We start from the raw sequence: 56375 nt of genomic DNA on the forward strand, positions 1-56375 counted from the left end.
CCGCCAGCAAAAGACGGATGGTCAGACGAAACAGGTGGGGGGTCAAAATTGGACGCCGATCACCCCGTCAGAGGGGTCAATATTCCACGCCGAAACACAAACGGCCTTTCCTTCCTATGAGTATGCGCATTCAAACGCGCGAATGTGCCGTCACACTGTCCCGGCATTAAATTTGTATTTGAGGGACAGGTTTGTTTACGAATCGAGGCAGGACTGACAAAATTGCGAAGCGTTAACGCATATCTCATTGTCAGTTGGCCATGGTAGCTGTAGCGTGAACAAAACAGGAAAGCTTATCCCTGCAATGCCCTCATCGAGCCGCCTTCTAACGGATAAATTACACAAAAGCTCACGGCGGTCGGCTGTTCGAGATGCCGCAACCAGTTTGCAGACTGGGCGGGTGATGGCGCGTGCTTGGAGCCAGCAGATCCTCGAAGATCGTCGGCAACCGGCCATTTGGGCATTTATTAGCGAGTCAATCGACGCCTATATTACGGAAGCTCGTAGCAGCGGCGCGGCCGTTAGGGATATCACCCCCCTCTCCAATCCGCTTACTTATATATTAGACACCTCTGCGGCTGATCTGGCTCGCACTCTCGGACGCTCTGCCGCCGCGTTCACGACGGAAGAAGCATGTTACGAACTGAGCGCATGTTACACCGCCATGCTGCCCCAAGATGTGCGCAGCGCTTGGGGTGCCTATTATACCCCACCTGCATTGACCGAGCGGTTGCTGGATTTGGCAGTAGACGCAGGTACTGATTGGACAACTGCCAAGGTGCTCGACCCAGCATGTGGTGGTGGCGCTTTTTTGCTACCTGTCGCTCTCCGCATGCGGAAGGCGTTACCCGAATTGGACCATGCTTCTCTCCTGGAGCATCTTGGGTCTCATCTAAAGGGCTTTGAGATTGACCCCTTTGCTGCCTGGCTTACGCAAGTCTGGTTAGAAATCAGTTTCTCCGCAGAAAGAGCAAATTCTGGGCTTCCATTCCCCAAAGTTGTGACGGTATGCGACAGTTTACAACAGCAGCCGACTGAGAGCTTTGATCTTGTTATCGGCAACCCCCCTTATGGCCGCCTGAAACTCGACCCCGAATTACGGATTGTCTACCAGCGAAGCCTCTACGGCCACGCAAACCTCTACGGCCTGTTCACGGATTTGGCCCTGAGATGGACTAGACCAAAGGGTGTTATCGCCTATGTGACGCCGACAAGCTTCTTAGCAGGCGAATATTTTAAGTCCTTGCGCCAACTCATCAAAGACGAGGCCCCGCCCGTTGCGATGGATTTTGTAACGGCTCGGAAAGGCGTCTTTGACGATGTCTTGCAGGAGACAATGCTCTCGACCTACCAAAAACATGGTGACATCAAGGAACCTAGCGTTCACTTTCTATCGGTTAATGGCAGCGCGGAAGTTACCCAAGTTGGCAGCTTTACCCTCCCTGAGAAAGCCTCTGCTCCGTGGCTCGCCCCACGGCACCCCGACGATGCGCACCTGATTGATAGTTTGAGCCTTTTGCCGTCACGCCTCTCAGACTGGGGGTACAAAGTCTCAACAGGACAATTGGTCTGGAACCGCTTCAAGCCACAGTTCCGGGCGAAAGCCTCAAAGAACACTTTCCCTGTGATTTGGTCAGAAGCCGTTAGTGCCGATGGTCAGTTCAGGTTCAGCTCAGAGAAGCGAAATCACCTACCTTTCTTTAAGGCCGAAGAAATTGATGGCTGGATGAAAGTTACCCAGAGCTGCGTTCTCCTCCAGCGAACAACCGCCAAAGAACAAGCCCGACGTTTAATCGCAGCGGAATTGCCAGAACGCTTTATCCGAGTGCACGGAGCTGTCTTGGTAGAGAACCATCTGAACATGATCAAACCGATTACCGCCAAACCGAAGGTGTCGCCGGCAGTGGTCGCCGCGATTATGAACTCAAACATCGTGGACCGTGCGTTCCGTTGTATCAGCGGGAGCGTGGCGGTATCGGCTTTTGAACTTGAAGCACTCCCCCTTCCCTCCGCTTCGGACATGCAAGCGTTGGAAAAACTCGTTGCCCGAAACGCATCGGCAGCGCTTATCGAGAAAGAACTCACTAAATTGTACGGACAACAGCAGGCATGATCGGCATTCTACCTTGGCAAGATGTCCAACTGAGACTTCGCGAAATTTTCCCAGAAGGAACGCCCCAGAGAAATTACTCGACGTGGGATATCGCCGCTAAGACAGTTTTTGTCATGATTTACGTCGATGCGGTTGAAGGTCGAGACCGCTGGCTTCGTCCGGACCAAGTGCGACGGATGACCGACGCCCAATCCGTTCTTTCGACTGAACAGGATCGTAATGCGTGGGCGAAACTCTCCATTACTCCTTCCAAAGTGGACATCCCTGGATCTTGGTATGCGGTCAACACTCGCGAATCCATTCGGGATGACACAATTCGTAATGCGCTTGTTGCCAACGGTGCCATCGTTGAAAAGCCAGGTCTCGCCACGACATCGCCCGCAGGGCGCTACGCTCTTCAAACAGAATTTGCACAGTTGTTTGCGCCAGAACTAGTTGGCGATGCATTAATTGAGGCTATCACGGCGTGGCAAGGCAAGCATCTTACCGCTGGAGCGCGGATGCGCATCGCCGTTATGCGTAAGGGAGCATCAGCCGGTGGTGACCGCATACTGGTCACATTCCCGAGCGGTGAAACTCAGCGTATGGCACCAGGACCGAGTTCGGAGCTTTCCAAAGCTGTTATTGAGGTCTTTGCTTCACGCTTTTTGCGTGAACCAGCGGTCATCTTCTTGAGCGAAAGCCGGGATAAGGTCGTGGCGCGTCATGACGAATTGGCGAGGCAAATCGGCCTGAACATTTTGGCCGACAAGAATCTCCCAGACGTCATCTTAGCCGATCTGGCCCCTGAACATCCTCGGTTGGTGTTCGTTGAGGTTGTCTCATCCGATGGCCCGGTCTCTGAACAACGGAAGCGTGCTCTTCTTGAACTTACGAGCGCCGCCGGTTTTCCCAGCAATCACATTGCATTCGTGACTGCCTATATGGATCGCAGCCGCGCCGAGTTCAAAAAGACTGTCGATAGCTTGGCGTGGGGCAGCTTTGCTTGGTTTGCAAGCGAACCGGGCCATCTGATGCATTTGGAAGGTGACGGCGAATTGGTCTGGAAGTCTGAATAGATTGGCAGCTGGCCACGCCCCCAACTCTCTGGCCGTGACCAAAGTAAAAGATTATTCCGCTGCTTCTACGGCTGAACCGGCCTCGATAGTATCATTCGCCTTCTTTCTCTTCTTTTTGCGGCCCTCGGTTCCCACGACTTCATCTTTGATGAACATCACGTGACCCGGAACATCCATAAGCTGCAGGGCTTTCATCCCGCGCATTAAGCTGATTCGGGAGAACAACGGAAGGTTCAGGGATCGTCCTTCTGGGTCTTTCCGAGTCACGATACCGAATACGACGCAGTACTTCCGGTCACGGACCAGCTCAACAAGCTCGTTAGCAGCACCGTCTTCAAGGATGTCCCGTATGAGCGTCTCTAACTTGTCCACGGCGTCCGCCTCCAAGCGCATTAGCTCGATTGCGTTGACTCCCTGATTAAATAAGTGACTTAACTGAACCGAGAGAGTCGAAATTTTTACATGGTAGAAACTGGCAACACCGTCTCGAACTGCCAGAAGGTCGCACGGCTCAACCGCAGTTTGCCCATCCGGGCTTATGTTCTTTTTATCAAGACAAGCAACGGTCAAGTCCTCTTCGGCGACCGCGTCATTATAAGCCCCTTCGCTCGAGTGCGAGTAAGCCGGAAGGTCACTGTCTTTGCAAAGCGGATCGAGATAGGCACTTAGTCGGGTAATATAGGCATCATCAATGCGATACCAATTGCCTTCGCAAAGATGGAACGTTTCGCCAAGAGCGCTTTCTAATGTTGTGTCAAACACGAGGCTTTTGAAAATGCTGTATCGATCTCGACTGTTGCCATCTTCATCAGTCAGGACCAATGCATGTCGGCGTAGATCATCAACCGTTATATTGCTAAAATCGATCTCATGTTCCTCGAGGTATTCATAATATCGTCCGATATACACGTCATCATAGACTAAACTCCGCCCAGCTCCGGCAAAGGTGGCATATAGATTATCGCTGTAATTGATAATTTCCGGTACCGTGATATTCAGATCCGCGTTCTGCGTCTGGACCGCTTCTAGCAACTGCGCGTTTAAGGCCGAAATTTGGGACGGATCACGCACTGGCACAATGTTTTGGATTTCGGGAAAGGATGCCCTGTAATCATCGCTCTGGTACAGGATCAGAAGAGTTTCACACAGAGCGGCCAAATCGCCAGCCCCGATATCTGTGCTAATACGCAGGTTGCTGCCGCCGGTGGCATGCCGGAACAATTCACGCTGCTCATCACGGACTTTGCCGGTCAAGCTGCGCAGGATTGAGCTATCTCGATCGAAATCGAAAAGCATCAGCTCCGACTCAATGGGAAGCTGTGTGCGTTGGCGTTTTGCTGCACCGGGTTCAAGAGTATCCGTACTCTTGAGCTTATGAGGGTCGAGACAGTTTAGCGTAACTCGAAGGCCGAAATCATACTCATAACTAGAATCTATCAAGTTGTGAGAGACGTGCCCGAAAGACAGCGCAAAACAGCGATCATCAACTGGCAGGAATACCAAAGCTCCCTTCGTCACCTGTGTGAGGTTTTTCTGAATACCAAAATAAGACTTCCACCATGTTGGATGAGGTTCGTTATCTAAGACGAATAGAGTTGCACTTGGAGGCAATCCATCCGCACTGATGTCATCATCGAGGGAATGATCTTCTCGTAAAGAGTTACTCGCATCATACCCCTCTTTAAGGAGATAAATTGAAAATGACCTAGTCTTAGCCATGCTGCGCTACTCTATTCCTTTAATCCACCATAACGTGCATTATACGGAACTCATATTCCTTAATTGTCAATACGAAGGGAGTACTTCCTCTACTTTCATGCACTTATTTGTTGAGTGATAAAACCGGTAGCGCTTCATGGGGTCCGAGGTGCTTCGCCCCTTCTCTCCCCCAAACAGGTCTTCCGCCCAGCTTCCTTCATTGCGCTGCGCTGCATTGCGTGCAGCCGGTTCCCCGCGAATCCCTGTTGTCCCCTTCCAACCCCACCGCTCACGCGGCCCCGGGAAGCAGGACGGGGCCTGTTTCCCTGTCCGACTAAGGAAACAAAGACAAGGGACAAAAAAATGACAACCACGCAGACCGACCGCATCCGCGAACTGAATGACATATTTCGTTCAACCTGGCTCACGGGTACGGTGCTGATGACCTCGGGTATCAAAAACCTGCCTAACGCGATCCAATCAGGCATCGCTGAGTCCGTGCAGAGATTTGACGCCTTCACACCTGATAATGATCCCCACGGCGAGCATGACTTCGGCGCGGTGACCATCGAGGGGCATAAGGTCTTCTGGAAAATCGACTATTACGACCGGACTATGCAATACGGTTCAGAAGACCCGGCTAATCCCGCTATCACCAAGCGGGTACTTACGATCATGCTTGCAGAAGAATATTAGCCGACCCGTAGGATTTGCAACGTTTACTAATCGAAAAGGCCCTATCAAAAGGGCCTCATATTTTCAGCCAGCGCTCAGCGCTGCCCCCCTGAGCGTTGCTCACGCTAAGTCTAACTGAATACTTTCGGAATGTACCATTTACGGTAAACTTAGCTCAAATCGAAAGCCAACTTCATGAGCCGAACACAAGACCCCCACAATCTGTCGTTAGCTGACCCCGCGGAAACAGTCGAGCCGAAAACGCCACCAACTGATCCTGCCATTGAAAAATGGCTGTGCGAGCAAGTGGTACCTGCTTACGATGCCCACAAAGCATTCCCCGAGAAAGCTGTTGCACTCGATGAGGCAATGGCAAAGATTCGAGTTTGCATTGAACGCCGCAGCCCACCAGTGACATAAAAGCTCCTCCGGTCATCGCCCTGCACAAAATTAAGGGGAAGAGTGCGTTACACCCCGGAAAGGCACTTCCAGATCAAGGCCTACGATCTGATTAGCGGTGATCGAATTAATGGGAAAATTTCCAATTACACGGCCTGCCACTTGGCCCAAAAGGGTAAGACGGCCATGGTTTATGACGTTTCGAGCAACTTGCCCGTGAATAGTCGCTTCGCCTCCTTCCTCAATAATGAGACCACCTGCAAGCTGGCCATGCACAGTAAGATTACCACCCGACCGCACGTATGTTGTGCCTGTTACCTGGCCCTTGGCTATCCACGTATCCGTGACGACTAAGTCTCCCTCATGCTGCGTCATGTAATAACCTCCTGCTGCAATTATATGACCCACCACCATGTTGAGCCGTAGATGGGTTCATTATTCTGCTGGGTCCAACTGTATTGCTTCCACATATTGTTTCCGTTGGTGACTTTCACCTCTTGATGCATCATGTCATAAACGGCCTTGGTCACCCAGGTACGCTCTGCGAGCTTTAAATCTGTTAGTTTTGCGGCATAGTTGGCGGCACGCCCGACCCAGACAATGTCATTATCACCGCGCACTCCCGTTCTGGCCGCACGAATAATCGTTGTGTCGATACCAACAACCTGTTTAACCGAATAAGCCGTATTGTACTGGTTCGCCAGAGCGGGATTTATGATTTGTTGTACCGCGTAATTTATCTTGAGGCCGCAGCGGACTGCGTTGGTCGACTGTCTGTCACCAATGAACACTCCCATAATCCGGTCGCCGTCATAAGATGTTATCACCCCGCCTGCATCACGTACGAGCTTAGCAGCACAATAAAGATAAGCTTTGTAAATCTCTGCTGCAAACTGCCAACTGCTCTCATTTACAAGATTGGTCGAACCTGACAGGTCCGCATAGAGGATCGTCGCACGTTCAAGTGTTACGGCATCGTTTGATAGTTTGAGATCGGCGGGATCGGGCACAACCATGCCTGCTCGATCTGCCCATGCCTCCCTAAATATTTTGGAAACCTGCGCCTTTAGATCATCCGCGAGAGCCATTGATCACCCGTTATTTGGACCGAGGCTATTAATGTGCTCGCGAAGCCTGTTCGCTGCCGGGGCAAGCATCGCCGCCGCATCGCCGCCTTTTTCGAAGCGGTATGGAATAGTGGTGAGGCCTGCCATGTCACTAGGAAGTTTTACCTTTTCCTCTCGTGGCTCCATTAAAATTGAGCGTGCACGACCAAGGCGCCCCATGAACAGACCGAGCTCAAATATCACATTGTCACGTGGCACTGGCCACTGTTGGCCACGCGCCTCGGTGATGTCATCTGCATGGGCGATAGCAATCGCAAAATCTGAACTATCGACCGCCGCTTCGAGTGCCTCAATAGTGTAGCCGGTAGCGCGAAACACCCCGTCCGTCCACACAGTGCAGACAAAGGGATCATGCTCGAATGCTACTTGGAGCGTTCGAGCTACCGAAAGGGCTTCAACGGATGAGATGATGAAAACTCGGATTTTGTCGCGATATCCGCCTACGAGTTTATTCCGCTCAAGCAGCCGGCGTGAAAGTTCTCGCGCAATAGTGCGGTAAAGCTGAGGGTAGCGCGATGCTATATCGGCAAACTCAGGTTCCGTAATACGAGCCACCAGTGACGGCTCGACAGCTATAACTGTGGCCGACCGCACTTGGGTAGGTTGAATAGCAGCCATTTCACCAACATGATCTCCTGCACCACGATGAGCCACAGAGCGACCGTTCACAACGATGCTTACAACCCCCGTAATGATAAAATAAAGGTCGTTGGTACCGTCACCTTGTTCGAAAAGGGGCTGGCCAGCCTCAAGTTCAATAAGCTCTACACAGCTTGAAAGCTCTTTAGCCAACGAAATATCGCCCTGCACCAGTTTTTGAGTTTGCAGAGCTTCCACACGGAGGCGTTGGCCTGTCGTGCCTTCAAATCGATCTTTCATGGATTCCACCCGAATTATCCGTTGATACTAACGCAACCCGAGCGTGTTCACAAGAAAAACCAAAATAACATCAACACACTATCGCTATCCCACGAAATGAGTCTCGAAACCGTCGAAGAACTAGGACGCTAAATGGATGAAATAAAGCAAATCTTCATCTAAGATTGCAACATGAGCAGTTTTCCATCTACCCTTACCCAAGACCTCCGTCATCAGCTCGCATCGACGATCTCGGATTTCAAATCCTACGAAGTCCCCGCGATTTGCACGCGTCTCGGCTTGGCCGACGGAACTGATGATGAGGCCTTTCAGAGCAAATTCAAATATGCGCAGAAGCGCCTAGTTGGCGTCGGACTGCCCGACTTAAAGCGCATGGCACAAAATTTGTTGGACGAAAAAGGAGATTACTACCTAGCCGAGATTGTAGCAAAAATCGATGAAGACGGAACTCCACCTGTGACCGAATTGACTCGCCGCCGGCTAATAGGAGAGTTTGATGGCGCGCCTTTGGCAACACAAATAGAGGATGTGGAGTTGCTGCAAAGGGTATGGCCCGTGGCGACGATGCAGCCAAGCTATGCAGGCCGTGATAACCTGCTCGACGAGGTTTACCAGCATACCATCCGAAACGATGACTGGAGCCAGACCGATCTCCTGATGAAGATGGGCCTTCTAACCTGTTCCAAGGCGCAACTTTTCAAATTTCTCCACGAGGTCACGCATCCCGTGGTGCAGAAGCCAGGGGCCCAGCTAGCGCTGGTCACCCGCATCAACAATCACCTCCAGCATGACGGGTACCGGCTCGCAGTCGTGGGAAAACTATCCGGCTCACCTGTCTACGAAGTCAAAGCAGCCATTCTTAGCAGTCCAGCAGACAATGCCATTTCAAATGCCCTTAAGGCCTTCGATCCAAATGATGTCCATGACCGATGGGTAGCGGCTGTTGAGCGCCGTGCGGATGACCCGCGTGGCGCGATTACGTTAGCGCGTACATTGCTCGAAGACGTGTGCAAATGGATTTTGCATGAAGCTGGCGAAAGTTATCAAGACAAAGACGACCTTCCTGTTCTCTACCGCAAACTCGCTAAAGTGCTTAAACTCGCCCCTGACGAACACACCGAACAGACCTTCAAACAACTTCTCGGTAGCTGCCAGCAGATCGTTGAACTTCTGGGATCTCTGCGAAGCAAGCTTGGGGACGCCCATAGCCCCGGTCCAAAAAAAGCAAAGCCACAGCCCCGCCATGCGGAGTTAGCGGTAAACCTGTCGGGAACTATGGCAACTTTCCTAGTAGAGACTTGGCGCGCTCGCAAAGCGGAGAGCGCAAAAGCGGCCGCACCCGACACTAATCACGGAAATGTGAGCGATTGACAGGGCGCGCATAAGGTCTTTATAGGACGTTCTCACACGCACATTTTTACGCACACTCAAAACGAAGTTAAAAATAAATAATTAAAAACAATATTTTAAATATAGACTCTTCTGACTTTTAATCAGTAGGTCCAGGGTTCGAATCCCTGCGCTCTCACCATTATTTCAATACCTTAGCATCTGATGGCTTAAGCGGATAACGCGTAGATATCCATGCGCTTGTCGGCGCACGCGCACTTTTACGGCCAGAGGTCGTCACCGCCTGTCATCTTGCGGAACTGACTTATCTGGCCCAAGGGCAAAGTCCCACAATGCGGTTTTCCCATCCTTTCAGGTCACCCCGGCCCTGATCAAAACGCCGGTTGCCGAATCGAAGTGTTCGCTCATGGCGGCTTCCGCCATATCGATGTTCTGGAGGCTGATGGCCTGGGCGATCCTTTGGTGGCAGCGGATGTTTTCCGTGCGGTTCTCCACCGTTGCCCGGCTGCGCCAGCCGATGTCCCATGTCTGCTGCGTTATAACCCGGAACGAGCCGACGATGATCCCGTAAAGCGAGTTTCCTGAGGACTGGGCAATTAGCTCGTGAAAATGGATGTCGAGTTCCATCAGAACATCTGGCGTATCGAGCGATGCGAACATGTCCTCCACGATTTGAAGGAGTTCCTGCGCCTGCGCATCCGTTCTGCGCAGGGAAGCGAGGCTTACCGTGCGCAATTCCAGCGTGCGGCGCACGTCCAGGACCTGCTGAACAGTCAGTTGTTTCATGCTCACCGTGTGGTCGAGGATCATGCTGAGCGGCGCAGCATCTGGCGCGGCCACGCGGGCGCGCCGCCCCGAGCTCACCTCCAAGATACCAAGCGCCGCAAGGGCACGAAACGCCTCCCGGGTGACGGACCGCGACACGTCGAGCTCCGCCGCCATCGACGTTTCACTGGGCATCAGGCTACCCGGCCTCAGCTCGTTTTCACGCATATACTGCCGAATGCCGACAACCGCACGCTCCACGAGACCGTCGGGAACACTCTCAACCTGTCCTACAGCTTTATCCATTTTGGAACAATCCTTTGAATATTTCGGTTGACAGCATAACACCGAACTGTCAGACCTATAACAGAATATCAGGCAGAAAGATTAGCAACTCAGACTAAAAGTAGATAGGGCCGCTCGCTCCAGTGAGCGGTCAACGGATTTCCTTTGTCTTTGCGCTTTCAGGCCTCGTAGGGCAGCCCGGCAATGTCCGGACAATTGACGGAAGCAATGATGAAAATTACGGCGATCAAGACGTTTCGGGCGGAGGAGTTCTCGAATGTTCTCTGGGTCCATGTGGAGACCGATGCAGGCGTGACGGGCCTGGGGGAAACTTTCTACGGCGCTGCTGCCGTCGAAGCCCACATTCACGACACATTGGCGAGCCGGCTGGTGGGCCGCAATCCGCTTCACATCGAGGCGCTTCACCGGGAGATGCTCAACCTGCCAATGGCGCACGCCTCGACGGGCGCAGAACACAGGGCGGCCTCTGCAGTCGACATCGCGTTGTGGGATATCTTCGGCAAGGTGTGCGGGCAGCCAGTGCACCAGATGCTGGGCGGGCTGTGCGTCGACAAGATGCGGATCTACAACACCTGCGCCGGAAGCCGCTATGTGCGCACGAAGAAGATCAAGCCGGTAGACACCTGGAACCTCGGTGAAGAAACCGGACCCTATGAGGATCTTGACGGCTTCATGAACCGGGCCGGCGAGCTTGCCGAAGACCTCCTCTCCAACGGCATCACGGCCATGAAAATCTGGCCGTTCGATCCTGCGGCTATGGAGAACCGAGGACTGTTCATAACCCCGGAACAGATGAAGACGGCGATCCGCCCCTTTGAGCTGATCCGCAAGGCCGTTGGCGACAAGATGGACATCATGGTCGAGTTCCACTCACTCTGGAACCTGCCCGTCGCCAAACAGATCGCGCGGGCGCTCGAGCCTTTCAAACCGACTTGGTACGAAGATCCGATCAGGATGAACTCGTCGCAGGCGCTGGCGGAATATGCGCAATCGACGGATGTCTGGACCTGCGCGTCGGAGACGCTTGGCACCCGCTTTGCGTACAAGGAATATCTAGACCGCAACGCCGCCCATGTCGTCATGGCCGACCTCTGCTGGACAGGCGGCCTGACGGAAGGCCGCAAGATCGCCGCCATGGCGGAAACCTATCACCGTCCGTTCGCCCCGCATGATTGCATTGGCCCCGTTGGTTTCGCAGCTGCGATCCATATGAGCTTCTCGCAGCCAAACACGCTCATTCAGGAGAGCGTGCGCGCTTTCTACAAGGGCTGGTATCGCGAACTGGTGACAGAGGTTCCGCGTATCGAAGGCGGATTTGTCTATCCAATGGAAGGTCCCGGCCTCGGCACCGAATTGCAGCCATCCTTCTTCGAGCGCACGGATCTGACCGTGCGCGTATCCGAACTCTGAAGGTAGATCGCCATGAGTATTTCGCTGTTTGACCTGAGCGGCAAGACCGCTCTTGTGACCGGTTCTTCCCGTGGTTTGGGCCGCGCCTTTGCAGAAGGGCTGGCTGATGCCGGCGCGAGAGTAATCCTCAACGGTGTGGACGCCGTCAGGCTTCAGGATGCAGCTGCAGCGATGAGCGCGACCCGCCGTGACGTTTTGACCGCTGCGTTCGACGTCACCGACGAAGCGGCCGTCATCGCAGCTTTCGAGCAATTTGATCGCGACGGCATCGAGGTGGACATCCTCGTCAACAATGCGGGCATCCAGTTCCGCAAACCCATGCTCGAACTGGCGACGGAAGACTGGCGAAGGGTGATCGACACCAACCTGACCTCGGCCTTTCTGGTGGGCAGGGAGGCCGCAAGGCGGATGGCAAAGCGCGGTTCCGGCAAGATCATCAATGTCGGATCGCTAACCTCCGAACTCGCGCGCGCAACTGTCGCCCCTTACACGGTGGCGAAAGGCGGCATCAAGATGTTGACGAAGGCGATGGCGGCCGAGTGGGCGGAAAAGGGCATTCAGGCGAATGCGATCGGCCCAGGCTACATGATCACGGACATGAACGAGGTCTTGCTCGCCAATCCGGAATTCGACGCCTGGGTCAAGGCAAGGACACCTGCCCGCCGTTGGGGCCGGCCCGAAGAGCTGGCGGGCACCGTCATCTACTTTGCCTCCGCCGCATCGGACTATGTCAACGGGCAGATCGTCTATGCCGATGGCGGCATGATCTCTGTGTTGTAAGCGGCGTCGGGAGCGCGCGCTTCAACTATCAAACGCCCTGGGAACGGCGTCACAGGTTCCTGTAACAAAGGGAGGAATGCATGGAATTCTTGTCGTTTAAGCGCATCCTGCGTGCAGGAGAGCGCCAATTGATGTCGTGCGTGCGCATGGCAGCCACGCCCGTTTTATCGCGTCGCGCGGTCGCCTTCGGCATGTGCGCGGCCGTGGCGCTGTCGCTGGTGCCGGCGGCCCCTGCCCTGGCGCAGGATGCCAAGGTGGCAAAGCTTGGCCACGGATTTGCCGATACACATCCGCGTTCGGCAGCGATGAAATATTTCGCCGAGGAAGTGGCGAAATCAACCGGCGGCAGCGTGAAGATCGATATTTTCGGCAACTCCGCAATCGGCTCTGAAGAGAAAATGCTGATGGCCGTTCAATCTGGAACAGTCGATCTTTACATGGGCGCACTTGCACCCATTGCGACGCACCAGAAGGAACTGCAGATCTTCGACTTCCCCTTCCTCTTCGCCACCGATGCCGAAGCGGCAACCGTGCTGGATGGCCCGGAGGGGCAGCGTCTGCTCGACAATCTCTCCGCCCTGAAAATCCACGGTCTCGTCTGGTCTGGCGGCGCTTTCCGCAACCTGTCCAACAGCAAGCATGCTGTCGGCGCACTGGCCGATATGAAGGGCCTGAAGGTTCGTGTGATGCAGAGCCCCATGGCGCTTGCAAGCTTCAAGGCGCTTGGCATGAACGCCGTGCCGATGGCCTTTACGGAGGTTTATACGGCGCTGGAGACCGGCGCACTCGACGGTTATGAACACCCGTTCGTCGATATGTATGCCAACAAGATGTACGAGGTGCAGAAATACCTCACGGTGACAAACCACGTCTACACGCCGGTCGCACTGCTCGCCTCCAACCGGTTCTTCGATTCGCTGACGCCGGATCAGCAAAAGGCCTTGCAGGCGGCAGCGGAAAAGACCCGCACATTCCAGCGTGAGGCAGAATTGCGCGAAGCCGGCGAAGCTCTGAAAAAACTTGAGGCAGAAGGCATGGCGGCAACCGTAATGCCGGCTGCAGAACTCGATGCCATCAGAAGCGCCATAGAGCCCGTCATTGCCAAGAATAAAGAGACGATTGGTCCGGCATTTGTCGATCAATTTTACGCCGAGATCGCAAAACAGAGAAAATAGATTTTCATCTGAAAGAGCCGGCCGAGAGCCGGCTCTTTTCTACGATTTGATCGGGACGCGTGAAATTTGAGGCGGACGCACAGGCGTGCGGAGGCCCGTCTCGTTTGGGAGAAAAAAATGCGTGCATTTCTGGATGCGGGGGTCAACGGTTTTTACCGGGCCATCGAAATCATCCTCGTCCTTTGCATGGCAACGATGCTGGTAATGGTCTTCGGGAATGTCGTCCTGCGGCTGTTTTTTAACACCGGCATCGATATTTCGGAGGAACTTCCGAGATTTGCTTTTGTCTGGATGACATTCCTCGGCGGCATCATCGGCCTTCACAGGCGCAGCCATCTCGGCGTGGATATCGTCGTGCTGGCACTGCCTCTTCTGGGCAGGAAAGTGTGCTGGGCCATCAGCCAGGTGGTGATGCTCGTCTGCGCCATCTTCATCTTCTACGGAACCTGGCTTCAGCACGATATCCTGAAAATTACGGAATCTCCCGTGGCGGAGATCAGCATGCTGTGGGTCTACGGCGTTAGTTACGTCACCGGCGCGGCCATCGCTCTTATCTGCCTTTCAAATCTGCTGCGCCTGGCAAGCGGCCGCCTCTCGGATGACGAACTCATCGGCGTTCACGAGGAAGGCCTCGACGAAGGTCTTCAGGCCGCACGCGCTGCGGACCAACACAAGGGACGCTGATCATGATCGTATTTGTATTTATCGCGTCTCTCCTCGGCCTGATGGCGCTTGGAATGCCGGTTGCTTTCGCGCTGATCGGATGCGGCCTTGTGATGATGTTCTACATGGGCATCACCGATCCGCAGATCATAATCCAGAACATGTGGGACGGCGCCAACAGCTTCCCGCTGCTCGCGGTGCCCTTTTTCATGCTGGCCGGCGAGTTGATGAACGCCGGCGGCATGACCCGGCGCATCATCACCATGGCCATGGCCTGGATTGGCCATATCCGCGGTGGGCTGGGTTATGTGGCGGTTCTGGCCGCCGTCGTCATGGCGTCGCTCTCCGGCTCGGCGGTTGCCGATGCAGCAGCACTCGCCGCCGTACTTGTTCCGCTGATGCGAAACGCCGGTTATGACATTAATCGCTCGTGCGGCCTCATTTCCTGCGGCGGCATCATCGCGCCGGTTCTTCCGCCATCTGTCGGCATGATCATCTTTGGTGTTGCCGGCGGTGTCTCCATCACCAAGCTTTTTCTGGCAGGCATCGTCCCGGGTCTGTTGATGGGCGTTGCCATCATGCTCGCCTGGCGCTGGAGCATCGGCAGAGACAATCCGCGGGTGGAGCAGAAAAAGACCTTCGGCGAGCGGTTGACTGAAACCCGCAAGGCGCTCTGGGCGCTGGTCATGCCCGTCGTCGTCATCGGTGGCCTGAAAGCCGGCGCTTTCACCCCAACGGAGGCAGCGGTAATCGCCGCAGTCTATTCCCTGTTCGTCGGCGTCTTTGTCTATCGCGAGATCAAGTTCTCGGATCTCTTCGGCCTCATGTATCGCGCGGCGGAGACGACTGCCGTCGTCATGTTCCTCGTCGCCGCAGCAGGTGTTTCCGCCTGGCTGATCACGACGGCAAATATTCCGCAGCAATTGGCCGACATGGTCCAGCCCTTCATGGATAACAAGACCCTCCTGATGGCGATCCTCATGGTCATCGTGCTGATCGTCGGCACGGCGATGGACTTCACCCCGACAGTGCTGATTCTGACGCCGGTGCTGATGCCCATCGTCAAGCAGGCGGGTATCGACCCTGTTTATTTCGGCGTGCTGTTCATCATGAATAATGCCATCGGCCTTGTGACGCCGCCGGTAGGCACTGTCCTCAACGTTGTGTGCGGTGTTGCCCGCGCACCAATGACCGGGGTTATCAAAGGCGTGGTGCCCTTCATGGTCGCGCAGATTGCGGTGCTTGTTCTTTTGATCATCTTTCCGCAGATCGTGCTGTGGCCGCTCGAAATGATGTCAAAATAGGTCTCGGCATTACAAACAAAAAACTCGCTCCGCCAGCAAAACTGGTCGAGCGAGTTTTGCGTTGTTTTCGACTGCATGCGAACGGCGGCGCAGACATCAGGGCAAGAGCAGGCCTCGGCGTTTTCCTCGGCAAATCAATCGCAGCGACCTACCGATACGCATACACATACCGCGCAATATTGTCATAGAAGCTCGAGAGATAGGCCGGAATCCGTTTAATACGGGCGAACTTGCTGCCGCGATATTCTGCCCGGGTGCCGACCAGCGTGTCCGGGTCGCCGAACGGCAGGAAGTCCCTGTCAGTGACATAGACTTTCGTGCCATAGCCCCAGCCGCATTCCAGGGCGCGGTCGAAAGGCAGCGTCATCACCCTTGCCGTTTTGAGAAAGCGCTCCGCCCCGCGAGATGATGTAGCAGGCGGAGGATCCCTGCGGACCGTAGATGCAGCGGCCAAGCGTATCGCCGAGCGCTGGTTTTCCGGCCCTTGAAACCGCTGCGGCGGTGATTGGTCAGTTTGACGATGGCGTTTTCCGGCATTACCGCAACCATTGCCTTGACTCGTTCGGAAAACTCCGGGGTGAAGGCAACATCGTCCTCGACGATCACAGCCACCGGCGCATCGGTGGCAAGGAATATCTCCAGTGCCTTTATATGGCTGGCATAGCGGCCATATTCACCGGCGAGCGCATGGCGGCCGTTGCGCAGCTCGAAACCGCGCCGGTCAAAATCTGCCCATTCGGCGGGTGGAACAGTCTTGCCGTCGACACCTTCCACCGGGCGCAGATCCAGCCCAAGGCCGGCAGCGCCCTCCAGCATCTTCTCAAGCCGCGCCCGTGCCCGTGCAATGGAAATGATGTAGATGGGGAAAGTGGAAATCGGCAGCATTCAGAACACACCATGCGCATGAAGACGGGAGACCGTCTCCTACAGCAAGGCGCGTGCAGCGTCCATTCGGACACCGAAGAGGCGCGATCTCGTCAGGCGGAATACCGGGATTTACGGCGACAGGAGGTTTCAGACCCGAAACACAGGCAGTCGCTGGTTTTTACTTGCGCGCGGCGGTGCGACGGCAGCGCCAGTTCCAGTCTCTCGGCTCGCCCGTGTCCATATGAACTGATTCGGTGTGGCAATAGGTGCCGACGCCACCGCGTTCAGGCAGGGAACGCAGATAGGTGGCAAGCTCCCATTTGGAGACGCCCTTGATCTGAATATCGGCGGCATCGCAGGTATAATGCTTGGAACCCTGCCTCACGCCCTTTGGCGGACGATAGCCCGAAGTGACGATCGCCGGGCTGTTATAATGCCGCTCGACATCCTTGATCATGCGGACCAGTTCCGGCTTGAAGCAGCCAACTTCGACGCGATCCGTCTGCAGGAAAAGACCATTCGGGGAAACACGGGTCAGCCCGGAAAGCGACGCCAGCTTCATGAGGCCGGTCGGCTGGTCATCCTCATCTTCGAGGTGCGCATCGTCGAATTCCTCAGACATCATCGAACGGCCGGAAAGCGCGATGCCCATTGTCGGGTCCGACCCGCCGGGCAGTGACGCAACCTCGGTCGTCGCGGCCGAGCCGCTCTCGATCATTTTCGGCAGCCGTTTTTTGGCGGCGCCGGCGAAAAATGCCGCAAGCGTTACACCCGTGCCTTCGCTTTCCTGTTTCTCGCCTGCGGGCACCACGTTTGCCGCGGGTTGCGCAGCGGCGGCGGCTGCAAGCTGCTGCGGCGCGGGTGTAGGAACAGGCTCGCGGTTTTCGCTATGCTGTTCCGCCACCGGCACCGGAGCTGGCGCGGAGACAGGCTGAGGCTGGAGTTGCGGCTGCGCCGGTGCTGAATAAACGCTGCTGACGGCGGGAATGATCTTCTGCGATGGCGCGGCGGCAGCGGAACCATCTGTCGCTACGGAAGGGGTTGCCGCGCGGGCCGTGGAATAGATGCTGGATGTGCCGGCGGAAATTGCCGTTGGCTGCGTCGTCAGCCCGCCAATATCGGCGGCGGCACCATAAACCTGCGCCGGGCCACCCGGTGTCTGCGGCTGGGCCGGCACGGCGCCACCGGATGCCGATGCAACGGCGGGGTCCACATAATGCCCCGGCTGGGTGCCAGCCGCGGGTGTGGCGACGGCCGCTGCGGCCGTCTGCGGGCGCTGTTGCGCGGCGATTTCCGGCTTATTGGTGTTGGCGGCCATCTCATCATCCGTCACCGCCGAAACGCAGCCGGAAAGCCCGAGCAGCGAAACCGCAATAACGAGACGCTGACAGGAAACACGTCCTTTCGCGCCCTCGACAGTTTTCATGGGTGGCCTCCGTATCTTGCATTTCCAACAGCAGCACGGGAACGGGCGCGTGTGCTTTTCCCAAACGGGACGGGCCGTTTCGATTCGCGGACTATGCCTCATCCCGTCAGGATAAGGCAAGAGCGCCCGAAAACGCCGCTATTGGCCGGGAAAATCCCTTACCAGGAACCGGTATTCTGCATAGATATCCACGGTTCGGCTGGTGCGAGGCTTTCGCCCTTCTGCAAAATCTCGAAAGAAATACCGTCAGGCGAACGAACGAAGGCCATGTGCCCATCACGCGGCGGCCGGTTGATCACGACGCCATTCTGCTGCAGCCTGGCGCAGAAGTCGTAGATATTGTCGACCTCGTAAGCCAGATGGCCGAAATTGCGGCCGCCGGTGTAATCCTCGGTATCCCAATTATAGGTGAGTTCGAGGCTCGGCGCCTTTTTTTCCTTGGCCACAGCAATGTCATCACGCGCGGCAAGAAAAACCAGAGTGAATCGGCCTTTTTCGTTTTCGATTCGGCGTATTTCTTCGAGACCCATGAGGTCGCAATAGAATTTCATTGATTCGCCAAGGTCTTTGACACGAACCATTGTGTGCAGATACCGCATTTTCTTCCTCTCCAATACACGGGTCCGGAGCCGTTAAACGCATGATCGCAAGCCCCGGACAAGGACGGCGACATAAAAGCAGCTGCGCAAATCAAAAACTAGGGCTTGCGTGGAACCGTTACCAAGATGTTAATCTGGTACACAGGAATCAGTTGACCGGTGTATGGCGCGTAATCGAGGGGTTGGCAGGATATGGCTGATAGGATGTCATCGAAGACGATAGTCGATGTCGAGGACCTTTCGGGCGATGCCGTGGACCTGACCGAAATTACCGGCGTCGTGAAATGGTTCGACGTCGCCAAGGGTTTCGGCTTTATCGTGCCTGATAACGGCACGCAGGATGTGCTGCTGCACGTCTCCTGCCTGCGCCGCGATGGATACCAGACCATTCTCGAAGGCACCCGCATCGTCGCCCTCATCCAGCGGCGCGACCGTGGCTTCCAGGCTTTCCGCATCCTGTCGATGGATCAATCGACCGCCGTTCACCCCTCGCAGCTGCCACCCGTGCGCACCCATGTGCAGGTCACACCCTCAAGCGGACTGGAGCGCGCCATCGTCAAGTGGTTCAACCGCACCAAGGGTTTCGGCTTCCTGACGCGTGGCGAAGGAACGGAAGACATTTTTGTGCATATGGAAACGCTGCGTCGTTTCGGCCTGACGGAACTGCGCCCTGGCCAGGTGGTGCTGGTGCGTTTCGGCGATGGCGACAAGGGTTTGATGGCGGCGGAAATCCACCCCGACAACCCGGTTTCAGTCGGGATGTCGCATTGATGGCCGGCCTGTTGCCTAAAATAATGAAGAGCGCCGTCATGGCGCTTCTTTTTTTCTCGCTCGCAGGCGCCGTTCAGGCCCAGCAACAGACTTTCACGACCGAGCCGCTGACGATCGAAACCACGTCAGGAAAAAACCACGATTTCACGGCGGAGTTGGCACTTAGCAATGCCCAGCGCGAACAGGGCCTGATGTTCCGCAAAGCCATGCCGCTTGAAAGCGGCATGCTGTTCGATTTCGGCCAGGAACGCGACGTGGCCATGTGGATGCGCAACACGCTCATCCCGCTCGACATGCTGTTCATGGGCCGCGATGGGCGTATCACCCATATTCATGAAAATGCAGTTCCGCATTCGGAAGCGATCATCAGCTCCCGTGGTCCGGTTAAATTTGTGCTTGAACTGAATGGCGGCACCGCAAAACGCTATGGCATCAAGCCGGGCGATATGGTCCGCAGCGGGCAAATCGGCAACCGGAAATAACGTTGCCGCGTTATTGCATCTGAATGATGCCGGACGATGTTTCGCCCGGCTTGGTGCAATGTTCAGTAAACCGGCTCGATATGGCTCAGAATCCGGCAATTGGAGATGGAAGCGGCAAGATTGATGGCGATATCGATCGCTTCGACCGAATCAGCCGTGCCTTCCAGATAGATCACATCGTTTTCAACGGTTGCGGAAATACGCGACTTTTCGAGACCTGATTCGAAGGCAAGAGCCGAGGTGATCGCCTGGCAAACGCCTGCCATGCGGTCTCCGAAGAAGCTTTCCTGAATGCCTGACAAATTGAACATGTGCGTTCTCCTTCTTATGGACTTTACAACGCGCCAGTAGCGGTTTTGTTCATCTCCGGTTCATCATTCCGTTCATCTTCCATTCATCTTGCAAAATTGGAACCCCCCAATCGATCACATTTTAGGTGATCGGGAACCATTTCGTGAGGCGGGCATTACGCGCATGGGAGTGAAAACCGCCATGAAGGCGCTGAAAACAGGGAGGAATGACATGCTGATTAACAGGACGGAGCCGTGTCACCACGCCTCGTGGATGAAGCCCGTTGCCATTCATCTGCCGCTGTGCGTAGCCGTGGAAATCTACAGCCCGCTGGTGGCGCTGGACATGCTGATGTACCGCTGGCCGGAAGAACATGGGCCGGAATATGAAGAAGCGCGCAGAAACTGTCTCGATGCGATCGCCGGCAGATGCGACATCGAAAAAGCCCGGGAATCGTTTCTCGTCGCAAGCAGTCACGCACATATTCTGAACATCCACTAAAGTTCATGCCATGGTGACGATTGGGCCCTTCTCAACGAAGGGCTTTTCTTTGCGGCACGCCGGATGCTTAAGCGCCTTTTCTCATGCCATGCAGCCTGCCCGCCCGCCGATGATGACATGTAACTGTCACCTAAACGTTATAATCGGCAAAGACGAATTCCATGGAATCGGTTGGCGGGTGAACCGCCGGAAGCTAGGGAGTGGAACTGGCCAGCATGGAAACTGTCTTTGCTCTTTGCGCAATTCTGCTCCTTGCCTTCAATCTTCTCGGCATTGGTCTGGCCGGCTGGCGCCTGAGGCGGCGCGACACGGAAAACGCACTTGTGCGACAAAAGCCACCCGTCTCGATCGTGGTGCCCCTGCGCGGTGTCGAAAACTTCACGTCGCTGACGCTGTCGCGGGCGTTTGAACTCGACTGGCCGGATTATGAATTGCTGTTTTGCATCGCCGATGAATTCGATCCGGTGATCGAAGAGGTGCGCCGGACGAGCGCCGCCTTCCCTGCGGTCTCGGCGCAGGTGCTGCTCGGCGACGACCGTATCAGCGCCAATCCGAAGCTGAACAATTGCGTCAAGGGCTGGCGCGCCGCCCGGCACGAATGGGTCATCCTTGCCGATTCGAACGTGCTGATGCCGAAATCCTACATAGCGACCATGATGTCAGCCTGGCGGCCGGATAGCGGGCTGGTCTGCTCGCCGCCGCTTGGCTCACGTCCGGCGGGCTTCTGGGCGCATGTGGAATGCGCCTTCCTCAATGGCTCGCAGGGCCGCTGGCAATATGCGGCGGAAGCGATCGGCATCGGCTTCGCACAGGGCAAGTCGATGTTGTGGAACAAGCCATTCCTCGAAGACCATGGCGGCATCCGCGCGCTCGCCGCCGAAATCGCCGAAGACGCCGCCTCGACCAAACTGGTCCGAAACGCCGGCCGCAGGGTGCATCTGGTCTCGCCGCCTTTCGAGCAGCCGCTCGGCCAGCGCCACCCCAGTGAAATCTGGTCGCGCCAGACCCGCTGGGCGCGGCTGAGGCGCGTGACCTTCCCGCAATATTTCGCACCGGAAATCCTGACCGGCGCCCTTCCCCCGCTCCTCCTTGCGCTCGCTGCCGCTGCGATGATGGACATAAACGCCGTCATCACCGCTTTTGCCGTGCTTGCCATCATGTATGCGCCGGAACTGGTGCTCGCAGCCCTCAATGGCTGGCCGCTATCCCTCTATACGCTGCCTGCCATGATCGCCCGGGATATGATCATGCCCGTCGTCTGGACCCGCAGCTGGATCGGCAGCGCGGTGGCATGGCGCGGCAATGTCATGACAATCGGCACGGCCGAAAGCACATTGGCCGGGCCATCCGCAGACTGAAAAGAATCATGTTTGAAGGGGTTACGCCGGAAAGCTGATGTTCTGCTTTAAAATGGTCGGAGTGGAGAGATTCGAACTCCCGACCCTCTGGTCCCAAACCAGATGCGCTACCAGACTGCGCTACACTCCGCCGAGGCGATGGCTGGGGAATACACGGTTCACCTGAAGTCCGCAACAGGGAAATTCATCTTTGTTCAGCCATTGTCTTGATCGGCGGAGCACGGTGCCGATGCGGGAGGATCACCGCGGGAAAGCGAGGGGATATTCATCTTGACTCTCAGGGTAAGTCAGTCCATTCCAAATTCAGCGTTCCTGACACGATTTGGTTATTCTATTCAGGTACGTGAAGAATAATCCGGGGTGTTACGCCCCACCGCCCAACCGGAGCAGTTTCGACATGTCTGCGAAGATTTACCGCCCTGCAAAAACCGCCATGCAATCCGGCACGGCGAAGACCAATGTCTGGGTCCTGGAATTCGACGCCGAAGTTCCCCGCAAGATCGACCCGATCATGGGCTACACCTCCAGTTCCGACATGAAACAGCAGGTCAAGCTGACATTCGAGACGCAGGAGCAGGCCGAAGCCTATGCGCAGCGCAAGGGCATCGAATACCGCGTCATCCTGCCGAAGGAAGCGACCCGCAAGGTGGTTTCCTACACCGACAATTTCCGTTTCAACCGCACCCAGCCCTGGACGCACTGAAACACGATCATTTTAAGATTTCTGCCGGAGCATCCATGCCCGGCATGACGGCCCCTTAGCTCAACTGGATAGAGCAACTGCCTTCTAAGCAGTAGGTCGCAGGTTCGAGTCCTGCAGGGGTCGCCACCGCTTCTCACATCATCCATGAATGACTGGTTGGGTCCGATCGCAGCGCGCGATCAGTCTGCGTTAGTATCGCGGCTATTCCTCATGTTTCTCCATTTCACGAGATAACCGAAACCCGGTCCGATCAGCATGCCGCCGATAACCCACTCGGCGAGCGTCAGGGGGCGCTCATCCGGGTCGTGGCCTGTCACGTAGAGGAAGAGAAAAAACACGACCATGCCGCTGATCAGGAGGGTGATCGGAAAAAGCACACTGTCGCGAAAACCTTTCATAGATTCCATCTCCCTTGGCCGTGTTGATTGGGCGGTATTGTACCATAGCTGTCGCCGCGGTGCTCGCTGTCCTGATATGAGGTATTGCACCGGCGTATTACGTAACTTATGTTGTTACGATAAACGCAAAAAAGGAGTTGTCGCTGTGGGTACATTTGATGGAAGGCAGGCTGATTATATCGAAGGAGCTAGACGCAACGTTCCAGGACTCGATGGACTTCATCGCATGGCAGGACTGCTTTTGGCCGAACGGGTGCCCCAGGACGGGCGAGTGCTCGTGGTCGGTGCGGGTGGTGGCCTTGAGCTAAAAGCACTGTCTGAACAGCAGTCAGGTTGGAAATTTGATGGTGTCGATCCGTCATCGGACATGCTTGCACTGGCACAAAAAACGATTGGAAACCTTAGTGAGCGCATAGCTCTTCACAATGGCAACATCTCTGTTGCACCCGCTGGGCCTTTCGATGGTGCAGTATGTCTGCTCGTATTCCACCATATCTCGCCCGAGGATAGGAAGGTCACGCTTGATGGCATTCGCCAGCGTCTCCGACCGGGCTCGCCGTTCGTGCTAGCTCACGTCAGTTTCCCATTGAGCGAACCAGCTTACTCAACCTGGATCGAACGGCATGTCAACTTTGGCGCTTCTTCACAGATGGACGCCGATAGACGTAACGCAGCTAAGATAGGGATGAGAAAAGCCTTCATAAGGTCACCGGAAGAAGAGCGAGAATATCTGCAGGAAGCAGGTTTCACGAGCATCACACAATTTTATCAAGCAATCAGTTTCCGCGGCTGGGTAGCCTACGCATGAGCGAACATAATTTCTTGCAAATGATATCCGTTCAGGGCCACACAGCGACTAGCGTGCTATAGTCCGATTGCCTGACGGAGGCGACGCAGTGGGAAGAGTGGCGGAGGCTTTGGTATGGACACCGCCGTACTGCGTGATCGATGCCTGCCCTAATCGTTATGCAAAAGGAAGCCGGCTACCTCTCCTGAGATGAGCTAACCCCTCCTGCAATAGCCGCTTCGCGTATGAAGGTCATGACCGCTAGGGGCCAATAGCCGGCAACAGAACCAGCGACGCCACCCCTAGGTCCAAATCGTCTCCAGAGACACCCGTCTTGGCCGTCTTGAATACTTACGCCGTCCATTCCGCCCCAAGCAGGAGCGCCAACGCCGGCCTTATGCCCTACCCCTGCCCCATCAGCGTGAAATACCCCCAAGCCGCCACAAAAAACGCGATGACAACCACAATCGTCAGCGTCTTTTTCGCTTTCGGCCCCAGCGGTTCGCGCGGTTTTTTCGGCGGCACCGGTTTGCGGAACTTCACCACATTGTCGTTCATTCTATCATCGTCCTGAATGTCGCTGCTGAAGCCTGTGCCGTATCGCTGGCATCGGCCTTTCCGGAATTATCTCTAACAGACCAGAACTATCATAAATATTACCAAGTTTTCACTTCACCCTTTGGGCAAGCTATGTCACTTCCCACAATCAGAGGAATACAAATAGCAATGGACCGAGCGGAAAACACAGGGGTGGCGACAATCCCCTGTGGTGTTTTGAATTTTGCAGGTGACGAGAATGAATGACGCCAACAGCCAAGGCCGTGACACGGAAAACAGCCAGCCCGATCTGCGGGAGATTCTGGGCACGAACAGATCCGGCAGGAAGAAGAAATCGCGTCGGTATCTTTATGCCGTGGCTGCCATCGTGCTGATCGGCGGCGGCCTCGGTTATTATTACCAGTCGCGTGCCGCAGGCGTCGCCTATAACTATGTAACCGAACCGGCAAAACAGGGTGATCTTTCCGTCATCGTCACCTCCACCGGCTCGGTCCAGCCAACCGATCAGGTCGATATATCGAGCGAATTGTCCGGCACGGTGCGCAAGGTCAATGTCACCTACAATACCCCGGTAAAGTCCGGCGATATTCTGGCCGAGCTCGACACCAACAAGCTCGAAGCCGACGTGCAGAGCGCCCGCGCCAAGCTTGCCTCCGCCAAGGCCAGCGTGCTGAAGGCACGCGCCGATCTCGGTTCGGCGAAAACGTCCATGGAGCGGCTGAGATCACTGGTGCAGAACCGGGTCTCCAGCCAGCAGGATCTGGATGCGGCCCAGTTCAGCCACGATGCCGCCGCCGCCACGCTTGACGTCAACGAGGCGACCGTGCTTTCAGCGGAAGCGGATCTGAGGCTCGCCGAGGTCAATCTCGGCAAGGCCAAGATCGTTTCGCCCATCGATGGCGTCATCCTCACCCGCAGCGTCGATCCCGGCGCCACCGTCGCCTCCTCGCTGAATGCCCCGGTGTTGTTCACCATCGCCGGCGATCTGCGCCACATGGAATTGCAGGTCTCCGTGGATGAGGCGGATGTCGGCAAGGTCGAAACCGGGCAGAAAGCGACGTTCAATGTCGATGCCTATCCCGATCGCAGCTTCCCGGCCGAAATTGAGACCGTGCGCTTCGCCTCGGAAACCGTATCCAACGTCGTGACCTACAAGGGCATATTGACCGTCGATAACGAGGAACTGCTGCTGCGCCCGGGCATGACGGCGACGGCCAATATCATTGTCGAGGAAATCAAGGACACGCTGCTGGTGCCGAATTCGGCGCTCCGTTATACGCCGCCGCGCGAATCCGCCTCGCGTAGTGGCGGGTTGATGAGCCTGTTCCGCCCGCCCCGCATGGGCCGCTCGCAGAACCGCGATGCGGGTCAAGCCGCGACGGGCAAAAGAACGGTGTGGGTGCTGCGCAACAACAATCCCGTCTCCGTCTCCATCGAAACCGGTTCCACTGACGGCCAGCACACCGTGGTCAAATCGGGCGAGCTGAAAGCCGATGATCAGGTGATTACCGACGCAACGGCCCGCAACGCCGGCTGACGGAGGAAGACCCGATGCAAAAGCCGCCGCTCATCGAATTCCGCAACGTCGTCAAGCAATATGGCCGCGGCGAAGCAACCATTCGCGCGCTCGATGGCGTCAGCCTGTCGATCCACGAGAAGGAATTCGTCGCCATCATGGGGCCGTCAGGCTCGGGCAAATCCACGTCGATGAACATCATCGGCTGTCTGGATGTGCCAACGGCTGGCGAATATCTGTTTCAGGGCGTGCCGACCAGCGGCTTCGACAATGAGCACCTGACGCTGCTGCGTCGCCACATGCTGGGTTTCGTGTTTCAGGGCTTCAACCTTCTGTCACGCACCTCGGCAGTGGAAAATGTCGAGCTGCCACTGGTCTATCGCGGCATGAAGGCGTCTGAACGGCGCGCCCGCGCCATGGAGGCGCTGGCACAGGTGGGTTTGAAGGGCCGCGAGGATCACACCACGCAGGAGCTTTCCGGTGGCCAGCAGCAGCGTGTGGCCATTGCACGGGCCATCGTCACCCGCCCTGCCCTGTTGCTGGCCGACGAGCCGACCGGTAACCTCGACACGAAGACCAGCAACGAGATCATGGACCTCATCACCGCGCTCAATCGCGACAGGGGCATCACGGTGGTCATGGTCACGCATGAAGAGGATATCGCCGCCCATGCGGGGCGCCTGCTGCGCTTTGTTGACGGGCATCTTGCCTCCGATAGCGCCGCGGAAAAAAAGGAGAGCTCCGATGTTCTTTGAAACGTCGCGTCTGGCGCTGCGCGCCATCAGCCGCAACCTCCTGCGCTCCTTCCTCACCGTGCTCGGCGTCGTCATTGGTGTGGCCGCCGTCATCGCCATGGTAACCATCGGCAACGGCACCACGGAACAGGTGAAATCGGAACTGTCGCGGCTCGGCACCAACATGCTGTTCGTGCGCCCCGGCCAATTTGGCCCCGGCCGTGCCAGCACCGAGGCGAAGCGCTTCGACGACCGCGATGTCGAGGCCATCCGCAACCAGATATCGGGCATTCGCGCCGTTGCGCCGCAAAACCGCAGCTCGGCCGCAACGGTCATTTTCGGCGGCAAGAACCACCAGACCAGCGTCATCGGCACCACCAACGACTATCTGATCGCGCAGGACTGGACCATCGCGCTCGGCCGCGATTTCCAGCCGGCAGAAGATCGCGGCGGCCAGATCGGCTGCATCATCGGTGAAACGGTGCGGCAGGAACTGTTCGGCGCGGAAAACCCGGTGGGACAGACGATCCGCGTCAGCAACATCTCCTGCCCCGTCATTGGCGTTCTCGCCAGAAAAGGCCAGTCCGGCCTCGGTGACGATCAGGACGACACCATCATCATGCCGCTGAAAATTCATCAGCGGCGCATCGGCGGCACCACCACCATCTCCTCGATCATGGTCTCGGCGCAGGATGGCGTTTCCACCGCCAAGGTGCAGAGCGACCTGCAGAACCTGCTGCGCGAGCGCCGCCGCATCAACATTGGCCGCGAGGATGATTTTACCGTCAACGACATGACGCAGATCGCCTCGGCCATGACCGGCACGACGACGCTGCTGACCGGTCTCTTAGGCGCGGTCGCCGCCGTCAGCCTTCTGGTCGGCGGCATCGGCATCATGAACATCATGCTGGTTTCGGTGACGGAACGCACCCGCGAGATCGGCATTCGTCTCGCCATCGGCGCGCTGGAAAAACAGGTGCTGACGCAGTTTCTGGTGGAAGCCGTCATGCTGTCGGCCTTCGGCGGCCTCGTCGGTATCCTCACCGGCCTCGGCCTCGCTTATGCCGTCGTCGGTTATCTCAACGTGCCCTTCGTCACCAGCCCGTCGATCATCTTCCTTGCCTTTGCCTTTTCGGCGGCCATCGGCGTGATTTTCGGCTATTTCCCGGCACGTCGGGCGGCAAGTTTAAGCCCGATCGAAGCATTGCGACATGAATGAAAGCCGGCGTTCAAACCGCAACCGGCTTTTTGTGAGAAGAAATCGCACCTCCACGTCTTCCTGGGGGATTGACCCGATCCGCTCTAATCGCTCGCCGGGGAATGTGCACTATCCGCCCATTCTTCGAGCGCGCGCTCCACATCGTCCTGATAGGACGGCAGGTTTTCCTTTTCACTGATGGCGCGGAGATACATTTCCACGGCATTCCGCTGCAAAGGGGTCAATAAGGAAAACTTCTCCTGGCACCCGCATAAATAGGGTGCGAATTCATGCCTGTAGTCGCCATCAAGATCGGCGATCATATAGGCAGGCAGATGAAATCTGCATTCCTTCAGCATCAAGGAAGGCGGGGCTGCCGGAATGTCTGTTGAGGTCCCTCGGTGGGATCGCCGCCCAATCATTCTTCTCATCGCCAGCACGACATGCGGTGCGAACCTCATTACTCGCGTAGTCGTCAAGCGCCTGAGCCTCGGAGAGGCCGACGCCGACGCCCAAAGTGACACCCGCAAATGCCGCTCGCACATCGGCTTTGATATCGGGTTCCGGCCTCATCACATAGCTGCCTGTTCAATGATGCGCTCCCCCACTGCCGTCGCCGTGCGCTGTCGGCCAGTCTCCACCCTCAGTCCGTTCGAGCGGCGGGCTATTCAACGCGTCACCCTTGGATGCCGCAGTTCCCTTTGTCTCCTCCCAGTAAAACGCAAGGCAAACAATACCGGCAATCAGCGTCAGGCCAGCCACGACGCTGGCGACGATCACACCTATCGTCCAGATATCACTCGAGGCGCTGCTGATATCCATCCCGGTCCACTCCCCACGATCAATCCTGCCGGCGGCCCGAAACGCCTTCCCACAGCATGGAAGGCTTGCGGTTCCGCATCTCCGCCAAACCTAGCAAAATATCCGATAAGCTTGCTGATAGTGCGTCAGGGCGCTAATCGGATACGCTCGCCCTCAAGTTTACCGGATGGAGTTTGGATGTTCAAATCGGTATCGGACAGCGCTGCTGCCGCAGACGGCGGTTCGCTCGCCCTCTTCGTCGAACGGATTGACGGACAGACGGAGCTGTTTGTGATCGATCGCTCCCTCGCGTCACGCGGGACACCCGACTATAACAAAGTCAGCTCAAGCCTTCGGTCACTTGCCGGGGAGGATTGCGGGACGATCGCTGCGGCTCTCGAGCCGCTGTTGATGACGACGCCATCAATCCATCCGCTGGCGGATTTTATCGAAGCCCTCAAACAGCAGTCGCGGGGCGCAGTTTGCGGAAAAACAATCTGAACCCTCTCATCCGTCATCCTCGGGCTTGACCCGAGGATCTACAAACGTCTCAAGCGATTTGACGGGGATGGATCCTCGGGTCAAGCCCGAGGATGACGTCGCGTTTGTGGGAACGCTGTGTGCATAAGAAAGGTCTGTCTCTCCATCGCAGAGAGAGCGTAACCAATCAAACGCTGGCCTCTGCCTCACGCTGTTTCGCCAGCGCCGCCAGATCGGCGGGCTTCAGCTCAACCGATTCACCGCATCCGCAGGCGGATGTCTGGTTCGGATTGTTGAAGGTGAAGCCGGAGCGCATCTTGGTCACTTCGAAATCCATCTGGGTGCCGAGCAGATAAAGCACGGCGGAAGGCTGAACCCAGACCCTGGCGCCTTCGAATTCGACCAGATCGTCTTTCGCATCCGGCTCGGTCACGAGGTCGATGGTATATTCCATGCCCGCGCAGCCGCCCTTCTTGATGCCGACGCGCACGCCCCTGGCGTCCGGGCCGGAATTTTCGACGATTGCTTTAACACGCGAGGCCGCAGCCCCGGTCATGGTCATGATCGCAAAGCCCATGGGCCCATTCTCCTTCGACAATCGAGTTCAAGGCTCGATGCTTATGGAATTCAATTTAAGTGCACCCGACAATGTCATCAAGAGATGACACCTGTCAAAATCGCGTCAGACTTAATACCAGCCGACGGCGACCTGCGCTTCTTCGGACATACGGTCCGGTGTCCACGGCGGATCGAATGTCATTTCGACGGTAACACCGGAAACACCTTCGACAGCACCAACCGCGTTTTCCACCCAGCCCGGCATTTCACCGGCCACCGGGCAACCGGGTGCCGTCAGCGTCATGACGATCTTGACCATCCGGTCGTCCTCGATGTCGATCTTGTAGATCAGACCGAGTTCGAAAATATCGGCCGGGATTTCCGGGTCATAGACGGTTTTCAGCGCCGAGATCACATCGTCGCTGAGACGCGCCAGCTCGTCAGGCGGAATGGAAGACGGCTTTGCCGCTTCTTCGGTCGCATCGGGTGTCTTTGCAGTGGCTTCCGCAGTCATGGTCTGATCCTCAATCCTGATCTCTTTATGCCGATATCAGGCGAAAAATTTGCGCGCATAGTCCAGCGCCTCGACAAGAGAGTCTACTTCGGCGCGGGTATTGTAAAGGCCGAACGATGCCCGGCATGTGGAGGTGACGCCGAACCGTTTCAAGAGCGGCATGGCGCAATGGGTGCCGGCCCGCACGGCAACACCGCGCCGGTCAATCACCATCGAGACATCATGGGCATGGATGCCCGCAAGCTCGAAGGAGAAGATGCCGCCCTTGTCAGGCGCATTGCCGATGATGCGCAGCGAATTGATTTCGCGCAGGCGCTCCGCGGCATAAGCGGCAAGATCGGCCTCGTGAGCAGCAATCGCGGCACGGCCGAGATTGTCCATGTAATCAAGCGCGTAACCGAGGCCGATCGCCTGCACGATGGGTGGCGTGCCAGCTTCGAAACGGTGCGGCGGCTCGTTATAGGTGACATTGTCTTCGGAAACGTCGAGGATCATCTCGCCGCCGCCCTGGAACGGCCGCATCTCGCGCAGGCGATCCGCCTTGCCATAGAGCACGCCGATGCCCGAGGGACCGTAAAGCTTGTGGCCGGTCATCACATACCAGTCGCAATCGATATCGCGCACATCGACCGGCATGTGAACCGCGCCCTGCGAACCATCGATCAGCACCGGAATGCCGCGCTCATGGGCGATGCGGCAGATTTCCTTGACCGGCACGATGGTGCCGAGCGCATTCGACATATGGGTGATGGCAACGAGCTTGGTGCGCTCCGTCAGGCTCTTTTCGAAAGCCTCGATGTGGAACGCGCCGTCATCATCAACAGGCACCCAGACGAGCTTCGCACCCTGCCGCTCGCGGATGAAATGCCATGGCACGATGTTGGAATGATGCTCCATGATCGAGATGACGATCTCGTCGCCCTCGCCGATCTTGGGCATGCCGTAACCATAGGCAACCGTATTGATCGCCTCGGTGGATGACTTGGTGAAGACGATCTCGTCCACCGAACCGGCGTTCAGGAACCGGCGCACCTTTTCGCGCGCCGCCTCATAGGCGTCGGTTGCGGCATTGGAGAGGAAATGCAGGCCGCGATGCACATTGGCGTATTCGTTCGCATAAGCATGCGAAACGGCGTCGATCACCACCTGCGGTTTTTGAGCGGACGCGCCGTTGTCGAGATAGACCAGCGGCTTGCCATAGACCTCGCGCGACAGGATCGGGAAATCCCGGCGCACGGCTTCGATGTCATAAGGGGCCGCCCCTGCGGCGCGTTCGCTCTCAGGCATGATGTTCCAGCCAGCCGGAGATGATCGTCTCCAGCGCCTCTACCAGGTTTTCTTCTTCCAGTTCCTCGACGATCTCGGCGACGAAGGCGTTGACGAGCATCGCCCGCGCCTTTGCCCGCGGCACGCCGCGCGCCATCAGGTAGTAGAGATGGTTGTCGCTGATGTCGGCAACCGTCGCACCATGGCCGCACTGAACGTCGTCAGCGAAGATTTCCAATTCCGGCTTGGCCGAGAACTCGCCATCGTCAGACATCAGCAGCGTATTGCACGCCATTTTCGCGTCGGTCTTCTGGGCATCGGGCGCCACCCGGATCATGCCCTGGAAAATGCCCTTGGCACGGTCGAACACCACGTTGCGGAACACTTCCGTCGAGGTCGTGTTCGGCACGTTGTGACCAAGAACCATCGTCACGTCGGTATGGGTTTCGCCACCCAAAAGGTTGACGCCACGAACGATGAGGTCCGTACCCTCGCCTTCCACGTCGATGCGCAGTTCCTGCCGCACCAGCTTGCCGCCGGCATTGACAATGAACAGGCGAATCTTGGCATCCGCGCCGATTTTCATGCGCAGTTGGGCAAGATGGATATCGGCGGCACCCTGTTGCTGCAGGATGATCCAGGTCACTTCCGCGCCGTCTTCAACGACGATGTCGGTAACGGAGGAAACAAAAGCTGCATCGGACGTCACCGAAAGGTGACGCTCGATGACGGTTGCCTTCGAACCCTTGCCGAAACGAACCGGGAAGCGGCTGTGAACCTGGCCTGCGCCATGGATCGCCTGCAATTCGATCGGCTTTTCGACCTCGGCGTCGGCAGGGATATCGAGCACCAGACCATCACGCACGAAGCTGCCGTTGATGCGGCCGATCGCGTCATCCTTGCTGGCTTCCGCAAGGCCTGCGGCTGCAGAACCGTCAGCCAGGCTTTCAGCAAAGCGCGACACGCGGATGTCTTCGATCTTGCCGATATCGGCCGTGCCGTGCTGCATATAGGCAACCAGAGAGCCGGCAACCGTCGGCGCCTGCTTCTCGATAACCGGCGCGGGCCGGTCTTCCGGAACGGCACGCAGCAGGCTTTTCAGATCGGTATAGTGCCACGCCTCGATGCGGCGGGTCGGAAGACCACCCGTCTTCAGATCATCGAACAGCACGTCGCGAGCAGCGACAACGGCACCGTCACCGGGCAATTCGCTGAACTTGGCGGTATAGGCGTCGACCAGCGCGGTTTCCGCTGGCGTCAGCCGGTTGGTAGCTTGAATGTTCATGGACATCACCTCCTGGCCTCTGGCTTAGGCCGCTTCACCGATGATGTCGGCGTAACCATTGTTTTCCAGTTCCAGCGCCAGCGCCTTGTCACCCGAGCGGATGATCTTGCCCTTGTAGAGAACGTGAACGCTGTCAGGCACGATGTAATCAAGCAGGCGCTGATAGTGGGTGATGACGACAGTGGCGCGATCCGGCGACTTCAGCGCGTTGACGCCGTCAGCCACGATCTTCAGGGCGTCGATGTCGAGACCGCTATCGGTTTCGTCGAGCACGCAGAGTTTCGGCTCCAGAAGCGCCATCTGCAGGATTTCAGCGCGTTTCTTCTCCCCGCCGGAAAAACCGACGTTCAGCGGACGCTTCAGCATCTCCATGTCGATCTTCAGATCGCCGGCCGCTTCCTTGACGCGGCGGATGAAGTCCGGCGTCGTCAGCTCGGACTCGCCGCGCGCCTTGCGCTGCTCGTTCATCGCAACCTTGAGGAACTGCATGGTGGCGACACCGGGAATTTCAACCGGATACTGGAAGGCAAGGAAGATGCCCTTGGCCGCACGCTCGGCAGCATCCAGTTCCAGAATGCTTTCGCCGTTATAAAGAATGTCACCGGAGGTGACTTCATAATCTTCGCGGCCCGACAGGATGTAGGACAGCGTCGACTTGCCGGAACCGTTCGGCCCCATGATGGCGGCAACCTCACCAGCGGCAACCTTCAGGTTGAGACCCTTGATGATCTCGGTTTCGGTATCGGCGATCTTTGCGTGCAGGTCGATGATTTCAAGCATGGTTTTGTTCCTGTTCATGGTGCGGTTTCAAGGACCGCCTCGTGCGCCCCGTCAGGGCTTGTCTCAAATCTCTCATCCGTCATCCTCGGGCTTGACCCGAGGATCCAGGAAGTGGGTTGTCTCTGCTCAGGCCAAGGGCCGTAGATCCTCGGGTCAAGCCCGAGGATGACGTCGAGCAAGAGTTAACCGACCGAACCTTCCAGCGAAATGCCGATCAGCTTCTGCGCTTCCACAGCAAATTCCATCGGCAGTTCCTGAATGACTTCCTTGACGAAGCCGTTGACGATCAGTGCGATGGCCGCTTCTTCCGGGATGCCGCGCTGCAGGCAGTAGAACAGCTGGTCTTCGGAAATCTTCGACGTCGTCGCCTCATGCTCGAAATGAGCGGAGGAATTCTTCGCCTCGATATAGGGCACGGTATGCGCGCCGCACTTGTCGCCGATCAGAAGCGAGTCACACTGCGTGAAATTGCGCGTGTTGGTCGCCTTGCGGTGAGCAGACACCTGGCCGCGATAGACGTTTTCAGAAAAGCCGGCGGCAATGCCCTTGGCGATGATGCGGCTCGAGGTGTTCTTGCCGAGATGGATCATCTTGGTGCCGCTATCGATCTGCTGGTGGCCGTTGGAGACCGCGATCGAATAGAATTCGCCACGGCTGTCATCACCGCGCAGAATGCAGGACGGGTATTTCCAGGTAATCGCCGAGCCGGTTTCCACCTGTGTCCACGAAATCTTCGAACGGTTGCCACGGCAATCGCCGCGCTTGGTCACGAAGTTGTAGATGCCGCCCTTGCCTTCCTTGTCGCCCGGATACCAGTTCTGGACGGTGGAATATTTGATTTCGGCGTCATCGAGCGCCACGAGTTCAACCACGGCGGCGTGAAGCTGGTTCTCGTCGCGCTGGGGAGCGGTGCAGCCTTCCAGATAGGAGACGTATGCACCCTCTTCGGCGATGATAAGCGTGCGCTCGAACTGGCCGGTGTTCTTTTCGTTGATGCGGAAATAGGTGGAAAGCTCCATCGGGCAGCGAACACCCTTCGGCACGAACACGAAGGAACCGTCGGTAAAGACAGCGGAGTTCAGCGTCGCGTAGAAATTGTCCGTCGTCGGAACGACCGAGCCGAGATATTTCTTCACCAGTTCCGGATGCTCGCGCACGGCTTCCGAAATCGACATGAAGATCACACCGGCTTTGGCCAGTTCCGCCTTGAAGGTGGTGACGACTGAGACGCTGTCGAACACGGCATCCACCGCCACCTGGCGCTTTTCAACACCGGCGAGGATTTCCTGTTCCTTCAGCGGAATGCCGAGCTTTTCATAGACCTTCAGAAGCTCGGGATCGACTTCATCGAGCGACTTCGGGCCGGGCGTGCTTTTCGGCGCCGCGTAATAATAGAGATCGTTGAAGTCGATCTTGGGATAGCTGACGCGCGCCCAGGTCGGCTCTTCCATCGTCAGCCAGCGCTTGTAAGCCTCAAGACGCCATTCCAGCATCCATTCGGGCTCCTGCTTCTTGGCCGAGATGAAACGGATCACCTCTTCCGAAAGGCCCTTCGGGGCCTTGTCGACTTCGATATTGGTTTCGAAGCCGTATTTGTACTGGTCCACATCGATCTGGCGTACCTGATCGATCGTTTCCTGAACCGCTGCCATGTCGTTCTCCAATCTCGCCGGAGCCAAGGTCCGGTGGCTTGTCAACGTATCAAGGCGGAAAGCCGCCTTATTCATCTTCGGGCAAATCGTTCCGAGCCGTCAGCCGGGGCGGAGCTTATACCCATGTAGGTGCGGGATGGCGCTTTTCACACATCCCGGCAAGCGGAAATTTGCGATTCCGCAATTCTTTGCCGCATTTTACGCGGCCTGACCGGAAAGCTTGCGCCGCCCGGCAATTTTCGTGAACGCCGCAAGCGTCCTGTCTATGTCCGCCTCGTCAGTCGCATGGCCAAGCGAAATCCTGAGCGCACCGAGCTTCGGATCGCACCCCATCGCGCTCAGCACATGGCTTTCCCCGACCTTGCCGGATGAGCAGGCCGAACCGGCAGACAGCGCAATCCCTTCTATATCGAAGGCGATCTGCCCCGTTTCTGCCTTCAGGCCAGGCAGGGTGAAAAACGTGGTATTGCCGATACGGGCGACATCCTCGCCGTGAATGATCACGTCGGGCGCACTCACCCGCATGCCGTCCTCCAGTCGCGCCCGCAACGCGGCAAGACGCGCCGCTTCAACGCCCACATTCAGGGTCGCAACAGCCGCCGCAGCACCGAAACCGATGACGGACAGGGTATTTTCCGTACCCGAGCGATGTCCCTTTTCCTGCCCGCCGCCATGGATCAGCGGCTTCGGCATCATCACCTCACCGCGCGAGATGAGAGCGCCGACACCCTTGGGTCCACCAAGCTTGTGCGACGAGATGACGAGGAAATCGGCATCGAGCGCATGGATATCGAGCGGAATGCGGCCTGCCGCCTGCACGGCGTCGACAACCATCAATCCACCGGCCGCGTGCACCAGCCGCGCCGCTTCCGCCACCGGCTGAACTATTCCGGTCTCATTGTTCACCAGCATGCAGGCAACCATCGGCAGGCCGGCAGCGGCATCGTGTGATGCCAGCAGCACCTCAAGCGCCGCAAGGTCAAGGACACCCGCTGACGTTACGGGAACTTCCGCAACGTCATCTTTGCCGAACCGTCCGCCTTCGCGGAAAGCTGGATGTTCGATGGCCGAAACGTAAAGGCGGCTGACCCGCACCGGGCTGCGCCCCATTTTGAATTCAGGCGTCAGCACCAGATTGGCAGCTTCCGTCGCCCCGCTGGTGAAGGTGACATGGGCAGCCTGCGCACCGGCAAGCGCTGCAACCTCGCGGCGGGCGGTCTCAATGGCGGCGCGGGCCGCGCGCCCTTCCCGGTGAACCGAAGACGGGTTGCCGGCAAGATCGAGCGCAGACACAAGAACATCACGCACGGCAGGCAAAAGCGGCGCCGTGGCGTTCCAGTCCATATATGTGCGCGTCAAAACCGTCATGGCGGTGAGGCTTTATCCAATCTTCAATGCGCAAAAACGCATTTTTCTTGAAATTACAGTTGCGCTTGCCTTATGACACCACCCGAGTGCTTAAGCACACGCAAAGTTTCGAATTGTTCTAAACTGCGTTCTAGAAAAGCTGACACAGTTCGTCAAGTCTTCTCATTGGCAGAATGCGGTTCGGGAACGAAAAAACACGGACCGGAGTACCAATGCCCGAAGTCATCTTTAACGGCCCTGCGGGTCGCCTCGAAGGCCGTTATCAACCCTCCAAGGAAAAGAGCGCGCCAATCGCGATCATCCTTCATCCGCATCCGCAGTTTGGCGGCACGATGAACAACCAGATCGTCTATCAGCTGTTCTATCTTTTCCAGAAGCGCGGTTTCACGACGCTCCGGTTCAATTTCCGCTCCATCGGCCGCAGCCAGGGTGAATTCGACCACGGCGCCGGCGAGCTTTCCGATGCCGCCTCCGCTCTCGACTGGGTGCAGAGCCTGCATCCCGATTCGAAAAGCTGCTGGGTCGCCGGTTATTCCTTCGGCGCCTGGATCGGCATGCAGCTTCTGATGCGCCGTCCGGAAATCGAAGGCTTCATGTCGATTGCGCCGCAGCCCAATACCTACGACTTCTCCTTCCTCGCTCCCTGCCCGTCCTCCGGCCTCATCATCAATGGTGATAGCGACAAGGTCGCGCCTGAGAAGGACGTCAACGGTCTGGTCGAAAAGCTGAAGACCCAGAAGGGCATCCTCATCACCCACCGCACCCTTCCCGGCGCCAACCACTTCTTCAACGGCAAGGTGGATGAGCTGATGGGCGAATGCGAGGACTACCTCGACCGCCGTCTGAACGGTGAGCTTGTGCCGGAACCGGCGGCGAAGCGTATTCGGTGATTGGCTGCCCGGTATCCGGGCAGGCTTGAATTCCTATAGTGATATCCGGCGGGCTGGGCTTACCCCCCTCTGCCCTGCCGGGCATCTCCCCCACAGGTGGGGAGATTGGCAAGACGCCTGCTCCTCGCCTAGACTGCCAGGTTAAAGATGGCCAGAAGGTCGCCACGATTCGATCTCCCTCCTTGTGGGGGAGATGTCCGGCAGGACAGAGGGGGGTAAGCCCCACCCACCATCTTATTCATGATCTTCATGGGGATCGCACCAAAACCCCACCCGTCACCGGCTCCTTCACCCCCGTCGTCCCCGGATAGGTCAGCGGCAGCCCTTGAAGCGAACGCACCGCCAGATAGGCCCAGGCCTCCGCTTCCATCGCACCGCCATCAAACCCCGCCTCTTCCGCCGCGATCACCTGCGCACCGGACTTTGCTGCAAGCTCGGCAAATTCCCCCATGATCACCGGATTGAGCCGCCCACCACCGCAAACCACATAGGTCTTCGCCGTTTCCGGCAAATAGCTCGCCGATTTGAGGATGGCAGCACCCGTCAGATGCGCCAGCGTCCGTGCCCCATCCGCCAGCGAGACCTCACCCTTTTTCGGCGGCGCGAAATCGCCGCGATCGAGCGAGCGGCGGATATTGGCCGAGAAGAACGGGCTTTCCATATAACGCGCTACCAGCGAGGCCACGACGCTGCCGCCCGCCGCCGTTCTGCCACCCTTGTCGAAGGCCTTTCCCGTATGCACCTCGATCCACTGGTCGATCAGCATGTTGCCGGGGCCGCTATCGAAGGCGGCAAGCCGCCATGCCTCACCAATATACGTCAGATTGGAAATACCGCCGATATTGACGAAAACGGCGGGCGTTTCGAACCCGTCAGGCAAGTTGGCGGAAAGCGCCATGTGATAGGCGGGGATCAGCGGCGCGCCCTGCCCGCCATGCACCATGTCGTTGGCCCGCATGTCGTAAACCACGTCGATACCGGTTTCGGAGGCCAGCAGCGCGCCGTCGCCGATCTGTACGGTCAGCGCCTCATCCGGCCGGTGCAGCACGGTCTGTCCATGAAACCCGATGACATCGATATCACCGGGCAGAAGCCGGTGACGATGGAGAAAGGATTTCACCGCCGCCGCATGGGCAAGCGTCAACTTGCGCTCGGCCTCGCCCAGATCACCCGGACGCTCACGCCGTTCGCGGATGGATTTGGCTGTCGTGAGCGCCTTCTGCCAGATGGCGCGCAGACCGGGATCATAGGGGAAATAACCGCTCGGCCCGTGTCGCACCACGCTTTCGCCATCCGTGCGCAACAGGGCGATATCGATGCCGTCCATCGATGTGCCGCTCATCAGCCCGATCGCCGTTTTGATCTCGCCCACGCGCCGCTCCCTTGCAATATCGAATCATGATGTTGTGAATCCCGATATTCATGGCCGAAACGGGTGCACATTTCAAAAAACAATGATAAAGCCGCGACGTTCATTGGTTCTCGATGACAGCAAAGATCAAACCAGAAAGTAAAAGGTTATGTCCAGGTTCAAGTCCGATTTCCTCCGCACGCTCGATGAGCGCGGCTTCATTCACCAGATCTCCGATGAGGCAGGTCTCGACGAACTGTTCGCCAAGGAAACCGTGACCGCCTATATCGGCTATGACCCGACGGCTTCGAGTTTGCATGTCGGCCATCTCACCCAGATCATGATGCTGCACTGGATGCAGAAGACCGGACACCAGCCGATCTCCCTGATGGGCGGCGGCACCGGCATGGTGGGCGATCCCTCCTTCAAGGAAGAGGCCCGCAAGTTGATGACGATCGACATGATCGAGGACAACATCACCTCGCTCAAGCATGTCTTCGCCAATTACCTCGATTATGACCGCGCCAATAATCCGGCGCTGATGATCAACAATGCCGACTGGCTACGTGGTCTGAACTACCTCGAATTCCTGCGCGATGTCGGCCGCCATTTCTCGGTCAACCGTATGCTGTCCTTCGACAGCGTGAAGACGCGCCTCGACCGCGAGCAGTCGCTGTCCTTCCTCGAATTCAACTACATGATCCTGCAGGCCTACGATTACGTGGAACTGAACCAGCGCACCGGCTGCCGGCTGCAGATGGGCGGCTCGGACCAGTGGGGTAACATCATCAACGGCATCGACCTCGGTCACCGCATGGGGACGCCACAGCTTTACGCGCTGACCTCGCCGCTTCTGACCACCTCTTCGGGTGCGAAGATGGGCAAGTCGGCATCGGGCGCCGTGTGGCTGAACAAGGACCTCCTGCCGGTCTATGATTTCTGGCAATACTGGCGCAACACCGAAGATGCGGATGTCGTGCGCTTCGCCAAGCTCTTCACCACCCTGCCGATGGACGAAATCGCCCGCATTGCGGCGCTTGGCGGATCGGAGATCAACGAAGCGAAGAAGATCCTCGCAACCGAAGTGACGGCGATCCTGCATGGTCGCGCTGCTGCGGAAGAAGCGGCTGAAACCGCGCGCAAGACCTTCGAGGAAGGCGCGCTCGCCGAAAACCTGCCCTCCATCGAGGTTCCGGCATCCGAACTCGAAGCCGGCGTCGGCGTCCTCTCCCTCATCGTCCGCGCCGGCCTTGCCGGTTCGAACGGCGAAGCCCGCCGCCACGTTCAGGGCGGCGCGGTGAAGATCAACGATCAGGGTGTTTCCGATGAGCGCCAGATGATCGGCACCGGTGAAGTGACCGGTGACGGCGTCATCAAGCTGTCAGTCGGCAAGAAGAAGCACGTTCTGGTTCGCCCGGCGTAAGGGCAACGGAGAGATGTTCTTCCGGGGGAACGAAAGCATCTCCCGGGACAACTCCACCCCTCCCCGTCATCAATTCACCCCTCCCCGTCATCCTCGGGCTTGACCCGAGGATCCACAGCCCGGCGCAATGATGGATCCTCGGGTCAAGCCCGAGGATGACGTCGAGTGTGTGGCCGCCTTGTGATGCGGGCCCTGTTACTGAAATTCGAAAATCTGCCGGAAGACACCCGGCGCGATCAGCGACAGCGGGTTGATGGTCAGCTTCGGCTGGTCCGTCTGGCCGGATAGTTTGAAGGTAATGCCGAGCAGTCCCCGGTCGCGGCCGTTGCCGAGGAAAATACCGATGAAGGGCAACTCGCCAAACAGCCGGTTCAGGCCATAAGCGGGCATGAAGGTACCGGTCATGTCCATGCGGCCGCTCTGGTCCTTGAGGAGCCCCTGGAACGTCGCGCCGATCTGTTCACCGCGCACCACGCCGTTTTCCACCGCAACCGAGCCATTGACGTAAACCACCCGGGCAAAACCGCGCTGGAACTTCTCCGAACTGACATCGATGTTGCGGCGAACCGCATTGTTGAGGCTTCTACCGTCTTCACCGGCGGGGGTGGCGACGATATCCTGCAATTTCGCTTCGTTGACCACGGCGAAATTGCGCAGGTCGAGCGAACCGCTCCAGTCGCTGCCATTGGCGGTCGTCAGCGCCAGATTGAGAAGACCGCCACGGATGCGGCTGTAGATATTGGCGAAACGGGCAAGCGAACCGGCGTCGCTGCTGGTCAGCGTCACGGTTCCCGTCGCGCCACGATTGGTGGTCTGCGCCACCACCGCCTGGCCGTTGCCGGTGACACCGCGAAAATCGATCGAACGCACCTTGCCGTCGCGCACGCTGATATCGGAACTGACATTGGCGAGGATTTCGTCGTTGAAACCATAGACCTTGTCGAACTGTGTCTTGATGGCAAGCGAGGGCTGCGAGCGCGACGTGCCGTCACCGCCGCCGGAAGAGCTGCGCAGTTTCGAAAGGAACGGCCGGACATCGGCGGATTTTCCCGAGGCGTTGATGATATAGCCGTTTTTGGAGGCCGCGACGGAAACGGCATAATTGTCGGAGGGCGACAGCTGCACACGGCTGAGATCGGCTGAAATCAGCCCGTTCTTGCTGAAGGCGATATCGCCGGCGGCGCCGAAACCGTCCCCGTCGAGGGAAAAATCACTGATCGTCGTGCGGCCATCCACTGTCTCGGTGGTGAAGGCGGCTTTTGCCGGAATGCCGATACCCTTGCTCCAGCCAAGCCCCGGCAGAATGATCGACGCTTTGGTCAGATCAAGCTTGATGTCCTGCCGTTTCGGATCCGCACCATCAACTTCCAGCACCGTCGTGCCGCCAAGAACCGAAGACAGTTCCGGCGCAAGCTTGGCGACCTGCGTTTCGTTCAGGGTCGCCTTCAGCGACAGCGTCGAGGGGACATCGCCGTTCTTGCGCACCGGCTCCGTCATCTCGATATCCATCGGCACATCGTCCACACGGCCCTTGCCCTCAAGCTTGAGCTGCCGGTCGTTCAACGCCATGAAACCGTCCAGCGCCGTCACCTTGTGACCGGCAAAGGGCTTCGTCAGCGCCAGGTTCTTCAAATCGAGATCGGCCGTCCACACCGGCGGAGGCGGGTTCTGGCTGGACAGCAGGCCAACGGTCAGCTTCGCACTGGCCTTCACGTCACCGGTGAAATCTTCCGGTTTGAACTGCGTATCCTTCAGCGCATTGATCGGCTTCAGCGTCGCAAGCTCGGCAACGGCGTCGGCAGAGCCGGCAACATTCAACTCGACATTTCCGAGCAGCGGCTTGTCATAAACATTGGAGATGAGGAACCGGCTGTTCTCCAGCGCAAGCGACCGGTTGGACGGGAAATAGGATGTCGCCCGCTCGATGTCGACGGTCATGCCGCCGCCGACCATATTGAAATGTGCATCGACATCCCGAAGCGGCGGAATATCGCCCGTGGTGTTCAGCCGCGTATCGTCAATATCGAAGCGGATCTGCATTTCGCTCTCGCCGAGCACCAGCGGGCAGCCGGGACCGCACATCCGCCCCTGCGGAATGAAGATCGCAATCGAGCCATTGGTGACCGTGCCGCCATAAAGGTTGGTTACCACCCACTCACGCGGCTTGTGCGCCATCCAGAACGGCCAGAGCTGCTTGACCGCCGTGGCCTCCATCTTCGGGATCTGGCCGCCAAAGCTGATTTCCGGCGAGCCTTCACCGAAGCGGACTTTCAGCGATCCCGCCATGTCTCCAAGCGGACCGGTAACGTAGAGCGAGGGAACGTCGAGCTGCTTTGTCGCCGCCGTAAATTGCCCATCCGCCCTCAGGCTGAAGGGAACCGGCTCCTCGCCCGAGGCTTCGGCCGAAGCAATTCCGTTGTCGACCCGGAGTGAAAGGCCGAAACCCTCCTCCGTATCGCGGATTTCACCCGTAACCGGTATAATCGTCCGTCCCAGCTCCAGCCGCGAATTGGCGATTACCAGGGTACTTTTTTCGAAATCATAGCGCGCATTGACGCTGCCGGCCGTGAAGGGCTGGGCTTCGCCACCAATCAGAAGCGTTCCGTTGCCCATGCCGACAGAAACTTCCAGCTGCGGCTCGTGCCCTTCCGCAGCGCGCCGGGCGACGATGCTGACACCGGTCTTGACGTTCAGCCCCTCGTGCAGATTGCCCTGCGGATCGAATTTTTCCAGAAACGGCCCGATATCGAAACCGTCGATCCGCGCCTGAAAACCGTCGATCACGCCGCCGGATCCAGATGTCGTCAGCGAGAGACTGGCGATCTCGCCGTTAAACAGCGTCTCCCCGTCAAGCGAATATCCACCCTGCTGGTCGGGTGTGAGCGACAGCTCGCGTATCTCGATGGTGCGTGGTTTTCCAAGCTCGCCGGGCGGCAGATGCACCGAAACGCTGGAAATATCGATTTCCTCGGTCCCGCTGCTCAGGAAAGCCTGGGCAAGCTTGTCGAGTTGTCCGAAGGCAGCCTGCAATTGCTGCGGTACGGCGTCGAGCTTGATGCTGGAAAGATCAAAACCGTTACCCTTGGGCAAAAGCGCCGTGTCGAGCTCCATGCCATCGGCTTCTAGGCTCTGTACCGAGATGCGGCCGGTCAGCAGCGCAAGCGGATCAAGCGCCATGCCGATCGCCCGGGCCCTGCTCAGATGCTGGCCGGAATCCTTTTCGACGATATCCACATCCTCGGCCACCAGCGCCAGCCGCAGCCCGGTGGAGAACCTTATGGCCGAAGAGCCGATCCGGGCGCTGTAATGCGGTCCAAGCGCCCTCTCCAGCGCCTGTTGCGCCTGGCTGGAGAGCGTCTTGTCGATCGATCCCGTCTCGACGGAAAGAATGATGCCGCCGATGGACAGGAAGGCCAGTACGAAAAGAGCCGCGAAAATCTTGATAAAGGCGCGCAGCATGGAGCGCGGCGCCGGGCAATGCACGATGATGGGATCTTCGGCCTGTGCCGAAGGAAGATCGTGCAGGGCAATGATATCGCGCCTGCCGAACTTGACCTTTTCACCCCTGACTTCAGCCATACGCCCGTGCTTGCCCCTGAATAGCTTTTGTTTCGCCGCAACACCGGAGCGGGATGGCGAAAAGTGTAAGCGGTTTTCGTCTGGAATCCCGCTTTAATTCTTTAATCCAGATCACGATTGAGATTTCGGACCGATTAGACCTGAAATCTCAATCGTGATCTGGACGACGCGCGGTTTCGCTATATATCGAATGTGGCGACTTTCACTCAACATCCCGGCGAAAGAAAGGTAGATTATGACAGACTTGACGATTGGCAGCCCGGCTCCGGATTTTACTTTGCCCCGTAACGGTGAAGGAACGGTGACATTGTCCAAACTTCAAGGCAAGGCCGTCATTCTCTATTTCTACCCGAAGGACGATACTTCGGGCTGCACCGCAGAAGCGATCGACTTCAGCGCGCTGGGCGGCGAATTCGAGGCCGCCAACGCCGTCGTCATCGGCATTTCGCCCGACAGCGTCAAAAGCCACGACAAATTTGCCGCCAAACACGCGCTTTCCGTCATGCTGGCCTCCGACGAGGACCGCAAGGCTCTCGAAGCCTATGGCGTCTGGAAGGAAAAGAGCATGTATGGCAAGAAATACATGGGTGTGGAACGCACCACCGTCCTTGTCGCACCGGATGGCACAATCGCGGAAATCTGGAACAAGGTGAAGGTTGCAGGCCACGCGCAGGCCGTTCTCGAGGCTGCAAAAAAGCTCTGAAAAAAACGGATCCGATGTGACGCCCCCGTCCAAAATCATCTCGCTGCGCGGCGGAGCGACGGATGCCATTGCGAGCGCCGATCTCGACCGTAAAACCGCGCTGGCACAGGAAACGGCGACACGGTGGTTCGAGCGTCGCCTGTCGTTGCGGTCTCCGCTCGATCCACCCTTGCCCGAACGTCCGGGCAGACCGGAGAAGCCGGAGCTCGTGCCGCCGACCGCCGTCGAGCGCCGCTCGCTTCACACCGTAAAGGGCCGCATCGCCCTGCTGCATGCCATCGCCCATATCGAACTCAACGCCGTCGATCTCGCGCTCGACATCGTTGCCCGTTATGCAAGCGAACCGGTGCCGCACTCCTTTTTCGACGGCTGGATGCAGGTTGCCTTCGAGGAGGCGAAACATTTCCGGCTGGTGCGCGACCGGCTGAGAAGCCTCGGGGCGGATTATGGCGATCTGCCCGCCCATGACGGGCTGTGGCAGGCGGCGCATTCCACCCGCAACGACCTGACCGCGCGGCTGGCCGTCGTGCCGCTCATTCTGGAGGCGCGCGGACTGGACGTCACCCCTTCCCTGCAGGCCAGGATGCGGGAAACCGGCGATCTCGAAAGCGCTGCCGTTCTCGATGTCATCTATAACGACGAAAAGGGCCATGTCGCCATCGGTGCCAAATGGTTCCGGTTCCTGTGCGCCCGTGAAAAGAAGGATCCGGCTGCAACCTTCAGACAACTGGTGCGTGCCAATTTCCGCGCCCCCCTGAAACCGCCCTTCAACGACCTCGCCCGCGCCGAGGCCGGCCTGACGCCTTCCTTTTACCGCTCGCTGACCTCCGTCAGCCACAGCTAAAACCGCACCAGGCAACACGGCACAAGCGCAGACAGATGCTTCCGGCAAAACTTCGTTAACCTTAACGAATTATGATTTCCTTTGAGAAATCGGCCAGTCCGGAGAGAGATTTTGACTGATACAGCGGAAAACCGGGTATTCGGCAAAAAGCGGCCGCAGCACGTCCTCATACTGGCGAGCGGCGAAAAAGTTCGGCACATGACCATTCGGCCGTGGATGGCCGCCCTTGCCGGTTGCACCATTGGCCTGTTTTCGCTCGGCTATCTCGGCGCTACCGGCTACCTTATCCTGCGTGACGACCTGATCGGTGCGACCATGGCGCGCCAGACCCGCATGCAGAACGATTATGAAGACCGTATCGCAGCACTGAGGGCGCAGGTGGACCGGGTCACCTCCCGGCAATTGCTCGACCAGCAGGTCGTTGAAAAGAAAGTCGAAAAGCTACTGGAACAGCAGGCGGCGCTGACCTCCAGGCACGGGCGAATGAGCGAGTTGCTGGAGCGCGCCGAAAATTCCGGCATCGCCGCCACACCCGCCACGCCCTCTTCCCTTTCAAACACCATGGCGCCGGAAAAACGCGCCGATCTGACGGGCGGCCTGTCGGCAATCGAAAAGCTTATGGCGCCGCGCAAGCCGCAGCCGGAACCCCCCGCCGCAACCGACAGACGCGCCGCTTACGTGCCTCAGTCCGGCGAAACACCCTCGGACCGGGCCGATCGGGTGTTTTCCAAAGTGACCATTTCGTTGAAGGATATCGAGCGCCAGCAGATATCGCGCATTGCCAGGTTGACCAACGACGCCGAAGACAAGGCAAGCGCGATGCAGGACATCATCCGGCAGGCCGGATTGAAAATCGACGAAAGCGGCACGGACGATATTGGCGGCCCCTATGCGGCGCCCGAACGCAGCGAAACTGACCCGTTCAACCTGTCGCTGAACAATCTCGACAATGCGCTGAACCGGCTGGACATCGTCAAGGAAACAGCAACCGCCCTGCCCTTCGGCAACCCCGCTCCCGGCAGGACGATCACCAGCCGCTTCGGCAATCGCATGGATCCGTTTCTCGGGCGGCCGGCTCTGCATACCGGCATCGATTTTCGTGCCGAAACCGGCGCCGACGTCAAGGCCACCGGGGCGGGCAAGGTAACAGTAGCGGAAAATTCCGGCGGTTACGGCAATATGGTCGAGATCGATCACGGTCAGGGCGTCTCGACGCGATTCGGCCATCTCTCCGCAATCCTCGTCAGGGCCGGCGACAAGGTGGAGGCCGGCGACATCATCGGCCGCGCCGGCAGCACCGGCCGTTCGACCGGTCCACATGTGCATTACGAGGTGCGCCGCAACGATACGCCGGTCGATCCGATGCGGTTCCTGATCGCCGGTGCCGAGCTTAAAACCTATTTAAAATGACGCCCCAGATTTAACGCTTTTTTTGCGCTTTTTACGATAAATCGCACGAAACTGCGCCACAGGCTGAAAAGCCTCGTCAGAACCGCGACGTTTCGCGTGCTTTTCCCGTTGTTTCCTTGACTTTCCGGCAATTTGGGCATATCCCCGCGCCAAGTCTTTGCAAGTGTCGCAGCGGCACGCAGGTGTTCTTACCGAACCAGAACGGAAAAAGTTCTTCCTTTGACAACATTCTCTGATCTTGGCCTGAGCCAAAAAGTTCTTTCCGCTATTGCAGATGCCGGCTACACAACGCCGACACCCATTCAGGCCGGCGCCATTCCGCCCGCGCTGGAAAAGCGTGATATCTGCGGTATCGCACAGACCGGCACGGGCAAAACCGCGTCCTTCGTGCTGCCGATGCTCACCCTGCTCGAAAAGGGTCGCGCACGCGCCAGAATGCCGCGCACGCTGATCCTTGAGCCCACCCGTGAGCTTGCGGCGCAGGTGGCCGAGAATTTCGAGAAATATGGCAAGAATCACAAGCTGAACGTCGCCCTGCTTATCGGCGGCGTGTCGTTCGAAGATCAGGATCGCAAGCTCGAGCGTGGCGCCGATGTTCTCATCTGCACCCCCGGCCGTCTTCTTGACCATTGCGAGCGCGGCAAGCTGTTGATGACCGGCGTTGAAATCCTCGTCATCGACGAAGCCGACCGCATGCTGGACATGGGCTTCATTCCCGATATCGAACGTATCGTGAAGATGATTCCCTTTACCCGGCAAACGCTGTTCTTTTCGGCCACCATGCCGCCGGAAATCCAGAAGCTGGCCGACCGCTTCCTTCAGAACCCGGAACGCATCGAGGTCGCCAAGCCCTCCTCCACCGCGAAAACCGTTACGCAGAACATCGTCGCTGCGCATAACAAGGACTATGAGAAGCGCGCTGTCCTGCGTGATCTCGTCCGCGCCGAAGAGGCAGAACTCAAGAACGCGATTATTTTCTGCAATCGCAAGAAAGATGTCGCCGACCTGTTCCGTTCGCTCGACCGTCACGGTTTTTCCGTTGGCGCGCTGCATGGCGACATGGACCAGCGTTCGCGCACCACGATGCTGCAGAACTTCAGGGATGGCAATCTGACGCTGCTCGTCGCCTCCGACGTTGCGGCGCGCGGACTTGATATCCCCGATGTCAGCCACGTCTTCAACTTCGACGTTCCCATTCATGCCGAAGACTATGTCCACCGCATTGGCCGCACCGGCCGTGCGGGTCGTTCGGGCAAGGCCTTCACCATCGTCACCAGAAATGACGCTAAATATCTCGACGCGATCGAAAAGCTGATCGGCGAAAAGATCGAGTGGCTGAATGGCGACCTCTCCTCGCTGCCCGCACCCATGGAAAGCTTTGAAAGCAATTCCGGCCGCCGGGGCAACAAGGAACGGGGTGGCAGGGGTCGCGACAGGAACCGTCGCGATGCGGCTCCGGTCGAAAACATTAATCAGGATGCACAATCCGCTGCGGTTACCGAGATCGTGGCTCACGGAGACGACAAGGTGAAAGCAGAACGCAGACCGGAAAAGACCCCGCGCAATTCCGACCGCAACATCCGTAATCCGCTGCACGCCAATGACGACAACCGCGAGCGCCGCCGCCACTATCGCGACCATGATGACGGCCCGACCCCGGTCGGCTTCGGCGACGACATTCCCGCCTTCATGTTGATCGTCGCCAACGCCAAGGGCTGAGGCCAGTACCAATATGACGCCGACAATCAAACCAGGGCTCGATTTTCCGGGTGTCGGCGTAGGCCTTGCGATATTGCGCGATGGCCAGTTGCTTCTCTGCCGGCGCTTGAAAGCGCCGGAAGCCGGATACTGGAGTATTCCGGGCGGCAAGGTTGATCACCTCGAATCCTCCCTCGCCGCAGCACGGCGAGAGGCCGAAGAAGAGACCGGGCTGACCATCGGCAAGGTCGAATTTCTCTGTCACAGCGAATACATCGACACCGAAGAACGGCACCATTGGGTGTCGCTGATCTTCGTCGCCCGCGATACCCGTGGCGAGCCGGCACTGACCGAACCAGACAAGCTTTCTGATATTGGCTGGTTTTATCCCGACAATCTTCCTGCACCCATTTCCGCCTTCGCGAAGGACGCGCTGGCCGCCCTGAAATGAAGCCGAATAAGGGACCGGCAAGTGCGACGGTTGCCGCAGGCCGGGCATCTTTCAAATCTGGAACGGGTGCGTCGAAAAAGGCGGAAGCCTCTCCTGCCTGCAATGAAGGCAAGCCGGCAGAGCGATTTCTTTTCGACAAATATAATAATAAGAGAACAGCTTTGCGTGAAGCTTTTCAGATTCAATTTTAAATTGCTTAAATTAGCTTTATGTAAAAAACCGCCCCAGTTTCCCGAAGCGGTTTATACGTAATGAAAATAATAGAATATAGAATGTAATATAGTCTGGCAGTGCTTATAATCGGAACACTTTCCGAGGCTGGTTACAGCCAATTTCAGTCGTCCCCTGAAACACGTATATCTAAGCTAAACATTTACTTTCCGTCAAGCAAATCTTCTCGCAAATGCGAAAAAAGACACGAAGAAAAATTGACGGAGAGCTAAAAAACTAATTTTTTTCTTTTAATATCAATAATTTAAATATATGAAAATAAAATGTGCACTTTTCGCGGCTGCACTTTAAAGGGCAAAACAGCGCACAAGCCATTGCTAAACTGTGCTTATACGCATCGCGTGTTACAGTTTTATAAAGTAAAAATCCTCTCAACAAGTAATGGAGATACTTCTCCCTTCACGCTTCTCACGAGCGACTTGCCGATCAGCAAAAATGAATCCGCAATCAAGACGGTAGCGCACAATCATATTGGATAGCAGCAACTACAACGTGTCTTTAGACCCTGTTTGTTTGAATCGGACAACTGGCGATCAAAACCGCTGCCTCGTGCAACGCGAAATGCGATTATGCTGGGGTTCCGGCGATTTTTCCTTTGGAAAACCGTTTGTTGCCGATAAACATCAAGCGGGACAACAGGATTTCGCTCACGTCATGCTTTCACTTCGCCTGCTAACGATCATCGCCGGTTTTGCCTTTGCGGGCTCAGCAAGCGCGGCGTCGATCGGCATTGTTGCTCCGCAGAACGGGCCATATGAGCTTCTGGGGCAGCAGGTGCGGCAGGGCGCGAAGGCCGCTGCCGCCAAACTCGGGCTTGATGTCGTCGAAATCCACGAAAGCTGCGAGGATGGCAGCGGCGGCGCCATCGCCGATGGCCTTGTGGCCGCCAAAGTCAGCGCGGCGATCGGCTTCCTTTGCACTGAAACGCTCCAGGATGTTCTGCCGCCATTGAAGGCGGCCGCCATCCCGGCAATCACGCTTTCCAGCCGCGCACCTATCCTGATGGAAGATGCGTTGAAATATGGCTGGCCGCTTTTCCGCCTCGCCCCTTCCGACAGGGCCGAATCGGAAAGGACTGCGGAAATCATCCTGCGCGACTGGAAAGGTCACTCCATCGGACTGGTGGATGACGGCACGATCTACAGCCGTGACCTCATCGACAGGATTCGCTCCAAGCTGGAGGAAAACGGGCTGAAGCCCACCTTCACCGACACGATGCGCCCCAACCAGGAACAGCAGGTAGCGCTGGTGCGCCGGCTGGCGCGAACCGGCATCACCCATGTCTTCATCGGCGCGGAACGCAACGACGTCGCCATTGTCGCCCGTGACGCCGCCTCGGAGAATTCTACCCTCACCATCATGGGCGGCGATGCCATGAATGCGGCCAACGCCCCGGTAGCGCTTACGGCAAATGTACTCGCCATCACCCGCCCGGCCTATGACACATTGCCATCGGCCCAGGCCGTCACCGGTGAATTGCGCGCCGCCGGCATTGAACCGGAAGGTTATGTCCTGCCCGCCTATGCGGCCGCGGAACTGACGGCAGCGCTTTCAGAAGCGGCGCAGGCGCAGTCGAAACCCGCGCCGGAAATATTGACGACCGGCACCGTCTTCAAAACCGTGATTGGCGATCTGAGCTTTAATCCCTCGCACGAACTTGCCGACAATCCCTACCGCCTGCAGCGCTGGAACGGCCAGAGCTTCGAACCGGCGGACAAGGCCGAAAAACAATAGGCAAAGCCAGTGCGGCGGGAAATTTGAGGAAGCCGGGCTGAAAAGCACCGCCAACCGCGCGGCAGGCCGTTTCAAACCCGGATACTTGGTGCTAAAGGCAGCTTACGCAACGCGTCGAGAGGAGTTTGCCCCATGTCCCTGCCCATCCGGATAGCCCCGTCGATCCTGGCTGCCAATTTCGCCAAGCTTGGACAGGAGGTCGCCGATGTCACGGAAGCGGGTGCCGACTGGATCCATCTCGATGTCATGGACGGTCATTTCGTGCCCAACATCTCGTTCGGGCCTGACGTCATCAAGGCACTTCGCCCACACAGCAACGCCTTTTTCGATTGCCATCTGATGATCGCCCCCGTCGATCCCTATCTCGAAGCCTTCGCCAAGGCCGGTTGCGACAGCATCACCGTGCATGCGGAGGCCGGACCTCATCTGCATCGCTCGCTGCAGACCATCCGCACACTCGGCCGGAAGACCGGCGTGACCCTCAATCCCGCCACGCCGCTTTCCGTCATCGAAAACGTGCTTGATGATGTTGATCTCATCCTGATCATGAGCGTCAATCCCGGTTTCGGCGGCCAGAAATTCATTCCCGCCATGCTCGACAAGATCCGCGCGGCAAAGGCGATGATCGGCGACCGGCCGATCGAGCTTGAAGTGGATGGCGGCGTAACGGCGCAGACAGCCGGCGCGATCATCGCTGCCGGGGCCAATGCGCTGGTGGCCGGCTCGGCGGTCTTCAAGGGCGATGGTGTCGAAGACTACCGCAAGACGGTGTCATTGTTGCGCACGGCTGCGGAGGCCGGAAGGTCCTGACCCACGGAGAAAACACGCCGGAAGCAGGACTACGGGGCGTTTGGATGAGGGCTTGATGGACAGCGACAGGCAGGATTTCCGCAACACAGTATCGGCATCGCTGTTCCCTCTCCTTGCCCCGCTTGTCTGGGCCGTCTGTTCGGCGGCCACTGCCGCCCTCGGCCTCTATCTCCGAAACCGGCTGGAAACCGACCATGCCGCTGATATCGGGATATTGTTCTTCTGCGGCGGTCTTCTCGGCTGGCCGCTGGCCATGGTGGCACTGCGCTTCCTGCCCGCTTCTACCAGCCTGACGCTGCGCTTTGCGGCAAGCTGTCTCGCCATCGCATTCTTCACTCTGGCGGTCGCGGCGATATTTTTCGCTTTTCAGTACCGCATCTTTTATGCGCAGTGGCATGCGCCGGCGTTGTCCCGCATCTGGTTTTTCCAGCAGATCTTCACCTCGCTCGGCGCAATCTACCAGTTCTGCATTCTCGGCCTCGGCCTTTATTTTCCCTATGCCGCCGTTCCGCTGGCCCTGGCGGGCGCAATCCTTTGCCGACAGGCCCATCGCGCGACATAGCCATGTAGCTTTAGATTGAGATTACCGGAACACTTTGCTAAACGGGCAGCAAAACTCCCACAAAGCCAAGTTCCTCCACCAAGCCAAGCCTCTCTACGAAGAAAGTCATTGCCATGATCCCTCGTTACTCCCGGCCGGAAATGGTCGCCATCTGGTCGCCGGAAACAAAGTTCCGCATCTGGTTCGAGATCGAGGCATATGCCTGTGACGCGCTGGCCGAGCTCGGCGTCATTCCGAAATCGGCGGCCCAGACGATCTGGGAAAAGGGCGGCAGCGCCACCTTCGACGTCGCCCGCATCGACGAGATCGAGGCCGTCACCAAGCATGACGTCATCGCCTTCCTGACCCACCTCGCCGAATTTGTCGGTCCCGACAGCCGTTTCGTGCATCAGGGCATGACCTCGTCGGACGTGCTCGACACCACGCTCAACATCCAGCTCGTGCGCGCAGCCGACCTGCTGCTTGCCGATATGGACCGTGTACTCGCAGCACTGAAGACCCGCGCCTTCGAGCACAAGAACACGGTGCGCATCGGCCGCAGCCACGGCATCCATGCCGAGCCGACGACCATGGGCCTGACCTTTGCCCGCTTTTACGCCGAGATGCACCGCAACCGCGAGCGCCTCGTTAATGCCCGCGCTGAAATCGCCACCGGCGCGATCTCCGGCGCCGTCGGCACCTTCGCCAACATCGACCCGCGCGTTGAGGAGCATGTCTGCGCAAAGCTCGGCCTCATCCCCGAGCCGGTCTCCACGCAGGTCATCCCGCGTGACCGTCACGCCATGTTCTTTGCTGTTCTCGGCGTCATCGCCTCGTCGATCGAAAACGTCGCCATCGAAATCCGTCACATGCAGCGCACCGAGGTTCTGGAAGCCGAAGAGTTCTTCTCTCCCGGCCAGAAGGGTTCCTCTGCCATGCCGCACAAGCGCAACCCGGTTCTGACCGAAAACCTGACCGGCCTTGCCCGTCTGGTGCGCATGTCGGTCGTGCCGGCCATGGAAAACGTGGCGCTGTGGCATGAGCGCGATATCAGCCACTCCTCCGTGGAGCGCGCCATCGGTCCCGACACGACCGTCACGCTGGATTTCGCGCTGAACCGCCTTGCCGGCGTCATCGAGAAGCTGGTGATTTACCCGGACAACATGTTGAAGAACATGAACAAGTTCCGCGGCCTCGTGCATTCGCAGCGCGTTCTTTTGGCGCTGACGCAGGCCGGAGTTTCCCGCGAGGACGCTTACCGTCTGGTCCAGCGCAATGCCATGAAGGTCTGGGAACAGGGCGCAGATTTCCTTGAGGAACTGCTGGGTGACGAGGAAGTGCGCGCCGCCCTTCCCGAAGCGACCATCCGCGAGAAATTCGACCTCGGTTACCACACCAAGCATGTCGACACGATCTTCGCGCGCGTCTTCGGCAAGGCATAAGGCAGGGTCTCCAAAGTTAATGCCGTCGCGGCCTTGATCGCGGCGGCATCACAACACAGATATGGGCGCATGAAAGTTTCAGAAGCAGATATCCTCATCGTACCGGGCTATACCAATTCCGGCCCCGACCACTGGCAGACCCGCTGGGAGCGCAAGCTTTCCACCGCCCGCCGTGTCGAGCAGGCGGAATGGACAAAACCCGTGAAGGAAGACTGGGTCGCCCGGCTGGTGGAAGAGGTCAATGCCTCCACCAAGCCCATAGTCCTCGTCGCCCATTCACTCGGCGTGCCGACCGTGATCCATGCGTTGCCGGAAATCGGCAAGAAGGTCTCGGGCGCGCTTTTCGTCGCGCCGCCCGATGTCGCCAATCCCGATATCCGCCCGAAACATCTGTTGACCTTCGGCCCTTATCCGCGCGATCCGCTGCCATTTCCAACGATCACCATCGCCAGCCGCAATGATCCCTTCGGCACTTACGAACATGCCGATGACATTGCCGCCGCCTGGGGTTCGCTGCTGATCGATGCCGGCATGTCCGGCCATATCAACGCCGAGTCCGGCCACGGCCCATGGCCGGAGGGCGGCATGGTCTTCGCCCAGTTCCTGAGCCGACTGAAAGCGAACGAACCCTGACGAGGGGCTGAGGCAAGACCCGTCCCGCCACTTGCCAGTTGCACCGGCCGGTTTCCGGCCGGACAACCTTCCGGCCCGACACAAGAATTGAAGGGAAGATATGCGAGCTGCATTGTAGAATGCACTCTTTTCCTTTATGGGACCGCTCAAAGACAGAAACGTAACGCCACCAGAATCGGCGTCAACCAAGAGACCTGCCATTATGAACCGTCGCCGCCGTATTTACGAAGGCAAGGCCAAGATCCTCTACGAAGGTCCGGAGCCAGGCACGCTTATCCAGTTCTTCAAGGACGATGCGACCGCCTTCAACAAGAAGAAGCACGAAGTCATCGACGGCAAGGGTGTGCTGAACAACCGTATCTGCGAATATGTCTTCACGCATCTGAACAAGATCGGCATTCCCACCCATTTCATCCGCCGCCTCAACATGCGCGAGCAGTTGATCAAGGAAGTGGAGATGATCCCGCTTGAGATCGTCGTGCGCAATGTCGCCGCCGGCTCGCTCTCCAAGCGCCTCGGCATTGACGAGGGCGTGGTGCTGCCGCGCTCCATCATCGAGTTTTATTACAAGTCGGATGAGCTGGAAGACCCGATGGTCTCCGAAGAGCACATCACGGCTTTCGGCTGGGCCAACCCCGCCGAGCTTGACGACATCATGGCGCTTGCCATCCGCGTCAACGACTTCCTCTCCGGCCTGTTCCTCGGCGTCGGCATCCAGCTCGTCGATTTCAAGATCGAATGCGGCCGCCTGTTCGAAGGCGACATGATGCGCATCATTCTGGCCGACGAGATTTCGCCCGACAGCTGCCGCCTGTGGGACATCGAGACCCAGAAAAAGATGGACAAGGACCTGTTCCGCCGCGATATGGGCGGGCTTGTGGAAGCCTATTCCGAAGTGGCGCGCCGTCTCGGCATCATCAATGAAAACGAACCGATCCGCGGCACCGGCCCAGTCCTGGTAAAGTAATATCGGCCTCGTGAAGTAATATTGGCCTCTTAAGGTAAAATCAGGAGAAGATCAGGTGATCAAGGCACGGGTGACTGTTACGCTGAAGAACGGCGTTCTCGATCCGCAGGGCAAGGCAATCGAAGGCGCGCTCGGCAGCCTCGGTTTCGGCGGCGTCGGCCATGTCCGTCAGGGCAAGGTCTTCGATCTGGAACTGGAAGGCGCCGACAAGGCCAAGGCCGAGACCGACCTGAAGGCAATGTGCGAAAAGCTGCTGGCCAATACGGTTATCGAAAACTACGCTATCGCCATCCTCTAGATCGTTTTGGCTTTTTTTCGCATCTCCAAACCGACCTATGTCTTTGATTTTGCGCGTTTTCCGGACGTAAAAGCGTTTCCGCTTTTACTGGAAACGCTCTAAGCCGCAGGAGCCGTCCCGATGAAATCCGCTGTCGTCCAACTTCCCGGCCTCAACCGCGACCGCGACATGATCGCCGCGCTGACGAAAATCTCCGGAAGCGCGCCCATCACCATCTGGCAGACGGAAACGGATATTCCCGACGTCGACCTGATCGTCATTCCGGGCGGCTTTTCCTACGGTGACTATCTGCGTTGCGGCGCGATTGCCGCCCGCATGCCGGTCATGCAGGCCATCCGCGAAAAGGCGGAAAAGGGCGTCAAGGTTCTCGGCGTCTGCAATGGTTTCCAGATCCTGGTCGAGGCGGGCATGCTGCCGGGCGCCCTGATGCGCAACGCCTCGCTGAAATTCGTCTGCCGGGAAGTGAAGCTCGAAGTCACCAATAACGACACCGAATTCACCCGCGCTTATGACAAGGGCCAGATCCTGCGCTGCCCCGTCGCCCATCACGACGGCAACTATTTCCTCGATACGGATGAGCTGAAGTCGGTGGAAGACAATGGTCAGGTCGTGTTCCGTTATGCTGAAGGCACCAACCCCAACGGCTCGCTGAACGACATCGCCGGCGTCATCAACGCAAAGGGCAACGTTCTTGGCATGATGCCGCATCCGGAAAACCTCATCGAAGCCGCCCATGGCGGCAATGACGGGCGTGGCCTCTTTGCTTCGGCGCTCG

Annotated in this window: 56 protein-coding genes, 2 tRNA genes and 1 pseudogene (1 of these 59 running past the window's edge); 35 read left to right on the forward strand and 24 right to left on the reverse strand. The window is 57.8% G+C overall.

The annotated features are described in order from the left end of the window. The first annotated feature begins 274 nt into the window (after positions 1-274). Positions 275-2113 carry an HsdM family class I SAM-dependent methyltransferase gene (locus PL640_RS21655; RefSeq protein WP_271363496.1) on the forward strand — a complete coding sequence of 613 codons (1839 nt, stop codon included), beginning with the start codon at positions 275-277 and terminating at the stop codon, positions 2111-2113. Further along, entirely contained in the window at positions 2110-3171 is a 1062-nt protein-coding gene (locus PL640_RS21660) for a BsuBI/PstI family type II restriction endonuclease (protein ID WP_271363497.1), read from the forward strand. Before PL640_RS21655 ends, PL640_RS21660 begins: the two co-directional genes overlap by 4 nt. A 51-nt stretch (positions 3172-3222) precedes the next feature. Here PL640_RS21660 and PL640_RS21665 read toward each other — a convergent pair whose 3' ends face one another. Next, positions 3223-4890: a DUF6119 family protein gene (locus tag PL640_RS21665; RefSeq protein ID WP_271363498.1), complete on the reverse strand. Its 1668-nt coding sequence runs from the start codon at positions 4888-4890 to the stop codon at positions 3223-3225. Positions 4891-5232: 342 nt separating this feature from the next. Between PL640_RS21665 and PL640_RS21670 the strand changes: the two genes are divergently transcribed. Then, entirely contained in the window at positions 5233-5565 is a 333-nt protein-coding gene (locus tag PL640_RS21670) for a DUF3768 domain-containing protein (RefSeq protein WP_271363499.1), read from the forward strand. 773 nt (positions 5566-6338) lie between these two features. Here the strand turns inward: PL640_RS21670 and PL640_RS21675 are convergent. Both PL640_RS21675 and PL640_RS21680 read right to left on the reverse strand, forming a co-directional pair. Beyond that, positions 6339-7031 carry an adenylate/guanylate cyclase domain-containing protein gene (locus tag PL640_RS21675; RefSeq protein ID WP_271363500.1) on the reverse strand — a complete coding sequence of 231 codons (693 nt, stop codon included), beginning with the start codon at positions 7029-7031 and terminating at the stop codon, positions 6339-6341. A 3-nt stretch (positions 7032-7034) separates the two neighbouring features. Next, positions 7035-7949, reverse strand: a complete 915-nt coding sequence (locus tag PL640_RS21680; protein ID WP_271363501.1) for a TIR domain-containing protein — start codon at positions 7947-7949, stop codon at positions 7035-7037. A gap of 171 nt (positions 7950-8120) precedes the next feature. On the opposite strand from PL640_RS21680, the gene PL640_RS21685 reads away from it, so the two are divergent. After that, positions 8121-9320, forward strand: coding sequence for an abortive infection family protein (locus tag PL640_RS21685; RefSeq protein WP_271363502.1), 1200 nt, complete (start codon positions 8121-8123; stop codon positions 9318-9320). A 330-nt stretch (positions 9321-9650) separates the two neighbouring features. On the opposite strand, the gene PL640_RS21690 is transcribed toward PL640_RS21685, so the two are convergent. Continuing rightward, positions 9651-10370 carry a FadR/GntR family transcriptional regulator gene (locus tag PL640_RS21690; protein ID WP_271363503.1) on the reverse strand — a complete coding sequence of 240 codons (720 nt, stop codon included), beginning with the start codon at positions 10368-10370 and terminating at the stop codon, positions 9651-9653. Between the two features lie 210 nt (positions 10371-10580). Between PL640_RS21690 and PL640_RS21695 the strand changes: the two genes are divergently transcribed. From PL640_RS21695 to PL640_RS21715, 5 genes are all read left to right on the forward strand, one after another. Further along, on the forward strand, positions 10581-11780 hold the full coding sequence (locus PL640_RS21695) for a mandelate racemase/muconate lactonizing enzyme family protein (RefSeq protein WP_271363504.1): 1200 nt from the start codon (positions 10581-10583) through the stop codon (positions 11778-11780). A 12-nt stretch (positions 11781-11792) separates the two neighbouring features. Beyond that, positions 11793-12560, forward strand: coding sequence for an SDR family oxidoreductase (locus tag PL640_RS21700; protein ID WP_271363505.1), 768 nt, complete (start codon positions 11793-11795; stop codon positions 12558-12560). An 80-nt stretch (positions 12561-12640) separates the two neighbouring features. Then, positions 12641-13735 carry a DctP family TRAP transporter solute-binding subunit gene (locus tag PL640_RS21705; RefSeq protein WP_271363506.1) on the forward strand — a complete coding sequence of 365 codons (1095 nt, stop codon included), beginning with the start codon at positions 12641-12643 and terminating at the stop codon, positions 13733-13735. A 117-nt stretch (positions 13736-13852) separates the two neighbouring features. Further along, positions 13853-14419, forward strand: a complete 567-nt coding sequence (locus PL640_RS21710; RefSeq protein ID WP_271363507.1) for a TRAP transporter small permease — start codon at positions 13853-13855, stop codon at positions 14417-14419. 2 nt (positions 14420-14421) lie between these two features. Continuing rightward, a complete protein-coding gene (locus PL640_RS21715) occupies positions 14422-15702 on the forward strand; it encodes a TRAP transporter large permease (RefSeq protein ID WP_271363508.1) in 1281 nt (426 codons plus the stop codon). Positions 15703-15850: 148 nt separating this feature from the next. On the opposite strand, the gene PL640_RS21720 is transcribed toward PL640_RS21715, so the two are convergent. The 4 genes from PL640_RS21720 to PL640_RS21735 form a co-directional block, all read right to left on the reverse strand. Beyond that, the gene (locus PL640_RS21720; protein WP_271363509.1) at positions 15851-16069 is read right to left on the reverse strand and encodes a hypothetical protein; all 219 of its coding nucleotides are present in this window, start codon (positions 16067-16069) and stop codon (positions 15851-15853) included. Beyond that, entirely contained in the window at positions 16069-16587 is a 519-nt protein-coding gene (locus PL640_RS21725; RefSeq protein ID WP_271363510.1) for a glycosyltransferase family 25 protein, read from the reverse strand. Before PL640_RS21725 ends, PL640_RS21720 begins: the two co-directional genes overlap by 1 nt. A 160-nt stretch (positions 16588-16747) precedes the next feature. Further along, positions 16748-17995 (reverse strand): YcbK family protein, encoded by a 1248-nt coding sequence (locus PL640_RS21730; protein ID WP_271363511.1) that lies wholly within the window; start codon positions 17993-17995, stop codon positions 16748-16750. Positions 17996-18153: 158 nt separating this feature from the next. Continuing rightward, positions 18154-18594 (reverse strand): VOC family protein, encoded by a 441-nt coding sequence (locus PL640_RS21735; protein ID WP_142840089.1) that lies wholly within the window; start codon positions 18592-18594, stop codon positions 18154-18156. A gap of 192 nt (positions 18595-18786) precedes the next feature. Between PL640_RS21735 and PL640_RS21740 the strand changes: the two genes are divergently transcribed. Together PL640_RS21740 and PL640_RS21745 are read left to right on the forward strand one after the other, a co-directional pair. Continuing rightward, positions 18787-19365: a cold-shock protein gene (locus PL640_RS21740; protein WP_046798259.1), complete on the forward strand. Its 579-nt coding sequence runs from the start codon at positions 18787-18789 to the stop codon at positions 19363-19365. A 38-nt stretch (positions 19366-19403) separates the two neighbouring features. Then, positions 19404-19847: a DUF192 domain-containing protein gene (locus PL640_RS21745; protein ID WP_271363512.1), complete on the forward strand. Its 444-nt coding sequence runs from the start codon at positions 19404-19406 to the stop codon at positions 19845-19847. 62 nt (positions 19848-19909) lie between these two features. Here PL640_RS21745 and PL640_RS21750 read toward each other — a convergent pair whose 3' ends face one another. After that, positions 19910-20158, reverse strand: a complete 249-nt coding sequence (locus PL640_RS21750; protein ID WP_003522642.1) for a BON domain-containing protein — start codon at positions 20156-20158, stop codon at positions 19910-19912. A gap of 211 nt (positions 20159-20369) precedes the next feature. On the opposite strand from PL640_RS21750, the gene PL640_RS21755 reads away from it, so the two are divergent. Beyond that, a complete protein-coding gene (locus PL640_RS21755; protein WP_035224285.1) occupies positions 20370-20639 on the forward strand; it encodes a DUF982 domain-containing protein in 270 nt (89 codons plus the stop codon). Between the two features lie 215 nt (positions 20640-20854). Continuing rightward, on the forward strand, positions 20855-21997 hold the full coding sequence (locus tag PL640_RS21760) for a ceramide glucosyltransferase (RefSeq protein WP_271363513.1): 1143 nt from the start codon (positions 20855-20857) through the stop codon (positions 21995-21997). A gap of 53 nt (positions 21998-22050) precedes the next feature. On the opposite strand, the gene PL640_RS21765 is transcribed toward PL640_RS21760, so the two are convergent. Further along, positions 22051-22127: transfer RNA gene (locus PL640_RS21765), tRNA-Pro, on the reverse strand. A 267-nt stretch (positions 22128-22394) separates the two neighbouring features. Between PL640_RS21765 and PL640_RS21770 the strand changes: the two genes are divergently transcribed. Together PL640_RS21770 and PL640_RS21775 are read left to right on the forward strand one after the other, a co-directional pair. Beyond that, on the forward strand, positions 22395-22700 hold the full coding sequence (locus tag PL640_RS21770) for an ETC complex I subunit (RefSeq protein ID WP_010971882.1): 306 nt from the start codon (positions 22395-22397) through the stop codon (positions 22698-22700). Positions 22701-22749: 49 nt separating this feature from the next. Then, a tRNA-Arg gene (locus PL640_RS21775) sits at positions 22750-22826 on the forward strand. Positions 22827-22879: 53 nt separating this feature from the next. Here PL640_RS21775 and PL640_RS21780 read toward each other — a convergent pair. Further along, positions 22880-23098: a hypothetical protein gene (locus tag PL640_RS21780; RefSeq protein ID WP_271363514.1), complete on the reverse strand. Its 219-nt coding sequence runs from the start codon at positions 23096-23098 to the stop codon at positions 22880-22882. Positions 23099-23324: 226 nt separating this feature from the next. Here PL640_RS21780 and PL640_RS21785 point away from each other — a divergent pair, with 226 nt between their 5' ends. Next, positions 23325-23906, forward strand: a complete 582-nt coding sequence (locus PL640_RS21785) for a class I SAM-dependent methyltransferase (RefSeq protein ID WP_271363515.1) — start codon at positions 23325-23327, stop codon at positions 23904-23906. Between the two features lie 381 nt (positions 23907-24287). On the opposite strand, the gene PL640_RS21790 is transcribed toward PL640_RS21785, so the two are convergent. Further along, positions 24288-24443 (reverse strand): hypothetical protein, encoded by a 156-nt coding sequence (locus PL640_RS21790; RefSeq protein ID WP_271363516.1) that lies wholly within the window; start codon positions 24441-24443, stop codon positions 24288-24290. A gap of 238 nt (positions 24444-24681) precedes the next feature. Here PL640_RS21790 and PL640_RS21795 point away from each other — a divergent pair, with 238 nt between their 5' ends. Genes PL640_RS21795 through PL640_RS21805 form a run of 3 tightly spaced genes read left to right on the forward strand, consistent with a single transcriptional unit; the run spans position 24682 to position 27912 of the window. Beyond that, a complete protein-coding gene (locus tag PL640_RS21795; RefSeq protein ID WP_142840095.1) occupies positions 24682-25980 on the forward strand; it encodes an efflux RND transporter periplasmic adaptor subunit in 1299 nt (432 codons plus the stop codon). Positions 25981-25994: 14 nt separating this feature from the next. Next, entirely contained in the window at positions 25995-26714 is a 720-nt protein-coding gene (locus PL640_RS21800) for an ABC transporter ATP-binding protein (RefSeq protein WP_142840096.1), read from the forward strand. Then, positions 26704-27912, forward strand: coding sequence for an ABC transporter permease (locus PL640_RS21805; RefSeq protein ID WP_142840097.1), 1209 nt, complete (start codon positions 26704-26706; stop codon positions 27910-27912). Before PL640_RS21800 ends, PL640_RS21805 begins: the two co-directional genes overlap by 11 nt. Before the next feature lie 83 nt (positions 27913-27995). Here the strand turns inward: PL640_RS21805 and PL640_RS21810 are convergent, their stop codons facing one another. Genes PL640_RS21810 through PL640_RS21815 form a run of 3 tightly spaced genes read right to left on the reverse strand, consistent with a single transcriptional unit; the run spans position 27996 to position 28713 of the window. Beyond that, positions 27996-28253, reverse strand: coding sequence for a hypothetical protein (locus PL640_RS21810; protein ID WP_271363517.1), 258 nt, complete (start codon positions 28251-28253; stop codon positions 27996-27998). After that, positions 28198-28464, reverse strand: a complete 267-nt coding sequence (locus PL640_RS25780) for a DUF6714 family protein (RefSeq protein WP_309578158.1) — start codon at positions 28462-28464, stop codon at positions 28198-28200. Before PL640_RS25780 ends, PL640_RS21810 begins: the two co-directional genes overlap by 56 nt. Before the next feature lie 15 nt (positions 28465-28479). Next, positions 28480-28713 (reverse strand): hypothetical protein, encoded by a 234-nt coding sequence (locus tag PL640_RS21815; protein WP_271363518.1) that lies wholly within the window; start codon positions 28711-28713, stop codon positions 28480-28482. 177 nt (positions 28714-28890) lie between these two features. Between PL640_RS21815 and PL640_RS21820 the strand changes: the two genes are divergently transcribed. Then, complete coding sequence (locus PL640_RS21820) at positions 28891-29193, forward strand: hypothetical protein (RefSeq protein WP_271363519.1); 303 nt, start codon at positions 28891-28893, stop codon at positions 29191-29193. Positions 29194-29359: 166 nt separating this feature from the next. On the opposite strand, the gene sufA is transcribed toward PL640_RS21820, so the two are convergent. The 7 genes from sufA to PL640_RS21855 all read right to left on the reverse strand — a co-directional run bounded on the left by sufA (position 29360) and on the right by PL640_RS21855 (position 36595). Then, a complete protein-coding gene (gene sufA / locus PL640_RS21825) occupies positions 29360-29749 on the reverse strand; it encodes a Fe-S cluster assembly scaffold SufA (protein WP_035224262.1) in 390 nt (129 codons plus the stop codon). Positions 29750-29860: 111 nt separating this feature from the next. Then, entirely contained in the window at positions 29861-30244 is a 384-nt protein-coding gene (locus PL640_RS21830; RefSeq protein ID WP_065115927.1) for an SUF system Fe-S cluster assembly protein, read from the reverse strand. A gap of 36 nt (positions 30245-30280) precedes the next feature. After that, positions 30281-31531, reverse strand: a complete 1251-nt coding sequence (locus PL640_RS21835; RefSeq protein ID WP_271363520.1) for a cysteine desulfurase — start codon at positions 31529-31531, stop codon at positions 30281-30283. Further along, a complete protein-coding gene (sufD, locus tag PL640_RS21840) occupies positions 31524-32795 on the reverse strand; it encodes a Fe-S cluster assembly protein SufD (protein ID WP_271363521.1) in 1272 nt (423 codons plus the stop codon). The genes PL640_RS21835 and sufD overlap by 8 nt, the downstream gene beginning before the upstream one ends. Positions 32796-32819: 24 nt before the next feature. Further along, positions 32820-33575 carry a Fe-S cluster assembly ATPase SufC gene (gene sufC, locus PL640_RS21845; RefSeq protein ID WP_003522658.1) on the reverse strand — a complete coding sequence of 252 codons (756 nt, stop codon included), beginning with the start codon at positions 33573-33575 and terminating at the stop codon, positions 32820-32822. 182 nt (positions 33576-33757) lie between these two features. Further along, positions 33758-35227, reverse strand: coding sequence for a Fe-S cluster assembly protein SufB (gene sufB, locus PL640_RS21850; protein ID WP_006698793.1), 1470 nt, complete (start codon positions 35225-35227; stop codon positions 33758-33760). 198 nt (positions 35228-35425) lie between these two features. Then, the gene (locus PL640_RS21855; RefSeq protein ID WP_271363522.1) at positions 35426-36595 is read right to left on the reverse strand and encodes a cysteine desulfurase family protein; all 1170 of its coding nucleotides are present in this window, start codon (positions 36593-36595) and stop codon (positions 35426-35428) included. A gap of 212 nt (positions 36596-36807) precedes the next feature. Here PL640_RS21855 and PL640_RS21860 point away from each other — a divergent pair, with 212 nt between their 5' ends. Then, on the forward strand, positions 36808-37485 hold the full coding sequence (locus PL640_RS21860; protein WP_020012833.1) for an alpha/beta hydrolase: 678 nt from the start codon (positions 36808-36810) through the stop codon (positions 37483-37485). A gap of 247 nt (positions 37486-37732) precedes the next feature. Here PL640_RS21860 and PL640_RS21865 read toward each other — a convergent pair whose 3' ends face one another. Beyond that, the gene (locus PL640_RS21865) at positions 37733-38857 is read right to left on the reverse strand and encodes an anhydro-N-acetylmuramic acid kinase (RefSeq protein WP_271363523.1); all 1125 of its coding nucleotides are present in this window, start codon (positions 38855-38857) and stop codon (positions 37733-37735) included. Positions 38858-39005: 148 nt separating this feature from the next. Between PL640_RS21865 and tyrS the strand changes: the two genes are divergently transcribed. Next, the gene (gene tyrS, locus PL640_RS21870; RefSeq protein WP_269712131.1) at positions 39006-40259 is read left to right on the forward strand and encodes a tyrosine--tRNA ligase; all 1254 of its coding nucleotides are present in this window, start codon (positions 39006-39008) and stop codon (positions 40257-40259) included. Positions 40260-40454: 195 nt separating this feature from the next. On the opposite strand, the gene PL640_RS21875 is transcribed toward tyrS, so the two are convergent. Then, positions 40455-43838 (reverse strand): YhdP family protein, encoded by a 3384-nt coding sequence (locus PL640_RS21875; RefSeq protein WP_271363524.1) that lies wholly within the window; start codon positions 43836-43838, stop codon positions 40455-40457. Positions 43839-44073: 235 nt separating this feature from the next. Between PL640_RS21875 and PL640_RS21880 the strand changes: the two genes are divergently transcribed. The 13 genes and pseudogenes from PL640_RS21880 to purQ all read left to right on the forward strand — a co-directional run. Continuing rightward, entirely contained in the window at positions 44074-44541 is a 468-nt protein-coding gene (locus tag PL640_RS21880; RefSeq protein WP_142840106.1) for a peroxiredoxin, read from the forward strand. A 16-nt stretch (positions 44542-44557) separates the two neighbouring features. Next, positions 44558-45385, forward strand: coding sequence for a ferritin-like domain-containing protein (locus tag PL640_RS21885; RefSeq protein ID WP_271363525.1), 828 nt, complete (start codon positions 44558-44560; stop codon positions 45383-45385). 111 nt (positions 45386-45496) lie between these two features. Continuing rightward, the gene (locus PL640_RS21890; RefSeq protein WP_271363526.1) at positions 45497-46795 is read left to right on the forward strand and encodes a M23 family metallopeptidase; all 1299 of its coding nucleotides are present in this window, start codon (positions 45497-45499) and stop codon (positions 46793-46795) included. 219 nt (positions 46796-47014) lie between these two features. Then, the gene (locus tag PL640_RS21895) at positions 47015-48514 is read left to right on the forward strand and encodes a DEAD/DEAH box helicase (RefSeq protein WP_142840109.1); all 1500 of its coding nucleotides are present in this window, start codon (positions 47015-47017) and stop codon (positions 48512-48514) included. Positions 48515-48527: 13 nt separating this feature from the next. Beyond that, positions 48528-48944 carry an NUDIX domain-containing protein gene (locus PL640_RS21900; RefSeq protein ID WP_142840110.1) on the forward strand — a complete coding sequence of 139 codons (417 nt, stop codon included), beginning with the start codon at positions 48528-48530 and terminating at the stop codon, positions 48942-48944. Positions 48945-49782: 838 nt separating this feature from the next. Beyond that, a pseudogene (locus PL640_RS21905) lies at positions 49783-50909 on the forward strand (ABC transporter substrate-binding protein). Between the two features lie 132 nt (positions 50910-51041). After that, entirely contained in the window at positions 51042-51719 is a 678-nt protein-coding gene (gene rpe / locus PL640_RS21910) for a ribulose-phosphate 3-epimerase (protein ID WP_142840113.1), read from the forward strand. Between the two features lie 55 nt (positions 51720-51774). Then, a complete protein-coding gene (locus PL640_RS21915; RefSeq protein WP_271363528.1) occupies positions 51775-52281 on the forward strand; it encodes a hypothetical protein in 507 nt (168 codons plus the stop codon). A 113-nt stretch (positions 52282-52394) separates the two neighbouring features. Continuing rightward, positions 52395-53702 (forward strand): adenylosuccinate lyase, encoded by a 1308-nt coding sequence (purB, locus tag PL640_RS21920; RefSeq protein ID WP_142840115.1) that lies wholly within the window; start codon positions 52395-52397, stop codon positions 53700-53702. A 69-nt stretch (positions 53703-53771) separates the two neighbouring features. Further along, positions 53772-54335 (forward strand): alpha/beta hydrolase, encoded by a 564-nt coding sequence (locus tag PL640_RS21925; protein ID WP_271363529.1) that lies wholly within the window; start codon positions 53772-53774, stop codon positions 54333-54335. A 202-nt stretch (positions 54336-54537) separates the two neighbouring features. Then, entirely contained in the window at positions 54538-55302 is a 765-nt protein-coding gene (gene purC / locus PL640_RS21930; protein WP_003516002.1) for a phosphoribosylaminoimidazolesuccinocarboxamide synthase, read from the forward strand. Positions 55303-55357: 55 nt separating this feature from the next. Beyond that, a complete protein-coding gene (gene purS, locus PL640_RS21935; RefSeq protein ID WP_003507918.1) occupies positions 55358-55600 on the forward strand; it encodes a phosphoribosylformylglycinamidine synthase subunit PurS in 243 nt (80 codons plus the stop codon). 120 nt (positions 55601-55720) lie between these two features. Further along, positions 55721-56375, forward strand: the 5' portion of a protein-coding gene (gene purQ / locus PL640_RS21940; RefSeq protein WP_271363530.1) for a phosphoribosylformylglycinamidine synthase subunit PurQ. Its footprint extends 17 nt past the window's final position; 655 of the gene's 672 nt are visible here — the first part of the coding sequence; it begins with the start codon at positions 55721-55723; its stop codon lies beyond the right edge, outside the window.

The sequence above is a fragment of the Agrobacterium sp. ST15.16.024 genome (assembly GCF_027956545.1).
GTDB lineage: Bacteria > Pseudomonadota > Alphaproteobacteria > Rhizobiales > Rhizobiaceae > Agrobacterium > Agrobacterium cucumeris.

Bases quoted from the DNA above. Each gene is read 5' to 3' on its own strand.
- PL640_RS21665 (WP_271363498.1), bottom strand. From the start codon at position 4,890: ATGGCTAAGACTAGGTCATTTTCAATTTATCTCCTTAAAGAGGGGTAT.
- PL640_RS21780 (WP_271363514.1), bottom strand. From the start codon at position 23,098: ATGAAAGGTTTTCGCGACAGTGTGCTTTTTCCGATCACCCTCCTGATC.
- PL640_RS21740 (WP_046798259.1), top strand. From the start codon at position 18,787: ATGGCTGATAGGATGTCATCGAAGACGATAGTCGATGTCGAGGACCTT.
- PL640_RS21705 (WP_271363506.1), top strand. From the start codon at position 12,641: ATGGAATTCTTGTCGTTTAAGCGCATCCTGCGTGCAGGAGAGCGCCAA.
- sufC (WP_003522658.1), bottom strand. From the start codon at position 33,575: ATGCTTGAAATCATCGACCTGCACGCAAAGATCGCCGATACCGAAACC.
- PL640_RS21730 (WP_271363511.1), bottom strand. From the start codon at position 17,995: ATGAAAACTGTCGAGGGCGCGAAAGGACGTGTTTCCTGTCAGCGTCTC.
- PL640_RS21820 (WP_271363519.1), top strand. From the start codon at position 28,891: ATGTTCAAATCGGTATCGGACAGCGCTGCTGCCGCAGACGGCGGTTCG.
- sufB (WP_006698793.1), bottom strand. From the start codon at position 35,227: ATGGCAGCGGTTCAGGAAACGATCGATCAGGTACGCCAGATCGATGTG.
- PL640_RS21710 (WP_271363507.1), top strand. From the start codon at position 13,853: ATGCGTGCATTTCTGGATGCGGGGGTCAACGGTTTTTACCGGGCCATC.
- sufD (WP_271363521.1), bottom strand. From the start codon at position 32,795: ATGAACATTCAAGCTACCAACCGGCTGACGCCAGCGGAAACCGCGCTG.
- PL640_RS21700 (WP_271363505.1), top strand. From the start codon at position 11,793: ATGAGTATTTCGCTGTTTGACCTGAGCGGCAAGACCGCTCTTGTGACC.
- PL640_RS21735 (WP_142840089.1), bottom strand. From the start codon at position 18,594: ATGCGGTATCTGCACACAATGGTTCGTGTCAAAGACCTTGGCGAATCA.
- PL640_RS21750 (WP_003522642.1), bottom strand. From the start codon at position 20,158: ATGTTCAATTTGTCAGGCATTCAGGAAAGCTTCTTCGGAGACCGCATG.
- PL640_RS21830 (WP_065115927.1), bottom strand. From the start codon at position 30,244: ATGACTGCGGAAGCCACTGCAAAGACACCCGATGCGACCGAAGAAGCG.
- PL640_RS21880 (WP_142840106.1), top strand. From the start codon at position 44,074: ATGACAGACTTGACGATTGGCAGCCCGGCTCCGGATTTTACTTTGCCC.
- PL640_RS21690 (WP_271363503.1), bottom strand. From the start codon at position 10,370: ATGGATAAAGCTGTAGGACAGGTTGAGAGTGTTCCCGACGGTCTCGTG.
- PL640_RS21685 (WP_271363502.1), top strand. From the start codon at position 8,121: ATGAGCAGTTTTCCATCTACCCTTACCCAAGACCTCCGTCATCAGCTC.
- purC (WP_003516002.1), top strand. From the start codon at position 54,538: ATGAACCGTCGCCGCCGTATTTACGAAGGCAAGGCCAAGATCCTCTAC.
- PL640_RS21760 (WP_271363513.1), top strand. From the start codon at position 20,855: ATGGAAACTGTCTTTGCTCTTTGCGCAATTCTGCTCCTTGCCTTCAAT.
- PL640_RS21815 (WP_271363518.1), bottom strand. From the start codon at position 28,713: ATGGATATCAGCAGCGCCTCGAGTGATATCTGGACGATAGGTGTGATC.
- PL640_RS21755 (WP_035224285.1), top strand. From the start codon at position 20,370: ATGCTGATTAACAGGACGGAGCCGTGTCACCACGCCTCGTGGATGAAG.
- PL640_RS21795 (WP_142840095.1), top strand. From the start codon at position 24,682: ATGAATGACGCCAACAGCCAAGGCCGTGACACGGAAAACAGCCAGCCC.
- PL640_RS21680 (WP_271363501.1), bottom strand. From the start codon at position 7,949: ATGAAAGATCGATTTGAAGGCACGACAGGCCAACGCCTCCGTGTGGAA.
- PL640_RS21875 (WP_271363524.1), bottom strand. From the start codon at position 43,838: ATGGCTGAAGTCAGGGGTGAAAAGGTCAAGTTCGGCAGGCGCGATATC.
- PL640_RS21900 (WP_142840110.1), top strand. From the start codon at position 48,528: ATGACGCCGACAATCAAACCAGGGCTCGATTTTCCGGGTGTCGGCGTA.
- PL640_RS21855 (WP_271363522.1), bottom strand. From the start codon at position 36,595: ATGACGGTTTTGACGCGCACATATATGGACTGGAACGCCACGGCGCCG.
- PL640_RS21695 (WP_271363504.1), top strand. From the start codon at position 10,581: ATGAAAATTACGGCGATCAAGACGTTTCGGGCGGAGGAGTTCTCGAAT.
- PL640_RS21660 (WP_271363497.1), top strand. From the start codon at position 2,110: ATGATCGGCATTCTACCTTGGCAAGATGTCCAACTGAGACTTCGCGAA.
- PL640_RS25780 (WP_309578158.1), bottom strand. From the start codon at position 28,464: ATGAGGCCGGAACCCGATATCAAAGCCGATGTGCGAGCGGCATTTGCG.
- PL640_RS21785 (WP_271363515.1), top strand. From the start codon at position 23,325: ATGGCAGGACTGCTTTTGGCCGAACGGGTGCCCCAGGACGGGCGAGTG.
- PL640_RS21860 (WP_020012833.1), top strand. From the start codon at position 36,808: ATGCCCGAAGTCATCTTTAACGGCCCTGCGGGTCGCCTCGAAGGCCGT.
- PL640_RS21770 (WP_010971882.1), top strand. From the start codon at position 22,395: ATGTCTGCGAAGATTTACCGCCCTGCAAAAACCGCCATGCAATCCGGC.
- PL640_RS21925 (WP_271363529.1), top strand. From the start codon at position 53,772: ATGAAAGTTTCAGAAGCAGATATCCTCATCGTACCGGGCTATACCAAT.
- PL640_RS21790 (WP_271363516.1), bottom strand. From the start codon at position 24,443: ATGAACGACAATGTGGTGAAGTTCCGCAAACCGGTGCCGCCGAAAAAA.
- purB (WP_142840115.1), top strand. From the start codon at position 52,395: ATGATCCCTCGTTACTCCCGGCCGGAAATGGTCGCCATCTGGTCGCCG.
- PL640_RS21745 (WP_271363512.1), top strand. From the start codon at position 19,404: ATGGCGCTTCTTTTTTTCTCGCTCGCAGGCGCCGTTCAGGCCCAGCAA.
- PL640_RS21805 (WP_142840097.1), top strand. From the start codon at position 26,704: ATGTTCTTTGAAACGTCGCGTCTGGCGCTGCGCGCCATCAGCCGCAAC.
- PL640_RS21670 (WP_271363499.1), top strand. From the start codon at position 5,233: ATGACAACCACGCAGACCGACCGCATCCGCGAACTGAATGACATATTT.
- rpe (WP_142840113.1), top strand. From the start codon at position 51,042: ATGTCCCTGCCCATCCGGATAGCCCCGTCGATCCTGGCTGCCAATTTC.
- PL640_RS21915 (WP_271363528.1), top strand. From the start codon at position 51,775: ATGGACAGCGACAGGCAGGATTTCCGCAACACAGTATCGGCATCGCTG.
- PL640_RS21715 (WP_271363508.1), top strand. From the start codon at position 14,422: ATGATCGTATTTGTATTTATCGCGTCTCTCCTCGGCCTGATGGCGCTT.
- sufA (WP_035224262.1), bottom strand. From the start codon at position 29,749: ATGGGCTTTGCGATCATGACCATGACCGGGGCTGCGGCCTCGCGTGTT.
- PL640_RS21835 (WP_271363520.1), bottom strand. From the start codon at position 31,531: ATGCCTGAGAGCGAACGCGCCGCAGGGGCGGCCCCTTATGACATCGAA.
- PL640_RS21720 (WP_271363509.1), bottom strand. From the start codon at position 16,069: ATGACGCTGCCTTTCGACCGCGCCCTGGAATGCGGCTGGGGCTATGGC.
- PL640_RS21800 (WP_142840096.1), top strand. From the start codon at position 25,995: ATGCAAAAGCCGCCGCTCATCGAATTCCGCAACGTCGTCAAGCAATAT.
- PL640_RS21675 (WP_271363500.1), bottom strand. From the start codon at position 7,031: ATGGCTCTCGCGGATGATCTAAAGGCGCAGGTTTCCAAAATATTTAGG.
- PL640_RS21725 (WP_271363510.1), bottom strand. From the start codon at position 16,587: ATGCTGCCGATTTCCACTTTCCCCATCTACATCATTTCCATTGCACGG.
- tyrS (WP_269712131.1), top strand. From the start codon at position 39,006: ATGTCCAGGTTCAAGTCCGATTTCCTCCGCACGCTCGATGAGCGCGGC.